The sequence below is a fragment of the Flavihumibacter stibioxidans genome, assembly GCF_014332695.1.
GTDB lineage: Bacteria > Bacteroidota > Bacteroidia > Chitinophagales > Chitinophagaceae > Flavihumibacter > Flavihumibacter stibioxidans.
This window is the reverse complement of the sequence record NZ_MBUA01000012.1, coordinates 288,543-346,213: the sequence shown is the minus strand read 5'-3', so window position 1 is coordinate 346,213 and position 57,671 is coordinate 288,543. Positions and strand designations below refer to the sequence as shown.

Genomic DNA, 57,671 nt, shown 5'->3' with positions numbered 1-57,671 from the left:
ATCGCCGGTATTAAACTTTGTGATGCTTACCGCTCACAGTATGGCTGCAATTTTATTTCTGTGATGCCGACCAATCTATATGGTCCCAATGACAATTACGACCTGAATAATTCACATGTGCTGCCTGCATTGATCCGCAAGTTTCATGAGGCGAAACTGAACAACGAACCTACTGTTACCATGTGGGGTACGGGTACCCCCCGCCGTGAGTTCCTTCATGCCGACGACCTTGCAGATGCCTGTTACTACCTGATGCAGCACTACAATGAACCGGGCCTGGTAAACATTGGTGTGGGGGATGATATTGCCATAAAAGACCTGGCTTTGCTGGTAAAAAAGATCGTAGGTTATGAAGGTGAGATAGTACACGATCTGTCCAAGCCCGATGGCACACCACGCAAGCTTATGAATGTTGACAAACTACATTCATTTGGCTGGAAACACCAGATCGAATTGGAGCAGGGTATTGCAAGTGTGTACGAGGAGTTTAAGTCGAAATACTGATATTCTGTTTGCATAAATTTCATGTGAGTCCCGCAGGTCAGTCCTGCGGGATTTCTTTTTTCCTCCTTAACTTGCGGCATGTTCTCCATCTTCCGCCGAAATAAACCTTCTTCCCGTATCGACCTCTCCGGCATCGGCACCGATATGCACTCGCACCTGCTGCCGGGTATTGACGACGGCTCGCCGGATACGGATACTTCCCTGGAACTGATAAAGGGACTGGAGGAACTTGGTTTCAGGAATTTCATCACCACCCCGCATGTGTTGTGGGACCTCTACCGCAATACCGATGAAACGATCGGACAGGCGGGAGATGAACTGAAACTGGCCGCTGAAAGAGCGGGTCGGTCACTGCAACTTTCCGCCGCAGCCGAATACATGATGGATGACCATTTCACCGAAATGCTCAGGAATAAGGTTCCCCTGCGTACCCTCGCGCAGAACTTTGTGCTGGTCGAATTCTCCTTCGTCAGCCTGCCCTTCGACTGGAAACAGGTCTTCTTCGACCTCCAGATCCAGGGTTACATACCCGTGCTGGCCCACCCCGAACGTTACAATTACCTGTCCGCCCAGCCTTCCATTTTCCGCGAGATCGCTGATATGGGGGTATTGCTTCAGGTAAACCTTAATTCCCTCACGGGCTACTACGGCAAACCCGCCCTTCAACTGGCGCAGTGGCTCATCAAACAAAACCTGGTGAGCTTCCTGGGTTCCGATCTCCACCACCAACGACATCTTGAAGCCCTTCGTGTATCCCCCTCCCTGCAACCAATGGTTGAACACATCCTGGACAACGGCCGGTTACTGAATTCGCTGTGGACATAATAATAAATTTTGCCCTTCGTTTATATAGGGGTAAATTTATATAGTGCAGCCCCTGTCATACAGGTATGAATTGGATGGCCTTAGAGCTATTGCTGCCTTAATGGTCATGTTCTTCCACTTTTTTGAACTCTTTGCTCAGGTGGGGGCCTATCCCCCTGTTGTTCATACCATAACATCGCTGGGGGCTTCCGGCGTTTCCCTGTTTTTTGTCCTGTCTGGTTTTCTCATCACCCGGATCCTTATCAATTCAAGGGGGGCACAGCATTATTTCCGCCAGTTCTATATGCGGCGCACCCTCCGGATCTTCCCCCTCTATTTTCTTTTCCTGGCGATTTACTATTTTTTATTACCCCTGGTCCTTAACCAGCCAACAGTGGGTGCCCGGCAGCAACTTGCTTTCTGGGTTTACCTGCAGGATTTTGCCGTGACTTTCAACTGGAATAGCAGCGGACCTTCTCATTACTGGTCACTGGCTATTGAAGAACATTTTTACCTTTTCTGGCCTCTGCTGGTGTTCTTCCTGAACAATGAGAAACTGCAAACAGCCATAGGGGTGATCATTTTCGCAGCCATCTTCACCCGGATAATGCTGGTGCTGAACGGTAATATGGTGTATTACTTCACCTTCACCCGGATGGACGAACTGGCCATCGGCTCCTTCCTGGCCATCCTGGAACAGAAACAAAAATTCAACCGGGAACAATCCGGAACCTTTGCCCGCTGGGGATTGTCCGTGCTGCTTGTCGCGGGAGGGCTTTGGTATATCTATGACGGACTGGATCACCCGGTCATCCAGGTGGTGAAATACCTCTTTTTCGGCGCCCTCTATTTTTCAGTGATCGGCTGGGTGGTCTGCCTGCCCGACAACCATTGGGTCAAAAGAATCCTGCAATCCACTCCCCTTCGCTTCTCCGGCCGCATCAGTTATGGCCTTTACATCTACCACCTGGCCTGTTTTGAGCTGATCCGCACTTTTCTCGACTCCGGCAATACATGGGTCAACCTCCTCACCAGCATTATGGCCACCTTCCTGGTGGCTGCCATCAGTTATTATGCCTTCGAGAAGAAATTCCTCGACATGAAACGGTATTTCAACTATCGCCCTGCACCGCGGGTAGCCTGATCCCGAAATTTTTCCGAACCTTTGCTCCTTCTTTTGTGTTTAACTTTACGTAATAATCATTAAACACAAAAAATGCCGGTCATGAATGCATTTACCATCAGGGACCTCGAGAATCTTTCCGGTATTAAGGCCCATACCATCCGCATCTGGGAACAGCGATACAATTTCCTGAAGCCCCGGCGAACGGATACCAATATCCGCTATTATACCTCCGAAGAGCTGAAAGCTGTGCTGAACATCGCCCTGCTGAACAAGTATGGTTACAAGATCTCGCATATTGATAAGATGCAGCCGGAGGAGATCCGCGAAAGGATCGTTGCCCTTGGTAATGCCCAGGCGCAGCAGGAAAGGCTGATCAACGAACTGATCCAGTTTATGGTGGATATGGATATGGAGAGGTTTGAGCTCCTGCTGGACCAGCATATCAGCTCGCGGGGAATTGACAAAACTATAACACAGCTTCTCTTTCCCTTCCTGGAGAAAATCGGGATATTGTGGATGACGAATCATATCAATCCGGCCCAGGAACACCTGGTTACCAATATCATACGTCAAAAACTGATTGTCGGCATCGAAGGGGCTTTCTCCCATGTTAAAATGCAGCAAACCGTGTTACTGTTTCTTCCGGAAGGTGAGCACCATGAGCTGGGTCTCCTCTACGCCTACTACCTGCTGAAGAGCAGGGGCGTTCACGTAATTTACCTGGGAGCCAATCTGCCCCTGAAAGATGTGGAATTTGTTGCGAACCTGAAAAAGCCCGATTTCCTGTACTCACACCTGACCTCGGTGGCCAACAATTTCAGCTTCGACAAGTTCCTGCATGCCTACAGCCTGCGATGCCCATCCCACCGGCTGGTGATCTCAGGCCAGGTAGCCCAACAGTACAGGAAAGAGGTCCCGGAGATGGTCAGTTTCAAAAAATCCCTGGCCGAAGTGCTGGAATTCGTAGCCGGACTTCACTAGATTTTAACATTTCCCGGAATAAATATCGTTGGTGGAACTTAGAAAATTGTTTAACTTCGAATCGTTAATAATTAAACATAACTGCCATGTCTAACGTAGAATTTGATGAGATGCTGGTGAACAACGCAGAATTTCTCCGCCCATTTGCAATTACGTTGACCCGTGATAACGAGGCCGCGCAGGATCTTTTCCAGGAGACGATGTACCGTGCCATTGCCAACCGTGAAAAGTATAATGTGGGCACCAATATTAAGGCATGGCTGTACACCATCATGCGGAATATCTTCATCAATAATTACCGCAGGAAGGCGAGGCAGAACACCATTTTCGATAATACCCCCAATGAATTCCTGCTCGACTACAACCAGGTTACCACAACCAATGCCGCCGAGTCCACCCTGCGGATGAAGGAGATCCAGGAAGCCGTGCACACGCTGCCGGAGATCTTCAGGAATCCATTCCTGCTGTATTTTGACGGGTTCAAATACCATGAAATCGCCGATATGCTGGGTGAGCCCCTGGGAACGATCAAGAGCAGGATTCACTTTGCAAGGAAACTTTTAAAAGCCCAGATCGCCAGGTACTAGTTTAATTCCGTTCCATTGCCGAAGAAAGTAATCATTATTGGTTCAGGGTTCGCAGGCTTGTCTGCCGCGGCTTTTATGGCCCGCGGGGGCTGGGATGTGACCGTGCTGGAAAAAAACGACCAGCCGGGTGGCAGGGCAAGGCAGTGGAAAGCCGATGGGTTTACATTTGATATGGGGCCGTCCTGGTACTGGATGCCGGATGTGTTCGAGCGATACTTCAACCAGTTCGGGAAATCGGTTTCCGATTATTACAAACTGGAAAGACTGGATCCGTCCTACCGGGTTTATTGGGAGGATGGCAGAATGGATGTGCCGGCGGGATTGGCGGCTGTACGCGACCTGTTTGAGTCCATCGAGTCCGGCGCCGGCCCGATGCTGGAAAAGTTTATGGAGGAAGCCGCATACAAATACCGGGTGGGCATTCACAAGCTGGTGCACAAACCCGGCCGTTCGCTGGCAGAGTTCGCCGACTGGGAGCTGGTCCGCGGGGTTTTCCGGCTTGATGTCTTCACTTCCATGAAAAGCCATGTGCACAAATATTTCCGTCACCCCAAACTCCGCCAGTTGATGGAGTTTCCTGTCCTGTTCCTGGGGGCGATGGCAGAACATACGCCGGCGCTTTACAGCCTGATGAATTACGCTGATGTGGCAGGGGGAACCTGGTACCCGGAAAAGGGCATGTATTCCATCGTGGAATCCATGTACCAACTGGCACTGGAACAGGGAGTGAAGTTCCGTTTCAATGAACCGGTGACATCCATTGAACTCCACGGTTCGGTGGCAGCCGCTGTAGCCACTAGCCATGCCCGTTATGATGCGGATGTTGTGATCGGCGGGGCCGATTATCACCATATTGAAACCAGTTTGTTGCCTGCCTCGCACCGGAGTTATTCCGATGCCTACTGGGACCGGCGGGTGATGGCGCCAGGCTGCCTGTTGTATTATGTGGGACTGAATAAAAAGCTGACTGACGTACAGCATCATACGCTGTTTTTCGACAGTCCGTTTGACACGCATGCAAGGGATATCTATGAGCAGCCGCAATGGCCGCAGGACCCTCTGTTTTATATGAGCGCCCCATCGGTGACCGATCCAACCGTTGCGCCGGAAGGACATGAGAACCTGTTCCTGCTGGTACCGGTGGCAGCGGGACTTGGCGGTGATACGGAATCGGTACGCCGGCAATATTTTGACAAACTGGCCGGAAGGCTGGAAAAAATCCTGGGGCAATCCATCAAAGATGCCGTCGTGCTGAACAGAAGTTTTGCACATTCCGACTTTGTGAATGACTACCATTCGTTTAAGGGCAATGCCTATGGACTGGCCAATACACTTAAACAAACTGCCATACTGAAACCATCCTGCAGGAGTAAAAAGGTTAAAAATCTTTTTTACACCGGCCAACTCACTGTGCCGGGGCCGGGTGTGCCACCCAGCCTGATCAGCGGTGAAGTAGTGGCCAAAGAAGTTATCCGTAATTTTTAGTTATCTTAAATAACAGCATAACCAACGCTTATGATACAATTGTTTCATACGGTATGTGAATACTGCAGCAAAATAACTACTGAGCGTTACAGTACATCGTTTTCGTCGGCCATCAAACTGCTGCACAATGACCTTCGCCAGCCCATATTCAATATTTATGGTTTGGTGCGTTTTGCCGATGAGATCGTGGATAGTTTTCATGAGCACGACAAGCATGTATTGCTGGCTGAATTCAAGGTTCAGACATACGAGGCTATTGACAGGAAGATAAGTCTCAACCCGATCCTGCACAGTTTCCAGCAAACGGTGAACGCCTATAATATTGACCATGAACTGATCGAGGCATTTTTCCGCAGCATGGAAATGGACCTGGAAAAAAAGGCATATGATCACCAGGGTTATATGGACTATATCTATGGCTCCGCTGAGGTGGTGGGGCTCATGTGCCTGTATGTTTTCTGTGAAGGCGACCGTTCCCTCTACCAGCGCCTGAAAGATCCGGCTCGCTCCCTGGGTGCGGCATTCCAGAAAGTGAATTTCCTGCGTGACCTGAAGGCAGATTACAGCCATCTCGACCGGGTATATTTTCCGGGTTGTGATTTCAGTAATTTCACCGCCTGTGACAAGTCAAAAATCGAATCGGATATCCAGCGGGACTTTGACGATGCTTACCGGGGCATCATGCAATTGCCGGTAAAAGCCCGCTTTGGGGTCTATGTTGCCTACAAGTACTATCTTTCGCTTTTCAAGCGGATCAAGCGGGTGCAGCCCCAGCGGATCCTGGTGGAAAGGATAAGGATTCCCAATTACCGCAAGGCCGCCATTCTGGTGCGTGCGGGGGTGAGGAATCAGTTGGGAATGATGTAAGCGGGTGAATTTACCCGACGGGTGAGTCCGCGACTTAACATACTGAACAAAAGACAAACTAATATTTTGATTACAGCGGATATTTTACTGGTTGATTCAAACGATAACCCTGTCGGCACCATGGAAAAGATGGAAGCACACAGGAGGGGATTGCTGCACCGGGCTTTCAGTGTATTTATTTTCAATGCAGCGGGGGATATGCTCCTGCAGCAGCGTGCCCTGAACAAGTACCACAGCGGCGGGTTATGGACCAATGCCTGTTGCAGTCACCCTTACCCCGAGGAGGATATTGATTCGGCTGCACATCGCCGTTTGTTTGAGGAGCTTGGGTTCTCGGCCCCGCTGAAGAAAGCCTTCTCCTTTGTGTACAGGGCAGAATTTGACAATGGCCTGACGGAGCATGAATTTGATCATGTATTTGTGGGGAAATACGATGGGCCGATCCACCCCAACCAATCGGAAGTGAATGATTATTGTTATCGGTCACCTGAAGAAATTGAAGCCTCGATGCTGTCGCATCCTGCAAGATTTACGGCCTGGTTTCACCTGGCATTTCCCAGGGTAAGGGAATGGATAAAAAACTCTGATCTATGCACTGGTTAGTATATGCGGCGATTGTAACCGCCACGTTTATCATTATGGAAGCAGTAACCTGGCTGACGCACAGGTATGTGATGCATGGTTTCCTCTGGTACCTGCATGAGGACCATCACCGGAAGGGCCCGGGTTTTTTTGAGAAGAACGACTGGTTCTTCGTGATCTTCGCCATCCCGAGTATCGGCATGATCCTGGCGGGAACGCTGGATCCGGAACTGCTCTGGCTGCAGGCCATAGGGTTTGGGGTGATGGCTTACGGCTTCGCCTATTTCATGGTCCATGAAGTGATCATTCACCAGCGGTTCAAATGGTTTACCAGGAGCAATAATATGTATATCCGGGCCATCCGCTGGGCGCATAAAATGCACCACAAACACCTGGGCAAGGAAGACGGCGAGTCCTTCGGCATGCTGCTCGTGCACCAGAAGTATTGGGAGAAGGTGAAAAAAGACCGTGAAAACACCCGGAATAAAAACTAGGAAGCTGCCTTAACTTGCTCCAGCCTAAACAGCTTACTATGCCCTCAGATTCTCTATTCAGGTACAAGCCATTCGAATACAAGTACCAGTTCGATTATATTTTCGCAGGTGCCGGTGCGGCATCGCTCAGTTTGCTCATCCGCATGCTGCAATGTGAACAGTTCCGCGACCGTACCTTCCTGATCGTTGACCGGGACCGCAAATCGGAGAACGACCGAACCTGGTGTTACTGGGAAAAGGGAGAGGGATTTTTTGATTCCCTGGTCTTTAAGAAATGGGACAAGACCTGGTTCCATGGTGAGGGGTTTTCGAAGCAGTTCAATATGGCTCCCTACCAGTACAAAATGATCAGGGGCATTGATTTTTATACCTTCTGTCTCAACTACCTGAAGAAGCAGGCCAATGTGACGATATTGTTTGAGCCGGTGGCGCGTGTCTATGATACGGAACATTTAGCCCGGCTGGTTTTGCATAATGGGGAAACCTATTCCGCAACCCGCTATCTCTTCAATTCCATTCCCTTTGTCCAGCCCGAAGCGGATTTAAAAACGCAGCTTTTCCTGCAGCATTTCAAGGGCTGGGTCGTGGAAACGGATCAGCCCTTTTTTGATCCGGGTTCCAATACCCTGATGGATTTCAGGATGGACCAGCAGCACGGCACAACATTCGTTTATACCATGCCGTTAGATGAGAAAAAGGCGCTGGTAGAATATACCCTGTTTTCAAAAACGCTGCTTCCTGCTGAGGCCTATGATGAAGGTTTAAGGAACTATATCAGGGATTATCTGAAGCTGGATGATTACCGGATTACGGAGCAGGAGTTTGGTGTGATCCCGATGACCAATTACCAGTATCCGCAGGGAGAGGGGCGGTTGGTTAATATCGGTACAGCCGGTGGGCAAACCAAGGCATCCAGCGGCTATACTTTTCAGTTTATCCAGAAGCACAGTCATTCCATCATCGACTCTATGCTCATGTATGGTCATCCCCGGCCTGAGAGTTATCACAGCGGGCGCTATCGTTTTTACGACAGGGTATTGCTGGATGTGATGTCGAAGGGTGAGTTGTCTGGCGCGGAAATATTTACGCGGTTATTCCGGCGCAATCCCATTCAAAGGATCTTCCGCTTCCTGGACAACGACTCCTGGTTGCCGGAAGAGCTGCTGCTGATCGGCAGTTTACCCACCATGCCTTTTTTGCGCGCCGCCCTCGGCCGGTAGGGTGCTTGCACCCGACGGGTGGAGACTTGCACCCGTCGGGTGGAGGACTTTCTCCCGTTGGGTGGCCACACCGAATTCCCCAATCAGCCACCCGACGGGTGAAAGTCCGGCTGAAAGTCCGGGGTGAAAGTCCATCGACTGAAAGACCCTATTTTTGGGCAAACCAATTTTTTGCGCAACCAGTACCATTATTTTTTAGCGGCCCTGCAGTTCCTGACACGCATCAAAGTGCCGGACAGTTTTTCGTACAAGCCCGAATACCTCGAGCGTTCTTCCACCTATTTCCCGCTGGTGGGCTCCCTTGTTGCCGCCATCGGAGTGATGGTGTACCTGGTGGTGAACAAATACCTCGGGCAGGACCTGGCCATTTTTTCCTTTATGCTGACCACCATCTGGGTTACCGGTGCTTTTCACGAAGACGGTCTTGCCGACACCTGTGATGCATTCGGGGGTGGCTGGACCAAAGAAAAGATCCTGACCATCATGAAGGACAGCCGGCTCGGCACTTATGGCATGATCGGGTTGCTGGGTGTACTGGCCCTTAAGTTTTTGCTGCTGAAGGAGCTGATGGGAGTGGGGGCGGGGGTTAAGGTGTCTGACATCTTTCCGCCGGCGCTCTCTGAGTTTAAGCATGCTGCCGGAAAGATGTCAGACACCTATCCCACCTATCCCTATCTCCTGCTGCTGATCGCCGCCCATAGTGCCAGCCGGTTCATGGCGATCACCATTATCCAGCAATATGAGTACGTGACGGATATTGACCAGAGCAAGTCGAAGCCGCTGTCCAGGTCTCCCCTGACCTGGCGGGAACTGCTCTTCAGTTTTGCGCTGGCAGTATGGCCCCTGGTATTTTTATCACCCTGGTTCTGGCTGGTACTGGTACCGATGTTTGTGGCGCGCACCATGCTGGCTCAATATTTTAAACGCTGGATTGGCGGGTACACGGGCGATTGTCTCGGCGCCACCCAGCAGGTAACGGAAATAATATTTTATTTATCGGCATTAATCATCTGGCGCTTTATATTGTAGCATGGAAATTTACCTGATCAGGCATACAAGACCGGCGGTGGAGAAAGGGATCTGTTACGGGCAGTCCGACCTGGATGTAGTGGATAGTTTCGCAGAAGAGGCGGAACAAATCAGGGAGGTATTGCCGGGTAAAATCAGCAGCGTATATTCAAGCCCGTTACAACGCTGCCGCAAGCTGGCGGAGCACCTGTTTGCTGAGCCCATCCTGTATCATGCAGACCTGATGGAATTGCATTGTGGCCGATGGGAGATGATGCACTGGGATGAAATACCGCAGGCAGAGCTGCAGCCCTGGATGGATGATTTTGTGACTGTGCGGGTTCCGGGCGGAGAAAGTTACGAGGACCTGTATGCGCGCACGGTGGCCCGGTATAAGGCCATTGCAGGTGATGCCCTTCCTGCCGCTATTGTGGCACATGGCGGTGTGATCAGGAGTATTTTATCCTATCTTACAGGCACGCCGCTGGCAGATTCCTTTAAAAGGTTTCCCCTGTATTACGGTTGCGTGGTGAAAGTGGATACCCTTACCAGTGGGTTTGAAATGCTTTCGAACATAGAACTGGTGACGGAGCAACACCGGCCAACGGGTGTCAGACATTAAATAACCGGGCTCAAACAACACTACAAAAATCCCATTATGTCCCTCAACATTGATGAACTGCTGACCGTAACCTTCACCTTGTTTGCCGTGATCGATATACTGGGATCCATTCCCCTGCTGATCTCCCTGAAGACCAGGATGGGGGTGATCCATGAGTTCAAGGCAACCCTGATCTCGGGCGCGCTGATGATCCTGTTCCTGCTGGTGGGTGAAAAATTCCTGGGCATACTTGGGGTGGACGTACGGTCTTTTGCCGTGGGTGGTTCCATTGTGATCTTTATACTGGGACTGGAAATGGTGCTGGGGATTGAATTTTTTAAAAGTGACGGGGATGCGAAATCGGGTACAGTGGTACCCATTGCGTTTCCCCTGATCGCTGGCTCGGGCACCCTTACCACCATTATATCCCTGCAGGCCAACTACAACACCCTCACCATGGCGATGGCCATCCTCCTGAACCTGGTCGTGGTGTATGCCGTTCTCCGATCGCTTAATTTTATCGAAAAACTGATTGGTCCCGCCGGTTTGCTGGCCATCCGTAAATTCTTTGGCGTGATCCTGCTGGCCATTGCGGTGAAGATCTTTGCCACCAATGCCAGCGGGCTGATCAAGTAGCTAAAGATTTGCATCGCCGGAAACCAATTTTAGCGTAATATTGCCATCCATTTTGCCGGCCTCGTAGTACAATGGATAGTATAAGAGTTTCCGAAGCTCCAGATCCAGGTTCGATTCCTGGCGAGGCCACATATGATAGTGAATGGTGAATGGTGAAGGGTGAATGGTGAAAGATATAAAACCCTTGCGCGGGAAGTCGGGCAAGGGTTTTGTTGTTTTAGCCCCAGGTTCGATTCACCTGCGCATTACTATCAGGAAAATGCCTGGGTATAACCCACCCATGTATGGGCGTTGAAACAAGAAGTTTATACACTCCTTTTTACCTTTTTGTCTAATTTAAAATAGGTTAAATTTTTAGAGCGAACCGTTTTTCCTTTTCCCTTAGGTGACCCATATACTGAACCTTCAGCTCTTCAGATAGAAAGCTCCGTTGAACTAAAGGTTCCACATTCGGAATCTTTTGCAGCATCTGTTCAATAATCTTAGATGATCGCTTGGGAGGGATGGCTAACCTTTCTCCGAACTCGATAAAGTTATCATACGTATAAATCCCAAACTTGTTGTAGGACGGACTTCCCAGGGCTCCTTTATAGAGGCCCTCCTGCAAGCCCAGTTCGCTTTCATTAATATGCAATCGCGTACACATAAGATCATAAGCCGGTGCAAGGATATAATCCCCGTCAGGACTTTCGATAGCGGAAAAGTTCTTTAGATGAGCATCTCCATTAGAAAAAAGGTAATTGAATACAACCAGTCGAAAGAATTTCTCCATGGCTACGGCTGCAGCAGGAATATACTTTTTAATCAAACGGCCTATATCCTCATAGCTCGCGTTGTACTTAAAATTTGCACCTTCCAGTTCCTCAGTCTTTCCTAGTAGCGTGGCAAAATCTTCTACCTGATACTTGGTCCCATCCGGTTTGTAATCAAATCTTTTGGTCAGATAAGCCGGGGTTCCATCATTAAAGAAGATCATTGCGTTAGCTGCCGTTTCGATACTAAAAACCTGTTTGGCTATCTGCATGGTTACATGCTCATTAGCGGGTATAAAAGCACGATTTATGAGATCACCCGGAATCGGTTTTAGAATATATTGGCCTTTTCGATCAACTAACTCTAATTGGTTTTTGACTAACCCCATGGAATACTTTTCCTGCACGCCTGAAATTGAGATGCGCTGCCGGTTTTCCTGAAATAATCTTCCATACTCCGAATCATTATTGGGCGGCGGAAAGGGCAGAATATGGCTAACCTTTTTTGTTCTTGAGCCAAACATCTCAGCTTTACACCGTGGACTATATGTTTCATGCCCTGGTTCAAGGTTGCCTGGGCAGCGGTCAAGTATTGGCAGCATTATTCTTCGATGGGTTTTATGGTTACAGCTCCTATTGTTTCCTTCTGGGTTGTTTTGAGCAAAAGGCTAAAATAGTCCCGCTCATCGATCTTCCACCTTAAGCATTGGAGTCGCTTATTTACTCCCTCTGACAAAAGGTTAGCGAAAAAAGGAAATAACTGCTTGCTTCGATATTCCTCTGCCTGCATGGGCAAAGTAATACTCACCGGACGAGCACCTGGCCGGGAGAGGTATGCTGGCAGATACTGAAAAACGTATTCTCCATCCTGCTTTTCAAGTACACCAGCTTCAATTTCGTTATAATATACTAGTCCCTTTGAGGTCATAACGCTTAACTAAGTGGCTTGATTTTGAGTTGAACTGAAAGACCAAGAGCATCAGCTACCTTCATCAGGATAGTTAGGCTTTTTCCTTTTCCTCCTTCCAATTCTCTTATCGTTCGCAAGCCCACTCCTGATATATCAGCTAAATGCTCTTGCGTTAATCCAAGTGTTACACGCCGTTGCCGGATGACTTTGCCTATATATTCTAACTCTTCAAAAGGCATATTTGTGCCGGTATTTATGCAAAAATAAAGAATTCCAGATAAAAATCTTCATAATAGGCACAAATATGCCGGTATAGGTGTTAAAACCGCCTCACTAGTGTAGTTCAAACACAACCGGCAGAGCAATATCACCCCATCAACAAGATTTGCCAGGATGGATTCCTCCACATCCATGCTTACCGGTTTCCGATATAGCATAGCTGTAAATTTGATCAGCGTGTATCATCTATTCCAAAGCTCTTGTAGGGAAATTCTTTTTTCCCAGCGCCCAATGATCGTTCCCATGAATCAAAGATTTATAATCCGCAGAAGCTGCCTGCAATAATTACTTCCCCTTATTTCGACGTGATCAGTACCGGCTGGTAGAGGTTTCTTTTGAGGCTGACCCTGCCGATGAACCGGTTCCCGTCTATTTTCTGGAAATCGGCGGGATAGATCATGATATCTTCATCCCGGGTGTCGAACAGCAGTTCCTTGGTGTGCTGCCAGCCAAAGCCATCCACATGGAATTTGGGAACCTCATTTTCCTCCAGCTTCAGGTTCTTGATGTTGTCGAGATAAAGGAAATAATAGCCCGTTGGATCGTTGACCAACATGAAGCTCATGGTGCCCCTGATCCGGCAGCACTGATCTTGACTCCCGGGATGTCATTGTAATAATAGGTTGTACGGGTTTGAATTCGTCCTCTTGAATCACTATAGGTAGTGGTGACTGCCGAATATTCCTCGCAGGAAATGAAGATGCCGCCATCATCATCCACCACCACATCCCTGACCTTCAGGTTGGGCGTTTCATAGTCCTCATCCTTTCCCAGTTCTTCTTTCGGGAAGGGATAATATCCCTTTTTATAATTGACCAGTTTGCCTTTGGGGTCAAGCACGGCTAAGAAAACCCCTTCTGTACCGGTCCCCTTTGCTTTTTTGCCGTAAGTGCAGGAAATGATCATTTCATGCTGTTTGTTTACCGTCAGGTAATATTCTTATCATTGGCTTTATGTAGCGATTCCGGATCAAACCTCAATATGATGAGCTCTTCCTTTTTCAGGGACAGGTTTACGATGCCGTCCTTTTCATTTCCCAGGAAGGCAAGGTCTTCTGTTTTCCTGGGGAGCTCATATTCTCCCCCCCAGTTTAAAAGTGAATTTGCTGTTTTGCGAATAACCGATAACGGATAAAAGGCACAAGGGTACGATCAGGAATTGTTTCATGAATTATTATGGACTGGTAAATTATTTATTGTCCCGCCACATACCTGCACAATTCGTTTTTCATGTCAGTGGTCTTGAAGAGGTAGGGGCCGAAGAGTTGCCGGCCTGCATTACAATTAATGTACATATAGGTGTTGCTCGCAGGTGAATAGAACATCTGGGTGGTACAGCCTATGCCATCACCCTCATGTCCGTACTGGGGATCCGTACCCTGGTGGTACTGGTAATATTCCAGCCCTAATCCGTAATCCGGCTGTTCCGAATTTTTTCCTTTGACCCAGGTCCTCATTTCCTGGAGGGAGGCAGGGCTGATGACCTTGCCGGTGAACAGTGCTTCATAAAACCTGATGGCGTCCGCCGCGCTGGCAGCTATCCCGCCATAACCATAACAGGCAGCACCCAGCTTATTGTTCCAGCGGGTAATGTTTTCCAGTTGCGCGTTGGCAAACCGGTCGAAGTAGTAACTGGGAAAACCGAGTGATGCAGCCATTTCTTCCCCCGGAGCATAATAGGTTTGTTCCAATGATAAAGGCTGCAGGATATCTTCCCTGAGCAACTGTTCGTAAGACTTGCTCCGGACCTTTTCCAGTATCACCTGCAATACCAGGAAATTGGCGTTGCTGTAGGAAAAATCGCTTCCGGGTTCAAAGAGCAAAGGTTTTCCCCTGAGCAGGCGCATGAGTCCGGCAACGGAAGGCTGCTGCAAAGGGTGGTTGAGCTGGTCCACATGGAATTCGGGTAATTCGGTCATATTGATGATGCCCGAACTGTGGTTCAGCAGCATCCTGACAGTGATCTTTTCCTGTCCATTGATATAGCCGGCGTATTCTGCGGGAAGCATCGGGCCGATGGGCTGGTCCAACCGGATCAGTCCCTGTTCCACGGATTTCATCACCAGTGCGGCGGTATAGGTTTTTGTCAGGCTGAACAGCCATCCGGGCGTGCAGGGTCGGAAGGGGGTCTGGTCTTCCAGCGAGGCATAACCGCCGCTGGCAAAATACCAGCCGTCGGCGTTTTTAACGGTCACCTGAACCCCGGGAATGCCGAGCTGCACATACTTGTCAATGATTCTTTGCAGGGAATCTTTCATGGGGTGTGCGGTGTTCATGGGGGTTTCCGCAGTGCAGGTAACCGTTTTAAGCTGGTAAAGGTCTTTCCTGCAACCCGTGGCGGTGATCAGTAAAAGGGCAATGGCCGCAATTGGGGCCATCCTGGGAAAGGCTGAAAATTTCATGTGTTTCATTTTTTAGTCTGTTGAATTTTGAGTCCGAGCATGGTGTTGGAAACCGGCAGGGGGGAGAGGTCGGGCGAATACCGGAAAAGCGGCTGCAACTGGTAAGCCAGGTAGGGCCTGATGGTGTAGTTGTGCAGCAGGATGGACCGGTAGCCGATGCTGAGCTGTACCGGTACCTGGTAAACACTTTTGAAGGCTTTCCCCTCCTTCCATTTGCCCTGGTCATAGACCTGCGGACGCGAGGGATACAGGGCCATCCGGTAGCCGAATCCCAGTCCCAGTCCGAGTTCCAGCTTGTTGGCTATCACCGGCGTGATCTGTCCCACCAGTTGGAGGTAGAGGGCGTCGCCCTGGTAATTATTCCGCGAATACCCGAGCTGGAGGCCGACACTGAAGAGTTGCCTGCTGCCCAGGGGCTTGCCGTAACCCACCTGGGTGACCAGTTCGGGGCGGCTCCAGTTCAGGCTTTTGACAGGTGCATAATAGGAACTCAGGCCGGCGGCAAGGTCCAGTTGCCAGGGCTCGTCAGACCGCTGGGCCTGTGTTTGGAAAGGAAGGATGACTGTAAAGAGGACCAGCATCCGGATAAGGTTTTTGTACATGTGCTGAATTTTGGTGCAAATTGCAGCCCGTACAAAGCGGAAATAAGCCAATTCCTGCCGAAGCGGGCGAATTCAGCCCTGAAACCGCCAAAGTTTATGATAGAGTAAGACAATAGAAGATAGACAAAGTTTATTTGTACTACTTTGTATAAATAACGAACTTTGCGGAAATTAAGTTGCGATACTGTTATGAATGATGGATTAAGTACGATAGAAAAAACCATTGCGAGCGACTACAAATATGGCTTTACCAGTGACCTGGAGGCGGAATCTGCGCCGAAAGGGCTGAATGAAGACATCATCCGGTTTATTTCTGCCAAAAAGAACGAACCCGGGTGGCTGCTGGAATGGAGACTGAAAGCCTACCGTCACTGGCTCACTATGACCGAGCCAAACTGGGCCAATGTAAATTACCCGAAGGTTGATTTCCAGGATGTGATATACTATTCAGCCCCCAAACAGAGGGTGAAGCCGAACAGCCTGGACGAAGTTGACCCCGAACTGCTGCGCACATTTGAGAAGCTGGGCATTTCCATGGCGGAACAAAAGCGCCTGACCGGTGTGGCCGTGGATGCGGTGATCGACAGTGTATCGGTGGGTACTTCCTTTAAGGAAGAACTGGCCGAGCTGGGCATCATTTTCTGTTCCATGAGTGAGGCCGTGCAGGAGCATCCCGAGCTGATCAAAAAATACCTCGGTTCGGTGGTTCCCATGACCGATAATTTCTATTCTGCGCTGAACTCGGCGGTATTCACCGACGGGTCCTTCTGTTATATTCCCAAGGGCGTTCGCTGCCCGATGGAGCTGTCCACCTATTTCCGGATCAACGCCGAAAATACCGGCCAGTTTGAACGGACCCTCATTGTGGCGGACGAGAGCAGTTATGTGAGTTACCTCGAAGGCTGTACCGCCCCCATGCGCGATGAAAACCAGTTGCACGCCGCCGTAGTGGAACTCATCGCCCTGGATCATGCCGAAATCAAGTACTCCACCGTCCAGAACTGGTATCCCGGTGATAAGGATGGCAAGGGTGGTATCTACAATTTTGTAACCAAGCGGGGCATCTGCCAGGGTGCCCATTCCAAGATATCCTGGACCCAGGTGGAAACCGGTTCTGCCGTCACCTGGAAATACCCCAGTTGTATCCTGAAAGGTGATTATTCCGTGGGTGAGTTCTACTCTGTAGCGGTCACCAATCACCACCAGCAGGCCGATACGGGAACCAAGATGATCCACCTCGGGAAGAATACCCGCAGCCGGATCGTGTCCAAAGGTATCTCGGCCGGCGTGAGCCAGAACAGTTACCGCGGACTGGTAAGCGTTTCAAAAAATGCAGCCAATGCCCGGAATTTTTCCCAGTGTGATTCCCTCTTGCTCGGCGACCGTTGCGGCGCGCATACCTTCCCATATATAGAGGTGAAGAACAGCAGTGCCCAGGTGGAGCATGAAGCAACCACCTCCAAGATCGGTGAAGACCAGATCTTCTATTGCAACCAGCGGGGTATTGATACGGAAACAGCCGTAGCCCTGATCGTGAACGGCTTTGCGAAGGAGGTGATGAACCAGTTGCCGATGGAATTCGCGGTGGAAGCGCAAAAGCTGCTGGCCATTACACTGGAGGGAAGCGTGGGCTAACACCCATGGGTAGCTGTAAAGCGGACCCGAAACAGTAACCGTCGGCGTGCCGGCACAAACACAACAACTCAGAAACAAACAACTATGCTTTCGATAAAAAATTTACAAGCTGGAATTGAAGGAAAAGACATCCTGAAGGGAATCAATCTCGATATCAAACCGGGTGAAGTACATGCCATCATGGGACCCAATGGTTCCGGTAAATCTACTTTGGCATCGGTACTGGCCGGTCGCCAGGACTATGAAGTTACAGGTGGTTCAGTGGAATTCAATGGCAAGGACCTGCTGGAGTTTTCTCCCGAGCAGCGTGCCGGTGAGGGTTTGTTTCTCGCCTTCCAGTACCCTGTTGAAATACCGGGATTGAGCACTGTGAACTTTATGAAAACAGCGGTGAATGAAGTGCGCAAATACCGCGGCGAAGAACCGCTGGATGCCGTAGCCTTCCTGAAACTGATGAAGGAGAAAATGGCGCTGGTGAACATCAGCAAGGAATTACTGACCCGTTCGCTGAACGAAGGCTTTTCCGGTGGGGAGAAAAAGCGCAACGAGGTTTTCCAGATGGCGATGCTGGAACCAAAGCTGGCCATTCTCGATGAAACCGATTCGGGCCTGGACATTGATGCCATCCGCATAGCAGCCCATGGGGTGAACGCGATCCGTACCAAGGACAATGCTGTGCTGGTGATCACGCACTACCAGCGCCTGCTTGATTATATCGTTCCTGATTTCGTACACGTACTGTACAATGGCCGTATTGTAAAATCAGGCACCAAGGAACTGGCCCTGGAACTGGAAGAAACCGGATACGATCAAATTAAAAGTGACTACCAATTCGCATGAGCACCGTAACAACCATCAAAGAAAAAATGGACCTGCTGGCGGCGAAGGCTGACCAGCTGGCGCCGGTGCGACAGGCTGCGCTGAAGGCTTTCAATAATTTTGGACTGCCCGCACCGAAACATGAAGAATGGAAATATACCCGCATCGGAAATGTATTCAACCTGCCACTGCAGTGGGCGCCTGACCAGGTGGATGCGGTAACAGCAGAAGACCTGAAGCCCTTCCTGCTGCCCGGTCATGAAGAAGCCAATGTGCTGGTATTCGTGAATGGCGTTTACGCATCTGCGTTATCTGTTATCAGGTCAGCCAGTATTGAGTGCATGTCGCTCGAAGCGGCTATGGATTCAGGTTATGCCGAACTGGTTGCCGCCAATCTCGGTCACAGCGGCAAGTACCTGACAGATGGTATCAATGCCCTCAGCACGGCTTCCCTGCGTGGCGGTGTTTTCCTGACGGTAAAAAGAAGCAAGGATGCCGAACATCCTTTGTTTGTGTACAATATAACCGATGCGCGCCAGGTGAATATGCTGTCGCAGCCCAGGGTGCTGCTGCACCTCGCTGAAAATGCGGGACTGCAGATGATGGAAACCTATGGCACCATCGGCAGCCAGGAAAGTTTCACCAACCAGGTAATGGAAGTGGTGGTGGAAAAAGACGCCCGTTTCGAATATTACAAGATCCAGAACGATGCGGCGCATGCCAGCCAGGTAAGCACCACGCATATCCGCCAGACCGGGAAGAGTTTTGTGCATGCCGTCACCATTTCGCTGAATGGCGCCATCGTGCGGAATAACCTGAACCTGGTGATGGAAGCGGAATACTGTGATTCACACATGTATGGACTCTACTGCATGCAGGGAAAGAGCCATATCGACAACCATACCATTGTGGACAATGTGATGCCGCATTGCGAGAGCAATGAGTTTTACAAAGGCATAATGGGAGACGCTTCCACCGGTGTATTCAACGGTAAGATCTTTGTTCGCCAGGATGCGCAGAAAACAAATGCCTTCCAGTCGAACAAGAATGTGCTGATCTCAGATGATGCCAGTGTGAACACCAAACCGCAGTTGGAGATTTTTGCCGATGACGTGAAATGCTCCCATGGCTGTACCATCGGCCGACTCGATGAGGACGGAATTTTTTACCTGCGTTCCAGGGGTATTCCCGACCAGGTGGCAAAATCATTGCTCCTGCATTCATTTGCCATGGATATCCTGGAACAGATCAAACCCGAGCCGCTGCGCAACTATGTTGACCGGCTTGTTTCAGAACGTTTAGCATACGAAATGGAATGATAACATCGCCCGAAATACAAGGTGGACTTGATACAGCGTTGCTGCGCCGGCAGTTCCCGATACTGGAACGGCAGGTAAAAGGCAAACCCCTGGTGTACCTCGACAATGCCGCTACCACACAGAAACCGCAGCCGGTCATCGATGCGCTGGTGGAATATTACAGTGGTTATAACGCCAATATTCACCGGGGTATCCATACCCTTGCGGAAGAAGCGACTGCTGCGTTTGAGCGTACCCGTGATACGGTGAAAGAATTTATCAACTCGGCCTGCCGGGAGGAGATCATCTTCACCCGGGGAGCCACGGAGGGTATCAACCTGGTAGCCTATACCTGGGGAAGGCAGCATATCAGGGCGGGAGATGAGATCATCGTTTCCACCATGGAACACCATTCGAATATAGTTCCCTGGCAGATACTTTGTGAGGAGAAAAACGCGGTGCTGAAAGTGATTCCCATCAATGAAAATGGTGAATTGCTGATGGAGGATTTTGAAAAGCTGCTGACGGAGAAAACCAGGCTGGTGGCGATGGTGCATGTGTCCAATGCCCTGGGAACGGTTAACCCGGTGAAGGAGATCATTGCCAAAGCCCATGCTGTGGGTGCGGCTGTTCTGGTGGATGGATCACAGTCCGCCGTGCACCTCGATATTGATGTGCAGGATCTCGATTGTGATTTCTTTGTCTTCAGTGGCCACAAGGTTTACGGACCAACCGGTTCCGGAGCAGTGTATGGAAAGCTGTCCCTGCTTGAATCCATGCCGGTATTTCATGGTGGTGGTGAGATGATCAAAGAAGTGCGTTTTGAAAAATCCACCTGGGCGGACCTGCCTTATAAATACGAAGCAGGCACGCCCAATATCGCAGATATCATCGCGCTGAAAGCGGCCCTGGATTTTGTAACGGACACAGGCAAGGAAAGGATCAGGCAGCATGAAAATGAATTGCTGGCATTGGCCACCTCGGCGCTGGAGCAGATACCAGGTGTAAGGATCATTGGTAAGGCTGCGGAAAAAGTGAGTGTGTTGTCTTTTGTGGTGGATAAAGTGCATCCCCAGGACCTGGGCATATTGCTCGACAACAGGGGCATTGCCGTGAGGACGGGGCATCATTGCGCGCAGCCGTTGATGGATTTTTTCGGCATTCCGGGTACCACCCGTGCTTCCTTTGCGATGTATAATACAAAAGCGGAGGTGGAAGCGCTGGCAGCGGGACTGGAGAAAGCAATCAAATTACTGGCATAAAGCATGGAGCAGAAAAGTATAGCGGCCACAGAGGCGGAAATAACAGACGAGTTTTCCCTTTTTGATACCTGGGATGAAAAATATGAGTATATCATCGACCTGGGAAAGAAGCTACCGGTGCTGGATAACCGATTTAAACTCGACCAGAACAAGGTGCGGGGTTGCCAGTCGACCGTATGGGTGGTGTCGGAATATAAAGAAGGAAAAGTTTTTTACCAGGCTGACAGTGATTCGGTGATTGTGAAGGGATTGATCAGCATGCTGGTGCGGGTGTTGTCGGGGCATACTCCTGATGACATCATTGCGGCGAAGCTGGAATTTATAGACCGGATCGGGATGACATCTCACCTGGCCCAGACCCGCGCCAACGGGCTGCGTGCGATGGTGAAGCAGATGAAGAATGATGCATTGGCATACCAGTTGAAAAACAGTTCTGAGGCCAGTTAAATTTTTGACCATGGAAGATCTGAAAGAAAAAGTTATTGAATGTCTGAAGACTATCTATGATCCGGAACTGCCCGTAAGCATTTACGAGCTGGGACTGATCTATGAGGTAGATATCCTGCCCATCAACAATGTTCAGATACTGATGACACTGACCGCGCCCGGTTGTCCGGCTGCGCAATCATTGCCCATTGAGGTGGATCAGAAAGTAAGACAGATCGAAGGTGTGAACGATGTATATGTAAGTGTAACCTGGAAGCCGGCCTGGGATAAAAGCAGGATGTCCGAGGCGGCCCAGCTTGAATTGGGTATGTTTTAAAACGATTGTATGAAAATTACTTCCCAGGAAGAATATGGTTTGCGCATCCTGCTCCGCATTGGCGCATGCAGGGATAAGCAGGGAATGAATATCCCCCAGCTCAGTGAGGCAGAGGGACTGACCCAGCATTATGTGGCCAAACTGGCCCGTGTGCTGCGGATGGGAGGATTCATCAACAGTACGCCCGGTTACAAGGGTGGTTATGTGCTGGCCAAGCCTGCAAAGGAAATTGTTATTAATGACGTATTGAAACTACTTGGCGGAGTGGTGTTTGATAAGAAATTCTGTGCCGCACATACCGGCTCGGTAAGAATTTGCACCAACTCGGTGGATTGTTCCGCGCGCTCCTTATGGCAGATGATCCAGTTTGTGCTGGACAGGTTACTGGACCGGATCACGCTCCATGACCTGGTAAATCCCGAAACCGAATCGGTGAAGATCATGACAGAACTGCTCTACGAACCTGCACGTCCGGCTGAAGTATAGGTTGAAATCAGCCTGAAATTCCTTATATTCAGTATAATTTCCTACCCCCGTTACTCCCTCTTTTGTTCCGTCCCTGATTGATTTTTTCTTAACCAACTAAAATTTTGCCATGAAAAAGATCTTTGCATGGGCGGCCTGTTCCATTTTCATTATTGCCTGCAACAATGAAAAGCCGGCAGAAGAGCCAACGGCTGCCGAACCATTAACGGAAACAGCCGCAGCGCCGGCCCCCGTTGAGTTTGCTGATGCCCGGTACACGGAAATCGGAAAAGATGGACTTGCCGCGCTGGCTAGCGGGGATGTAGACAGGTGGATGAGCAATTATGCAGACAATGCCGTTTATATCTGGAATAACGGCGACAGTGCAGCGGGAAAACCAGCTATTTCCGCCTACTGGAAAAAGCGCCGGGCAGAAGATATTGATTCGATCAGTTTCAGTAATGTCATCTGGTTGCCGGTTAAGGTCAGCAAGACACAGGCTAATGAACAGCCCGGGGTATGGCTGTTGGGATGGTACATGGTTGATGTGAAATATAAAACCGGTAAAAAAATGGTGCAGTGGATGCATATGGCCACGCATTTTGATGCCACCGATAAAATTGACAGGGTGATCCATTACCTGGACCGGGCGCCTGTTCTGGCAGCTACTAAAAAGTAGGCAGCCCAACTCTTAAAATCCGATCAACTGCATTTTATACCGACCAACTGCATACCGCAGGAACTGTCGGAATTAAATGCAATTGGTCGGATTGTTATTTACTGGGCATACAGGCAATTATAATTTGCCTGCATGAAACACCTTATCCATGTAATTAATTTTCGGTTACTCACAGTCATGCTTTGTGCGGGATGGCTGATGATACTATCCTTCGCATCCTGTAACCGCAATAATGAAGGACCCGATGGTCCGGGCGCGATACCCGAAGTGAGGCCACGCGGCGTGGCAGCAGGTGATCCTGTAACGGCCAGCATCGGCACCGGTGGCGGGGAACTGAAGTCGGGGGATGGGAAGCTCGTGGTGAAAGTCCCGGCAGGCGCGGTTTCCGCCGCAACGGTCTTCAGCATCCAGCCGATAAATAATACCCTGCCCGGCGGGCATTTAAGTGCGTACAGGCTGCTTCCGGAAGGGCTGGATTTTGCAAAGCCGATTGAACTGCTGTACCACTATACTGAGGAGGATATCGTTGGCACCGCTGTGGATGCGCTATTCCTGGCTTACCAGAAAAATGACGGGGTCTGGTCCTTCATGACTGAAACAAAACTGGATGCAGCAGCCCGCACACTAACGGTAACGACTAACCATTTTTCCGATTGGGCGCCATTTGCCCTGTTCTGGCTGAATTCAGATCCCAGGGCAGTAAAAGCGGGTGCCGAAGCAAAACTGACCATTGATATCACGGATACCTACCTGCTGGCAGCGGAGCATAAAGAAAGGGCCATCGGTAAGAGCAGGTTGTTCGACAGATCGCAGGGAATCGGTGCCTGGAGCCTGGCCGGATCGGGTAACCTGACTGTCAGCGGGGACAAATCCGGTGCAATATACAAAGCTCCTTCCCAGGTAGCCGGTGCCGCCAGTGTGTCCATAACCGTTACATTGAACAAGGTGATACCGGAGGATACCCTGCCACGCCGCAGGCTGTCGCAGGAGTTGAATATCTACAAAAAGATCAGGTATTACCAGGAGACCTATTTTACCGCCAAAGCCGGGAATGATGAACTGAATCTGCCGGCGCATTATTATTTACATGAAGACGGAAACCTGGTTGTGGCCGGGGTTCAGCGTACCAGTGCTACACCCGGCATTACCATCATGATGAATATGGGGTCGGTACTGAAAAGCGGTGTATTCCCCTGGAACCAGGACCTTGATCCGGGTAAGGCTGTGCTGGGATATGTGCTGACCCTGACAGACACTTATATATCCACGCATAACTGTGACTGGATAGCTTCACCCGGAGCAGTGGCTGTGGAAGTGGTGGAAGAAGATGGTGTAACTTATGTGCAGGGTGAATTTGATGGCAGGGTGTACAGGAACCGCAGTTGTGATGATGATTTTTCCTTGCCGGTTCGCGGCGAATTCAGGGTGAAGGCCCGATGATATAGATCTATGTTTCAGGTTTAATTTTTTCGTGTTGTTTTTCAAATTTGGATGCCTGTCGGTTTGATTCATCTTGTGAGGCAGCATCCCTCCCGGGTCGGATCTTTTAAGTAAGATCCGGCTTTTTTTTGGCGCCTGTTTGCCGCGGGGTTCAGGATAGGTTGATGGCGCCTGGGAGCCATTGGTCGGCGCATAATGCCATTCATCGGACAAACGACTTATCAAGTGGGCCTATTACCTACTTTAGTTGCGGAACCAGGGCCATGCAAAAAAAATTCAACAGGAAATTATTTTGGGGGATATCAGCAGGTGAGTTGTTGACCTGGGGCGGATTCTGTATCCTTTTCCTCTTGTTTTATTTTTTCATCCTCACGTACAGCGCTTCCGGGAAAGGAAATCACATCAGTCATTTTTTGTTTGATGTAGCAGTAGAATTGGTGGTTAGTTATGCGGTGCGAATTGGAATCATTGCAGGGTTATGGTGGTTTTATTTCAGGGAACTCAGGAACCGGCCCGTGTCAAAGACCATCTGGCTGCACCTGCTGACAGTCGTTGTTTACCTAGTAGTGGGCGGTATAATACCGTATAAACTGCTGGAAGCAGGGGGCATGGATATGGAAACAGGCCGCTCCCTGGTATGGATGGATATTGCCCTCCCGTATATTTTTTATGTAATTCAGTTTTCCGGCTTCTATGCCTTTTATTTCTGGCAGCAATCACAACAGCAATTGAGAAAAGAAAAGGAATTAATGGCCCTGGCTTACCAAAGTGAAGTGGAAGCCTTAAAAGCGCAGATACAGCCACATTTTCTTTTTAATACCCTGAACAGTATCAGCGCCACAGTAAGGCCTGATCAGGAAGCCACCCGTGTGCTGATCGCAAAGCTTGCCGATACCTTCCGGTATGCATTGCGATCTACCAAGGAAGACCTGGTTCCATTGTCTGATGAACTCCAATTCATTGATACCTATCTCGCCCTTGAAAAAGAAAGGTTTACCCATCGCCTGCAGGTGAAGATCATCGCGGAAGAAACGATCCAGGATGTCCTGATCCCGCCCATGCTCCTGCAGCCACTGGTCGAGAATGCCATCAAACACGGGATCGGGCCATCAAGACAGGGAGGGGTAGTGCAGGTTAATTGCAGGGAAGATGAAGGTTTTGTTGCCATTGAGGTCTGTGATACAGGCCTGGGTTACGCAGGAGATCTGTCAGCATTAAGGATGGCAGGCGGGATCGGATTGAGGAATACGATTTTACGATTGGAGAAATTATATGGCCAGCCAATGCTGATCCACCGGAATGATCCATCCGGGTTAATATTTTCTTTTAAAATCCCCATTCAATACCATGCTTCCTAAAACTGTACTGATCATAGATGACGAGGATGCCGCCCGGCTGATCATCCGGCAATACCTGGAATCCTATCCGGAGCTGGAGATCATTGGTGAATGCAGGGATGGCATGGAAGCCGTGGCAGCCATCAATCGTCTTGAACCGGACCTGGTATTCCTGGATATCCAGATGCCCTGCCTGAGCGGCTTCCAGGTGATCCGCCAACTGGTGCATATTCCGCAGATCGTATTTACAACCGCATACGACCAGTATGCCCTGAAGGCCTTTGATACCAATGCTGTAGATTATCTGTTGAAGCCCTATACCCGTGACAGGTTCAGGCAGGCAGTTGATAAAGTGATCGTACGAAACCATTACAGCCATTCAAAAATTGCGGCGATGGCTGAAACTGCGGGGGATACCCCGGCCGGATTCTATGACCGGATCCTGCTGGAAAACGGACACCGGATGGTGAGCCTTGCCATCGATGATATTGTTTATCTGGAAGCGGAAAAAGATTATACCCGCGTGCATGCAACGCGCCTTTCCTATCTCAGTAATTTCGGTATCGGCGTGCTGGAGCAAAGGTTGAACCCCGCTGTTTTTTTCCGGATACACCGTTCCTATATTGTAAACATCCGCCACATCAAAGAGCTTTATCGTGATAAGAGCGATACCTACCTGGTTATGAACAATGAACTGTCGCTCAAGGTCAGCAGGGGATATGCCGATAATGTCAGGAGGCTGATGTACTAGTGCAGTTGGAACATACGCGAGAGGTTAAACCCGAAACGGATCTCACCCTTAAAAAACCTGTCGGTTGTTTCGGTTAAAAAAGCGCGTTCATTCATTCCCGTTGAATTGCTGAAATGTAACTGGAATACATGTCCGCCGGTTTCAATATCCAGTCCGGCTGACAGCGGGTTATAATATCCGGCCGGCAGGTTGGAAAACACATGATTGTATTCCAGTGTAAGGGCAAGCCGTTTCGATAACCTGTACCTGGCCCCGCCGCCCAGTGCATAAAGGGTATTGGCCAGTGTGCCGTCATTCACATAATTCATATGGAGAAGGGTTTGGATCAGCTGGAAAGAAAATTGCCGGTTGAATTTTCTTCCGGCGATCAACTGGCCATAAAAGGAAGTCCGGTCGCCGGCATCGGGTTTGTATCCGTTCTGGGCTGTTTCGTCGGCCGTACGGATCATGGCGCCGGCAGTGAGGATGATGGACAGCGGTACCGTCCGGCTGCCCCTGCTTTGCTGCAGCATTCTTAGTTTGAAAAGGGCATCATACTCTTTCCGGTAGGTACTGCGACCGATACCAATTGTCAGGTGATCAGAGATCCCATAATCAAAGCCCATCCGCATGGAGGCCTGGTCGATGCCGAAAAGTTCTTTGATGCCCTGGTCAACTGGTCCGAACCGGTGCAGGATCCTGACATCCAGGTTGCCTTTATGCAGCATTTCAATGGACTGGGACTGAATGACGCGGGTGGAATAGAAAGCCTGGGTGACTTTTTGTGTGACCGTATCGGTGATGTCTTCCTGCGCGCTGGCAGGCCGGACTGCCATCAGCAGGCAGCAGGCGGCGGCCATGATTCTTCCTAACTGGTATTTTACTGGCATTTTATTGAATTCGGTTAAGTGTCCCCGTTATGATGGTTACTTTTATTGTTTTGCTGATATTGTCCATGACTGTTTTCGGGATTTTGATATGGTAGTCTTCCGGATTTATGGTGAATTCCGCTGTGCAGGAAAGACTGCCGTTCTTTACGGTGATCTTCGCCGGGCACTGGATATGGCCGGAAACGCCGTGCAGCAGGAGGGTTCCGTTAACCAGCGTATTGTATTCCCCGTCTTTGTCCCATTGTACGGTATTGCCGGTGAAATTTCCTTTGAAGTTTGCTTTTGGGAACCGGTCGCTCTCTACATAATTTTCATTGAAATGTTCCTGCATGAGGGCTTTCCGGAATTCAAATCCCCTCATCAGCACTGCGGCCGTAATGGTTTGTGCGGATGCGTCGATATCGATGAATCCCTGCCGGTTTGCAGCGGTGATGTCTTCCAGTTTTGTGGAAGAATGAAAACTGAACTGGGCAGTGCGGGTTTGCCAGCGTTGAGCGGGACAAGTGGAATGCAGCAATACAAATACAAGGATGGTCAGTATTCTCATGGTGCTGTTTTTGATATGAACACGGCCTGGTTTAATTGTACATCCGCTAAAAATCCCGTACAGATGCCCCTGATGACAACCATGGTGCCGGTTTGCAGATGGTCGGGTATCGGGTTGTTGTCAGTCGCAAGGGCGCAGTTAATCAGTGCTGTTGAACTGCTGTCGCCCAGTGTCAGCAGGTTTTCAGCAGGATAGTGGCGGAAGATTTTACCTGTAACCTCCACTATCCTGCCGGTGTATTTTGTTCCTGCCTCCTGTTCATCCAGCAGGAATGCTGCGGACAGTTCTTCTGCTGAGCAACTGATTTCTGCATTCCTTTTCAGGAGGCTTTGGGGGCCCTGCCGGAAAAGGAACCAGGCATATCCTCCGGCCATGACAAGCGCCAGGAGGGTAAGTGTGATGAACAGTCGGATTTTTTTTCTCATATCATTGTTGTATCAGCTCAGTTGCTGGCATTGCCGCCTGCAGTGATCCAGTCGGTGATGGTTTTTTTCTCCGTGGCGGAAAGTGCCGGTCCGCCTTTTGGCATGGTGCCGAGATCAACTGCCTGTGTTTTGATGTTTGTTTTTTTGCTCACGATATCGCAGTCTGTTCCCAGGCTGATGCCGCTGGTGGGATTGGATCCTGTATGGCAGCCGGCGCATTTTGTGGCAATGAGATTGGATACCGCTGTAAACAGTGCGCCATTGGGAAGGGCTTCCACGCTGGTGGTGGCGGTGGTTTCACAGCCGCCGGCATCTTTTGCATACACGGTATAATTTCCTGCCGCCACATTGGTGAAACTGTTCGATGCCTGGTAAGTGCCACCCGCATTCAGCTTATAGGTAAAGCCTGTGCCGCCGGCCGCGTTGATCGTGATGCTTCCGGTTGCCGAACATTTTTCTGATTTTGTTACAGTGGCTGTAACCGTGATGTTTTTCCCTTCGCAGGGGTTGCCGTTGTTTATGGTGAAATTTCCGGTGGCGCTGCAGCCGGAACTTGTTTTTGCGCTGATGGTATAACTGCCTGCGGCCAGGTTGGCAAAGGTTCCGGAACTCTGTGCGGGTCCATTGTTAAGACTGTAGGTAAATCCTGATCCGCCGGTTGCCGATGCGGTGATGGACCCGTTTGCATTGCCCGGACCGCTGGTATTGACAACAGTTCCTGTTACTGTGATACTGACCCCGGCACAGGGATCAGTGGGTTCATCCGTTCCGCTTTTACTACACGAAATAAAATTGACAAGGGCTAAGGAAGCCCAGATGATGACTGTGATTCTTTTGCTGATCGTATTCATGGTTGGAAGGTTTCTAACCATCCAATCGTAGAATCAGTTTCGCAGGTTGCCTTGCTGCAGGAATTTATTTTTTTGGGAAGGGCAACTGGTATCTAAATCCGGTCAATATTCCTGCTGCATTCAGTTTAACGCTTCCTTCACCCACGCCGCGCAAGGGGAAATTATAATAAGGTGCCAGCATCAGGTAAAAGCCCCTGCCTATTTTTCGCTCAAGGCCAATAGAAATTCCCGCGCCAGAGAACAGTTTGAAGGAGCCTGTGGAATAGGTATGGGAAGAGTAGGCCTGTTGTCCATAACGGGTATAGTCATACGAATAATACTCTTCCTTCATAATGGTGGATGTGAGTCCGGCCATTACAAAGAAGGATTGTTTTTTCTGTTGAAGAAAATCATACCTGGCCTGGAGGGGAATTTCAAGGATGGAACAGTCGGCCTCCACATTTTTTATTTTATAGTTCTCATTGTCGTAGTAGGAGCCGGGCTTGGGGGTATAGGCATTTCCTGCTGCGGAATAGATTTTTTTGGTAACGAAGAAGCCGGCCTGGATGCTGAGTTTTTTTGCCGGCTGAAATCCGAGGCCTCCGCCCCAGGCAAGGGTTGTCTTGCCGGCCTGGCTACCGCTGGTATAGGAGAACTCTGGTGCGGCGCCTGCATACAGGTAGAAGCGTTGCGTTTTGTTATCCTGTTGGGGGGTGCCGGGTTTTGAGGTGGTGGTTTCCTGTGACGGAGGATTTTTGGCTGGTTCGGGTTCGGATTCGGGTTTGGGTTCTGGTTTGGGTTCGGGTTGCAGGGTTGTTGTATTGTAGGGTTGTTTGGTTGTTGTATTGTAGGGTTGTATGGTGTTGGTACTGTCGGGTTGTACGGTTGTTGTACTGTCGGGTTGCGGGCTGGTGGAAAGATTACTAATCGGCTGGTTGCTGGCTACCGTTGGATTGTTGGCTACCGTCGGATTGTTGCGAGCAGGCTGGTTATTGCGAGCAGGCTGATTATTGTCTGGCATCACCACTTTGTGGATGCCGGATTCTTCTGTATGTTTCTGTGTGTTGGAATATACGCCTGGCGAAATACTGCTTTTCGGTTGTGTGTTTTCGTTAGGTAATTGTGGGTGGACTTTTCCCTCCCGTTTGCGATGGTTTTTGTTCTTTGCCAATCTGTCGGGTTCAGGGTTTGCAGCTGATGCCTGGCGGGCGCTAACCGCTGGCGGAGGCAAAGCTCCTGTTGTAGGATTTCCGGTTTCTGTGGCCGCGTGTTCCGCAATGGCTGGTGAATGATTCACCTTTGTTGGTGGTTGGTAGGTGGAGGATGGTGGTTGGTATGTAGAGGTTGGCGTTTGATTTTCTGCATTTGTTTTTTTCGGGGATTCAGTGTTGGTAAGCGGGTTGGTTGAAGAAGATGGTTGGCTACCGGGTCTGGGGCCCTGGTTATACGGGGCAACTGGTCGGGCAATGGAGGTTTTTTCACCGGGACTCCTGAGAGCCTGGTAGAAGAGGATGCCTGCTCCGCCCACCAGGATGGGCAGCCACCACCAGAAGAAAAAGCGCCTGCGTTTTTTTTCTTCTGCGTCGAGCAGGGTATTCATTTTTTCCCATGCTTCGGCGGGTGCCGGCGGGCCATCCTGTTCCGCGGCCTCCCGGAACCAGTCATCCATCATATTAAATTGCTCTTCTGCCATATGCTGCTACTTGCTGCTGTTCTTTAATAATCATTTTCTGCAGGTTCAGCCTTGCCTTTGCAAGGTTCGATTTGGAAGTGCCGGTTGAAATATCCAGGATGCCGGCAATTTCCTCATGCGTATAACCATCAATGACATACAGGTTGAAAACCATTCTGTATCCGGGTGACAGCCTGCTGATCAGTGCCAGTAATTCTTTGTGTGACAATCTTTCCATTGCCACGGGAGGCCTGGAAAGGTTCTCTGTGGTGTCGCTGTTGTCATCCAGTTCTATCGTGTTGATTCTTTGTTTTCTGAGGTGGTCGATGGCTGTATTGATGGAAATTCGCCTGATCCAGGCTTTTAATGAATTTTCAAGGGAATCCTGACGGCTCTGGAAGCGGCCGATTTCACGGAATATTTTCAGGAAGGCGTCATTTATGACCTCAATGGTCTCCTCTTCATGGGATACATAGCGATGACACACCGAGAATGCATAGCCGTAAAAATGCTCATAGAAACATTTCTGGCTATGGCGTTCCAGTGAAATACAACCCGCAACCATGTGTTGTAGTGCCAGTTCGATGGGTGCTGCTAATGCCATGTTATATGATTCGAAACGGATAGCCGAACCAAAGGGTTGCCTCACCGGTAAAAAAAACCGGAAAAGCCCATATTGAAATTAGCAATTATATTTTAGCCGGGAATTTTAAGGGAGTCCATCTCCGCCATTTCATTCAGGAATAATACGGCACTCTGTACCAGGGGGATGGCCAGGGCTGCACCGGTGCCTTCGCCCAGCCGCATACCGAGGTTGAGGAGCGGCCTGGCACCAAAATGATGCAACAGGTGGTGGTGTCCCAGTTCCCCGGAACAGTGTCCGAATATACAGTTGTCCAGCACTTCTGGCCGCAAGGATTGCGCCACCAGTAAGGCGGCGCTGGCGATGAATCCGTCTACCACAATGGTCATCTTATGTTCAGCCGCCGAGAGGTAGGCCCCCACCATCATGGCAATTTCGTATCCGCCCAGGTATTGAAGGGTTTTCAGGGGGGAGCGGAGGCTGATGACTGACAGGTGTTTGTCTGATACTGCCTGCAGGGTTTGAAGTTTGCGTGTTAGTTGGATATCATCTGCACCGGTACCCCTGCCTACGCATTTTTCCAGCGGAAGGTTCAGGAATGCGGCCATCAGCAGGGAGGCCGCAGAACTGTTTCCGATGCCCATCTCCCCGAATGCAATGGTATTACAGCCGGTTGCTGCGATATTGTTTACGATCACCCGGCCCACTGCGATGGCTCTTTCCGTTTCCTCGAAGCTCATCGCCGGTTCTTCAAGGTAGTTGCGGGTGCCGGGGGCGATTTTTGCATGGATGAATTCCGGTGACCCATGTAATTCACTGAGATCTGCCTTTACCCCGGCGTCGGCAATTTTTAGCGTGATTTGGTGTTGCCGGCAGAATACGTTGATGGCTGCCCCGCCGCGGATAAAATTGTGTACCATCTGTGCTGTGACTGCCTGGGGATATGGATTAACCAACCCTGTTTCCGCGATGCCATGGTCGCCGGCAAACACCACCAGGTGGGGAAGTTTTACCTCCGGCCGGGTGCTTCCCTGGATGCTGCCTACCTGCAGCGCTGTCTCCTCCAGCTGTCCCAGTGCGCCCAGGGGCTTGGTCTTGCTGTTGATTTTTTCCTGGAGTTCAAAAAAAAGGTCTTTCATGGTATGGTGTTTTTCATTCACCCGTCGGGTGCCACCCGTCGGGTACTACCCGTCGGGTGGCACCCGACGGGTGGAATTTTCAGAGCCTGAACCGAAGGCCGGCCATCAGGTTGAAACGACGGCTGTTATAACCGTAGAGGTCAAAGTACCGGCGGTCGGTTAGGTTGCGGAAATCGGCATATATGTCGAAGGTCTTATTGATTCGGTAATTCAGATTCAGGTCGAGGTTGTAATAGGCATCCAGGGTTTTGATCTCGGTGGCATAGGTATCCGGATTGAAAAAGGGGTCCTGCCTTTTATCCACCCAGCGGAAGCCGATGCCAGCATATAATTTATCGGTAAGCTGGTACCCTGTGCCGATATTCAGGCTGTGCTTCGGCCGGCGATAAAGGTTGAAATAACTGGTATCCTTACCCGCAGTTTTGGTCCTGATCTCTCCCTCCACAAAACTGTAGTTGGCGGTGAGCTGCCATTTGCTGGTGAGATTAAATTTCAGTTCAGCTTCCAGTCCCTGGTCGGACTGCCTGTCTCCATTCCTGTACTGCCCGTAAGGCGGCGTCGGTAATCCTGCAAAAATGATCACGTCTTCAATACGACGGATGAAAGCGGTTGTCCGGGCAGTAAAACGCTGCGCGGGATCCGTGTACTGCAATCCGAATTCGAATTGCCTGCTTTTCTCAGGCTGCAGGTCCCGGTTGCCGTATTCCGATGCCAGGTGATACAGTGATGGTGCACGAAACGCCGTTGCCGCCGAAGCGAAGATTTTTAATTGTTTGCTGACCAGGAAATATGGATTCACTGACCAGGTGAACGCATCACCGAAATCGCGGTGCTGGGTAAAACGGCCACCTGCTTCTGCACCGAAACCGGAGATTGCCTTCAGTGACAGGTTCGCATAAGCGCTCATCATGCTGGCTTCGAGACTGTCACTGCCGAGGGATCCGTAGGAGGTACTGATGTCTGCGCTGTTGCGACGATAATCGATTCCGGCCAGCAGGTTCAGATGCTCATTCAATGCCATGCTCAGGTAGGTCTCCGCAAACAGGGAATTGCCCTTATAATCGCCGGTAAACGGATCCCAGTCATTTGCACCAACCGGGTTGTTTACCAGGTCACTGTAACTGCGGTGTGTGCGGTTATAATTTACATTTACGGTGAGTGAACCATTTTGTAGAGTATGCAGCGATTGCAATCCGAATAGCAGATGTTTGTTGTGGATGGTGTTGTTTTTGTCATCCTGCAGCTGCGCGTCGTCAATATCAGCCTTGTAGCCGCTGAACTGGCCGTAACCACGAAGCTTCCAGTTGCCGGCAATATTATAGCCGATACTGGTATTCAGTACATCCTGTTGGTAACCATCCCTGTCGAATCCTGCCTTCCCGGTTGCATCAAACGCGGCGGAAAAACCATCCGATTTTAACCGGTTGTATTGTGCGGAATAATGGAGTTTCCCGGTTTCCCCGCTGATGCCCAGGTTGCCTTTGTAGGTACCGTAGCTGCCACCGGCGATCTGCCCGTTTATCCCGAAAGGTTTGGCCGACTGGTTCTTGCGGGTGATGATGTTGATGACGCCCGCAACGGCATCGGAACCATAGAGGGTGCTTTGCGCGCCTTTGAGTACCTCCACCCTCTCCACCTGGTCGATGGCCATGTGGTTGAGGTCAAATTCGATGGTAATACCGGAACCATCAGTTACCGGCATGCCATCCACCAGGATGAGCGTGTTGGCGGAACCGGCTCCCCGCATGTAAACGGTCTGGTTCGTTCCAGGAGCATTCTGCGATCCGTTGATGATGATACCGGCCTGCTCGTTCAATACCTGTGTAAGGGTACGGCCGCTGTTGTTTTCCAGTGTTCGTCTGTTGATCACCGTTAAAACCTTGCCTGTCGTACTTTGTTTCTGGGAAGATTTTCCGGCGGTGATGACTACTTCATCGAGGGTGTTGGCGGTAGTGTCGGCATCTTGTGCCAGAAGAGGACTGCTGATTAAAGTAGCAGCCACCAGGATCCATTGTTTTTTCATGTCAGAAAAAAAAGGGTTAAAGTGACTGCTTCCGGAATGGATTGGTAGAAATATAAATTGCCTGCAAGCCGGCCCTTTACATTGCTGCTTTTCTCCCGAAAGCAAAATAATGTGGTGGAGAACCGGCAGGTCTTCTGGCTTGTTCGTCTTCAGTTGCCTTCCCACCGGACGGGCCGGAAGTGGCTTGATGACTGGAGAATCTGGTGAACTTTACAGCTACGGGGATAGCGCCGGAATGAAACCGGACTTCCCTTTTAATCCGCCGAAGCGGAACCGTTTCCGGCGCGAAGGTAGGGCAAAGCGCATTGCAGTCCAACATAAAAGTTGCGTCCCGCAGACAGGTTGTAATACCTTCCGCCGAAGGCGTTGATATCATTTCCCAGGCTGTACTGCGTATTGAAAAGGTTATCCGCCCCGGCGAAAAACCTGACCAGGAATGGTCTTCCCCCCTTAAACCTGGTTTGCCATAATTGTGTGGCGATCCTTGCTGCCAGCAGGTGGTACTGGGCGGCCCTGGCTGTGTTGGCATCATTCAGCCACATGGGGTCAACATATTGGTAAGTGAGGTGAAGACTGGTGGCGGCGGGGCCGTTCAGGTCGATCCCGGTTACCAGGGTTTGCCTGGCCACTCCGGGCAGGAAATTGCCGCTGAAATCATTCGTGCCCTGTTTGAAATCATCGTATTTGAAATGGTGCAGGGTATAGCTGGCCCAGGCCTGCAGCGGGGCAGGGCGGTTGGGCCTTTTGCGGCGCATGGACCAGGATATATAGGCTTCCATTCCCTTCTGCCTGGTGCCGCCGGCGTTGTCGAAATAGTCGGCACCACTGGCATCACGCCTTTGCACAATTGCGTCTTTCAGCCGGAAATAGAAGAAGTCGAGATCAAAATACAGTTGCTGGCGCAGCACCCTGCCACGGACGCCCAGTTCCTGGTTCCAGCCTCCTTCGGCCTGCAGGCTGGTATTGATCACACTGGTGGAAGGCAGTAGTTCCGAAGTGGTTGGTGGCGAAAAACCTTTGGCGATCATACCGTAAAAAGTAAGCGGCCCGAGCTTTTTGGTGAGCGCCAGCCTTGGCATCCATTCATTGCGGTAATTGCTGGTGAATTCAAAAACCGGTTGTTCACTGATCCGCCTGATCTGCACTTTGTTGGCATTATAACTGAGTCCGGCCGTGAACTGCCAGTCCATCGGCAGGTCAAGGATTCCCTGCGTAAAAAGCAGTGCCGTCCTGGGCCGCAGGCGGTCATCCGTCTGCAGGCTGCCCGGTTCTCCGGCATTGTTGCCGTAAACTGAAATCCTGTAATGGCCCTGCTGCCATTCCCCGCCGGCATTCAGGCGAAGGTTTGCGCTGCGGGATGTATTTAACGGTAATGTATAAGCGAAATTTAATCTTGTCCCGTAATGCGGTTCGGAACGTTTTTCGTAATTGCGGATGGCTGGATTGGTTACGTTGGTTTTAGCGCCATAGGCGGCTATGTCGAGCCGGATTCTTTCGGTTGGTTTCCATTCATGGCGGAGGCCGCTGTAGATGGTACGCTGGGAGATGGCAGCGCGGGTTGCTTCTGCCGATGGGTTGGGGCCTGCCGCGGGTCTCGACTGCCGCGGATCTTTTTGGTATTCGGCAAGGGTTAGTCCGCCCGGAGTCTGGTACCAGAGATCCCCAACCAGTTGGACCAGGCTGAGTGTGGAACGTTCGCCTGTTTTCCAGTGCCCCAGGTAGCTGAACATATCCCTTTTCATTTCTGAGTGGTTGCGGTAACCGCCATAGACCTGGTGTTGGGCGTAGAACTGGTGCGGGGCGGGGCCTTCGGGAGCGTTGGCTTGCAGGAAGGGCTTCCTGAAACCGGTGGCGGGCAGGTTGAATTTTGCTTCCAGCTGGTGCAGTCCATAGGAGCCTGCCATGTATTGGAGGGAAAGCTGGTCTGCCCCGGCAGAAGGCGTGCCTGCCAGGATGGTGCCCCCGGTGCCGGCACCATAGAGGCTGTTGCCCGGGCCTTTCAGGACCTCCAGCTGACCAAAATTACCCACCGCAAACTGGTTGAGATAGGTATTGCCGCCAGGGTCGGTAAAAGGCAGGCCTTCATAATACATCCTGATGTTTCGCACCCCAAAAGGTGAACGGAGTGAACTACCGCGGATGGCTAACCGATAACTGCCCGGTGATCTTTCTTCCATGCGGACCCCTGGCAGGCTGTTAACCGCACCTACAGCGCTGGCAGGAGAAAATCGCTGCCAGTCGCGCTCTTTTAAAACAGACAGTGATGCGGCCGCATCTTTCAGGGAACTGCGGTTGGCAAAAGCGGTTACCACCACTGAATCCATCGATTGCGGCAGGGTGGTGTCTGACAACAGTGGCTGGCCCGGGTTGGCCATTGTTGCGAAAGCCAGTACAATTTTCAGTTCGATCATTCCCGCAAGTAACGCTACATTTTAATATCTTCCCTCAATGACTGCGAGGAAACAACTAAAATTATTTGATCTCACGATGATCGTGATTGGCCTGGTTATCGGCATGGGGATATTTAGAACAGCAACAGATTCCGCCCAGGCGGCACTTACGCCGGGCATTTATTTCGCAGCATGGATCGCAGGTGGCATCATAGCGCTCTGCGGGGCGCTGACCTACGCGGAGATTGGCTCCAGGTTCCCGATCACCGGGGGGTACTATAAAATATTCGCGGAGTGTTACCATCCTTCCGTAGCATTCGCCATCAATTGTATCATACTAATTTCCAATGCCGCTTCGCTTGCCGGGGTGGCGCTGATCGGAAGCGAATACATCTCCCAGCTCATTTTCAGTCAGCCTGCGTCCGATGTGGCGAAGGCATTTATTGCCATGGGAGCGGTGACCATATTTTATTTTGTGAACCTTGCCGGCCTGCGCATGAGTTCTCGCACCCAGAACGTACTGATGATCATCAAGATCGGTATGGTGCTTTTACTGATCGGGGCATTGTTTTTCCCCGGGGCGTCGGGTGCGGCACTCCACCCGTCTGACGCACTGCCTGGGGGTGGACTCCACCCGTCTGACGTACTGCCCCCAGGCAGTGCGTCAGACGGGTGGTCCGCGATTGATTACATCAAATCCTTCGGCATTGCCCTGATCGCGGTTTCGTTTACCTATGGGGGTTACCAGCAGACCATCAATTTCGGTGACGAGGTGAGCAACCCCCGCAAGACCATTCCCCGCGGGATATTTATCGGCATACTTGTCATCATATCGCTGTACCTGCTGGTGCAGATGGCATATGTGCATGCCATCGGATTTGAACAACTCAAAACCACCAAGGGAATTGCGGCGGTGGTGGCGGAAAAGATGTTCGGCCCTTCCGGCAAGACAGTCTTTACGCTCCTGCTTTTCCTCGCCGTGTTAGCCTATGTGAATGTGCTGCTGCTGAGCAATCCCCGTGTGATGTATGCCATGAGCAAGGATGGTATCCTGCCAAAAGCCTTTTCCAGGAAAGATGAAAAGCGGGATGTGCTGACGGTAAGCCTCACGGTGTTCGCGGCGATCTGTGTCATCGTCCTGTTCTTTGCCAATACTTTTGACAAGATCCTTGGGTTTACCATCTTTCTTGATTCCATCGGGATGGCAACTTCTGCCGCCACCATTTTCATTTTACGGAAACGTACCAAACACCTCGATAATACCGGAATCTATACCATGAGATTCTTCCCCCTGATGCCTTTGATATTTATCAGCGCTTATGCATTCGTGGGAGTAAGCATTCTTTTGAGCACACCCATGCTGGCCCTTACCGGTATCATTGTGTTTGCTGTTTTCCTTGGTATCTATTTTCTGGTCGTACACAAAAACGGCCGTGGAATAAGCCGGCCCTGATCACAACCCGAAATTCAAACCACAAACGCTTATATGGATCTCAGCTATATCCTGAATGAACTGGGCGAAGAACGTTCCCAATATTTCAATGCCATGGCCCCGCCGATCGTTCAGACCAGCAATTTCGCTTTCCGGAAAGTCGAAGACCTGGGTGCCGCATTTGCCGATGAAATGAGCAGTTACCTGTACAGCAGGGGGATCAATCCGACGGTTGATATCCTGCGTAAAAAGCTGGCCGCGCTGGACGGGGCGGAGGATGCGCTGGTATTCAACAGTGGCGCTGCCGCGATATTTGCCGCGGTGCTGGCCAATGTAAAAGCCGGCGACCATATTGTTTCGGTAAAAAAGCCATATACCTGGGCGGAGAAAATGTTCAATGTGATCCTTCCGAGGTTTGGCGTGAGCACAACTTATGTGGATGGTACCGTTACAGAGAATTTTGCCACCGCCCTGCAGCCTAATACCAGCCTGATTTATCTTGAATCGCCCAATAGCTGGACCTATGCCATGCAGGACCTGAAAGCGGTGTCGGAACTTGCCCGCAGTCGTAATATTATTACCATTTGTGATAACAGTTATTGCACACCCGTTTACCAGCGGCCGGTTGAACTTGGGATTGATATCTCCCTGCAATCTGCCACCAAATATATTGGCGGGCATTCGGATGTGGTGGCCGGTGTCATCAGTGGTTCAAAGGCCATGATGAAAAAGATCTTCGACAGTGAATACCTGAATATTGGCAGCGGCATCCAGCCTTTCAACGCCTGGTTGCTGATCAGGGGGTTGCGGACTTTGCCGGCCCGGCTGAACCAGGTGACGGACACTACCAGCCGGGTGCTGGCATACCTGAAGCAACACCCAAAGGTGGAGGAAGTGCTGTTCCCGCTGGATCCGGCTTTTCCCCAGTATGAGCTGGCGAAAAGTCAGATGAGCGGTGCCTGCGGCCTGATGACCTTTGTGTATAAAACCGACCGCCGCGAGGAGATCGTCCGGTTCTGCGAATCACTGCAGCACATATTCATGGCCGTCAGCTGGGGAGGGCATGAAAGCCTTGTGATCCCCAAATGTGCGGGAATCCATCCCACCCATTTCAGGCCTGAGCTGAAAGAACACAGGATGATCAGGTTGTATGTGGGACTGGAATCGGCCGACTACCTGATCGCAGATATGGAACAGGCATTTAGCGGTTTTTCAGGATAATTATACGAGTGGTCTGGCTGGTGAGCCTGAATTCTTTATTTTTAAGCCCTTAACCATTATTCATGAAGCTTTTGAGAAAGATCTCCCTGGTTATTATCTCCGGAACCTTTTCCCTGTATGCCGGGGCTCAGGATCAGTGGGATCTGCGGCGTTGTGTCGATTACGCCCTTGAGAATAATATTTCTGTACGGCAGTCGGATGTACAGAAAAGGATCGCTGTGCTGGTTGCTGACCAGAACAAAAAATCGCGCCTGCCCAACGCAAATTTTACATCGAATACCGGCTACCAGTTTGGCCGGTCCATTGACCCCACGACCAACCTTTTTACCAACCAGCAGTTATTGTTCCAGGGATTTCAGTTTAATACGGATGTTACCATTTATAACTGGAACAGGTTAAAGCATAGCATTAATGCCAGCCGCCTGGAATCTGAAGCAGCGGCAGCCGACGTGGAAAAAAATAAGAATGACATCGCCCTGAATGTTGCGACCGGTTATCTGACGGCATTGTTGTCAAAAGTACAGGTGGATATAGTGGGTGTTCAGCTGAAGCAGAGTCAGAGCCAGTTGGCGGATACCCGTAAACGTGTGGAAGCAGGCACCCTGCCTGAACTTAATGCGGTTGACCTGGAGGCCCAGGTGGCCCGCGACAGTGCTTCACTGATCGGTGCGGAAGCAACTTTCCAACTGAACCTGCTTTCCCTCAAAGGCCTTCTCAACCTCGATGCGGAACAGCCTTTCAGCATTTCGATTCCACCGGTTGAGATGATCCCGGTGGATCCTATCGCTGACCTGCAACCGAAAATGGTTTTTGAAATGGCGCAAAAGAACCAGCCGGTGGTGAAGGCCAATGAACTGAGGAAGCAATCCCTTGAGCACTTTATCAAAGCTGCCCGCAGCAGTTTGTACCCGACGATATTTGCCTTTGGCGGACTGGCATCCAACTTTGCCAGTACGAACAGGAAAATAACGGGAGTGGATTTTCTGGGTTACAGCGATCCAAATCCGGCCAACGGGGTGGTGAATGTGGACGGAACCCTGGTGGCTATTCAGAATCCGAATATCAAGATCAATCAAAGCAACAGGGGATTTGGTGAAATGTGGAGTGGATGGGGCACACAGTTATCCAACAACTTCCGCCAGAATATCGGTGTCGGAATCAGTATTCCGATCCTGAGTGGTTTCCAGTCCAGGACAAATTATGAAAGATCGAAGCTCAACCTCCAGAATGCCAACCTGGTAATTGAAAATGCGAATCAGCAATTGAAGCGTGACATCTATACCGCATACACGAATGCGCTGTCATCCCTTCAGAAATTCAATGCCACCAAAACCAGCCTGGATGCGGCGGAGCGCTCCTATACTTTTGCCTCCAGGCGTTATGAGCTGGGTTTGTTGTCCACGCTGGAACTGATTACCAGCCAGACCAACCTAACCCGCGCACGCATCGACAAGGCAAATGCGCAGTTTGATTATGTATTTCGCATGAAAGTGCTTGAATTTTATAAAGGACAGGGCATTAAACTCTAATAGAGAACAGCAATTATTTTCATTATATGAACAAGAAACTCGTTTGGATTATCGTAGGTGTGGTGGTATTGGTAGGCGGATTATTCGGCCTTAAACAGGCAGGTGTGATCGGCAAGGATGAGGGCATAAAAGTGACGGCTGAAAAAGTGGAGAAGCGCACCATTATTGAAACTGTTAACGCCAGTGGAAAAGTTTACCCCGAGGTGGAAGTGAAAGTGAGCTCGGATATTTCCGGGGAGATCATTGAACTGACGGTGGAAGAGGGCGACAGTGTGCGCAAGGGCCAGGTGCTGGCGAGAATTTTCGCGGACCTCTACCTGACCCAGCGCGACCAGGTGGCAGCGGCGGTAAAGCAGCAGCAGGCCCAGGTCGACAATAGCCAGGCCCAGCTGGAAGCCCTGAAAAGCGCGCTCGCGCAGTCTGAGGCGCAGTATAAGCGGCAACAGCAGCTCATGAGTGAAAAAGTGATTTCCCGCTCTGAATTTGAGCAGGCGGAAAATGCTTATAATACTGCGAAAGCCAACTACAATGCGGGTTTGCAGGGAATCAAGGGGAATCAGGCCGGTGTGCAGAGCGCACAGGCCAACCTTCAGCGGGCCAATAAGGACCTGGGGCGCACCACTATTATTGCGCCCATGAACGGGGTGGTTTCTCTGCTGGCTGTAAAGAAAGGTGAAAGGGTAGTGGGAACCGCCCAGATGACAGGTACCGAAATGATGCGTATTGCAGATATGGACAAGATTGAAGTAAGGGTGGATGTGGGTGAAAATGATATTCCAAAAGTACACCTGGGAGATTCGGCACTTGTAGAAATCGATGCCTATACTTCCCGGAAATTCAAAGGGATTGTAACCCAGATCGCCAGCAGCAGCACTACGCTCGGCTCGGCAACTGCAGCCTCCACGGATGTCACCAACTACAAAGTGCATATCAGGTTGTTGCCGGAATCCTACCAGGACCTGATCGATCCTTCGAGGCCGAAAAATTTTCCATTTCGTCCGGGTATGAGCGCCAGCGCCGATATCCAGACCAGGCGGCATATAAATGTACTGGCTGTTCCCATCAATGCGGTAACTACCCGCGAGAAGGATTCGGATAAGGCAGTGGTTGAAACAAAGACATCTGCCGGTTCGGCTGAAGAAAATAACCAGCAGGAGGAAGATCGCCGTTCCATCAGTGCTGAATTGGATGAAGTGGTATTCGTGCTGCAGGCAGACAAGACCACCATCAAGCGGGTAAAAGTGAGGACCGATATACAGGACATCAGTTATATCGAGGTGCTGAGCGGACTGAAAGCAGGGGATGAAGTGATTACCGGACCATATTCCCTCATTTCAAAAACCCTGAAGGACAAGGACAAGGTAACGGTGGTGAAAAAAGAAGAGCTGTTCGAAACGAAAAAGAAATAAGCATGCGTGTCGGAATCATCGGCAGTGGAAGCTGGGCGACAGCATTGGCGAAGATCGTTACGGATAACCAGCAGCAGATCAGCTGGTGGGTGAGAAGTGAGTCAATCCTTGAACACCTGGTGCAGAGAAAGCATAACCCGCAATACCTATCTTCGGCAACCTTTGATACTTCCCGGATTCGGTTAAGCATAAATGTGAGTGATGTGGTCCGTGACAGTGATTGTGTGGTGATCGCCGTTCCATCGGCTTATGTGGAGGAAACCCTGGGCTCGCTGGCTCGGGATGCTTTCGCCGGCAAGTGGGTGGTGTCGGCCATCAAGGGCATGCTTCCGGAAGAAAATATTCTCCTTAACGAGTGGATGGCCAACAGGTTCGGACTGCCATTATCGGATTATTACACCCTGATGGGGCCCTGTCATGCGGAGGAAGTGGCGAGGGAGCGGTTGAGTTACCTGACCTTTAGCGGGTTGGACGAATCAAGGGCTTCGCAGATCGCTGAGAAATTCAACAACTATTATATCAATACAGTGGTGAATACTGATGTGATCGGTGTTCAGTATGCTGCTGTGCTGAAAAATATTTATGCGCTTGGTGCCGGTATTGCCCATGGATTGGAGTACGGAGACAATTTCCAGAGTGTATTGATTGCCAACTGTGCGGATGAGATGGCCTGTTTCCTGAGAAAAATGGGCGTGGGCAGGGTTGAAGTGGGTGTGCATACAGGTGAGAACCCGGTGACGCACCAGAAGGACGCGAACTATGCGGCTTCTGTTTACCTGGGTGACCTACTGGTGACCTGTTATTCGCTGCACAGCCGCAACCGGACTTTCGGTAATATGATCGGCAAGGGCTATTCTGTAAAAAGTGCACAGCTGGAGATGAACATGGTGGCGGAAGGTTATAATGCTGCAAAATGTATCCATGTGGTGAACCGGATGGTTGGCGCTGAAATGCCCATTGCAGAAACTGTTTACCGGATACTCTGGGAAGGACTGCATCCTGCAGCCGGATTAAAGCTGATCGAGAAGGGCCTGATTTAAGGGGGGGGGAGAACAGAAATCTTTAACGCTTTATTGTGCACCCTGCCGGGAGGATTTGCTATCTTATACCCGAATATGCCTCTTAGTTACACCATATACGGATCGGTTGGACTTGTGTTCCTGGCACTGGTAATTTTCGTGGACTGGCTGAAGTCGCGGAAGGCAGGGCGTTCAGGCGGGGTCGGGCGTTCTGACGGGGCCGCTAGCCGAGTTTGATGATGCGGGCCGGACAGGCTTTTATTACTTCTTCGGTAGTGCGAATATCTGATTCTGTTATCACCAGTTGGTGGATTCCTTTTTTTATTACTGCCTGCAGCAGGCTGGCCTTGCCATCTTTTTTTGACATTCGCCAGCAGGAAGGCTGCATTTCCTGGCAGATGCCGCAACCAATGCATTTATCACGGTAATGAATGATCCTTGCCATATTAAGCCTGCTTCGTTTTATGGTCTACGATCTTGTACAGTTTATCGCCATTGCAGGCCTTCTCCGCCAGCGGGAAAGTGATTTTGTCGCAGGGTACCGCGATATCAGAGGGTGATCCCTCCACAAAAAAATCTTCCAGTTCCATTTTAGCGGCACCGATTTTTTTGCCGGTGATGAGGATGGTGTCGCCGCTTTTCAGGGTGCCGGATTCCATCTGGAATTCAGCCACGCCAATCTTCGGATAATACCCGGTGCATTTGCCGAGATAAATTTTTTTCTCAGTGGCTGCTGAGCCGGGCTGCGGGGTCCATTCGCCCAGTTTCCGTCCCAGGTAGTACCCTTCCCAGAAGCCGCGGTTGTAAACGCCGGCCAGATCTGTTTTCCAGGCTGCCGCTTTTTCGGGGGTATACGTGCCGGCAGCGATGGCGTTCATGGCTTCGCGGTAACAGCGGGTAGTGGTCAGCGTGTATTCCGGTCCCTTGCCACGTCCTTCTATTTTCAGGATGTCCACTCCGGTTGCCAGCACCTGGTCGAGCACATCAATGGTACAGAGGTCCTTGGGTGACATGATATATTCGTGATCAAGCTCCAGTTGGTGGCCGGATTCCTGGTCGGTAACCGTATAGGGGCGACGGCAGTTCTGGGTGCAGGCGCCGCGGTTGGCAGAGGCATTATGGGTGTGGAGGCTCAGGTAACATTTTCCGGAAATGGCCATGCACAGTGCCCCATGCACAAATACCTCGATCCGCATGCGTTTACCGGAAACCCCGCGGATATCCTTTCTATTAATTTCGCGTTTGATGGCGGCGATTTGTCCCAGTGTAAGTTCGCGTGCGAGCACCACCACATCGGCGAAAGAGCTGAAGAACCTTACCGATTCGATATTGCTGACATTGGCCTGGGTGGAAATATGTACGGGTATTTTCATCTGCCGGCAGAGTTCCAGCACGGCGAAGTCGGCGGCGATGACGGCGTCGATTCCGGCTGCTTTGGCTTTTTTCAGGATCTGTTTAACCAGTTGCAGGTCATGGTCATACATGACCGTATTGAGGGTGATATTGGTGCGGATACCGTTTTCGCGGCAGGTGGCGGCGATCTGGTCCAAGTCATCTGCCGAAAAGCTGTGGATGGATTTGGCGCGCATGTTCAGTTGTTCCACGCCGAAATAGATGGCGTTTGCCCCGCCCCTGATGGCGGCCTGCAGGCTTTCCCATGAACCGGCTGGTGCCAGCAGTTCGGGTTCTGTCTTTTTCGTTGTGGGTGCGGGTTGGCTGTCTGCGGATGCGGCGGTAAGTGTTTCCATATGGGGCGCAAAGGACGTGCCTCTGCGCCGGCTGGCCTATGATTTTCGTCATTCAGGTGTCTGACATGTGGTGTCTGACATCACATGTCAGACACCTGAAATCACCCTTAAAATTTCAGGTGATTAGACCCTGGCCAGGGTAAATGCCAGGTATTAATTTGGATGCATGGTAGCAAATAATGGGGAGTTGTACCACATTTACAACAGGGGGAACCAGAAGCAAAAGATATTTTTTGAGGAAGCTAATTACGACTACTTCCTGGAGAAGGTTGAAAAATTCCTGATGCCGGTGGCGGATATTCTGGCCTGGTGCCTGATGCCCAATCATTACCATTTTATGATCCATGCCAATAATATCAGTGCAGAGATAATAAGGAACCGCAGTCTGCCCATATGCAGGTTGGCGGATAGCATGAAAATCATTCAAAGCGGGTATGCCAAGGGTTTTAATGCCAGGTATGACAGAACTGGAAACCTGTTTCAACAAAAGTTTAAATCAAAATTGTTGGATACCTGGGAAGGGGATTATGATATCAACCTGTTTCATTATTTACATTGGAATCCAGTTGAAGCCGGGATGGTTAGCAATCCCGCTTTATGGCCATATTCTTCTTACAATCAATACCTGATACCCGGTTCTGCGGGTCTTTGCAACAAGCAGTTGTGCTTTGATCTCCTTGATTTAAATCCACATAGCGTTCTGTTCAATCAAAGACTGGCGGAACTGGGTAGCAAGGATTTTAGAATCTGAGGTGTCTGACATGTGGTGTCTGACATGTGGTGTCTGACATGTGCGCGGGAATGTGCTTAAATTACGGGTGTCTGACATGTGGTGTCTGACATCTATGATTTGTAAACCCGGTAATCCAAGATGTCAGACACCACATGTCAGACACCTATAAACAAATCGGCGGCGATTCCGTCCGCGAACAGTTTTCCGGTATTGGTGAGGCGGATGAAAGCGTCGGTTATGTGTAACCGCTGTTCAATGGAATTGTGGCCGGAAGCAATGGTCAGTAATTGTTTCGTTTGTTCCTCGCCGATAGTACGCCGGACCCGGTTCAGGTCAATGCCTTCCAGGGTCCTGAGCGCAGTCATTATATATTCATTGAATCGGTTTTCAGGCGTCAGTATCTCCTCTTCGTAAATGGGGGTGGAGGTGGATTCCAGCAAGCCTTTTGTGTACAACGCATTGTTGGCAATATTCCACCGGCGACGATTGCCGTCAAAGGAATGCGCACCCGGACCGAGTCCCAGGTAGTGCACCCCCTGCCAGTACGCACTGTTGTGCCGGCTGCGTTTGCCGGGCAATGCGAAATTGGAGATCTCATAATGTTCATATCCTGCCGCTGCCATCCAGTCCATCAGCAGCAGGAACTGCCGACCCTGCTGTTCCGGATCGGTGTCCGGCATTTTGGCCGTTCGGACCATATGGTCCAAGGCCGTTTTTGGTTCAACCGTCAATGCATAGCAGGAGAGGTGTGCTACGCCCAGTCCAAGGGCTTTCTGTACATTGGCTTCCCAGGCATCGTCGCTGAGTCCGGGTGTGCCATAAATCAGGTCAATGGTCAGGTTTTCAAACCCAGCCTCAAGAGCCAGGAGAATACATCGTTCCGCTTCCACCGCCGTGTGAGCGCGGTTCATCCATTGAAGATCCTGCTCCCGAAAAGATTGTACCCCGATGCTGAGCCGGTTGATGCCCGCAGAACGCCATCCCGCCAGTATGGTTTCGTTGATATCATCCGGATTGGCTTCCAGTGTAATTTCTGCATCCGGTGAGATATCAAAATGCCGGTGCAGCGCCTCTAAAAGTTGATTCAATTCACCCGTCGGGTGCCACCCGTCGGGTACCACCCGTCGGGTGCCACCCGTCGGGTGCCACCCGTCGGGTACCACCCGTCGGGTGCCACCCGACGGGTGGGGGTGAGGGGCGGCATCCACGGTGAGCAGGGAAGGCGTACCGCCACCAAAATAAATCGTGTGGACCTTTTCCTTGCCCAGTCGCCCTGCCTCCTTTTCGATTTCCTTCAATAAAGCCCGCACCAGTTCGTTCTTGTTTTGCAATAGCGTAGAAAAATGGAAATTGCAGTAATGACATGCTTTTCTGCAGAAAGGGATATGAAGGTAAATGCCGGCCAAGGGGTGCGTATTGGTGATGCCGCAAAATTAAGGTGCCGGCACCATAAGGGGGGATTTCACTCTGCAGCACTGTTGCTGCTTTGGCTAAACTTTGTGATGTTTTTCCTGCCGGGCAGCCTGTACGCACAACATATCCTGCAGATCAGGCAGGCAGTTTCCGATACCGCTGATATCAGGCAACTTGGCCTGACCACCCGGTTCCCGGGAAGGCAGGACTGCCTGACCTATGTAGACCAGATCCCGCAAATGCTGGCCAAAAAAGGATATATCACGGCTTCAGTTGACAGCGTGCTCACCGATTCTGCTTCCACCAGGATCATCCTGTATGCAGGCGAACGTTTTGGCTGGGGAAAACTGACCGTGAATGGCATTTCTGAAAAGGAACTCGAGAATGCCGGTGTTGTGCTCAACAGGGAAGCCAGCCGTCCCTTTTCTGCCTCGGCAATGGAGAAATGGCAGCAATCCATCCTCCGTTGGATGGCCAATAATGGGTATCCCTTCGTGTCCGTAAAGCTGGACAGTCTGGTACTGGAACCGCAGGCGGCCGGAGGACAACTGATCAGCGGGGTATTGCAGGTGAACAAAGGGCTGGCCTATACGCTCGACAGTTTCAGGGTGGTGGGTGCCGCCCGGATCTCGGACAGGTTCCTGCACCGCTATCTCGATATGCCCAGACAGAGTATTTACCGGCTTGATGGTTTCAATGATATCAGTCCCCGCCTGCGGGAGCTTCCCTTTCTTACCGAATCCAAACCCTGGGAATTGCGTTTTGGCGGAAATGGCGCCATTTTGGACCTCTACCTCGAACCCAAAAAAAGCAGCCAGATCAATGTATTGCTGGGACTCTTACCCGGTACCAACGCGGCCGGCGCAAATAAGCTCCAGCTTACGGGAGAAGCGAACCTGAACCTTAAAAATTCACTTGGAAACGGTGAAACGATCGGGTTGAACTGGCAGCAGTTACAGGTTCGGTCACCCCGGCTCAACCTGTTATACCAGCAACCCTACCTGTTCGGGAGTGCATTCGGGATCAGCACCCAGTTTGACCTCTTCAAGAAAGACAGTTCCTTCCTGAACCTGAATGGCCAGTTTGGATTGCAGTACGCAGTTTCAGCCCGGCAAACAGGAAAGGTTTTCCTCCAGTTACTCCGCACCAATTTGCTGGACGTGGATACGAACCTGATCCGGCAGAATCTTCGTTTGCCATCGGATATGGACCTGGGACTGGTGAACCTTGGGGTGGATTACGAATTATTTACCACCAATTACCGCCGGAACCCCCGTCGTGGCTGGGAATTATTCAGCAGTATTGCGGCCGGAACCCGGACGATCCGCCGGAATCCTGCCATCCTTGATATGAAGGATCCGGCTTTTGATTTTGCCTCCCTCTATGACACGGTGGACCTGAAATCTTACCAGTTCCGGTTAAGAGCAAGGGTTGCAAAATTTGTGCCCATCGGCCGCCAATCGGCCCTCCAGGTGCTGGCATCGGGTGGCTGGGTGGAAAGCCCATCGCTTTACCGGAATGAATTGTTCCAGCTCGGAGGATATAAGCTGATGCGGGGTTTTGATGAGGAAAGTATTTTCGCATCCAGGTACCTTGTCAACACATTGGAATACCGCTACCTGGTAGGAATGAATTCTTATTTTTTCGGGTTCGCAGACCTTGGATTTACCGGAAATAAAAGCAGTATGGGCAGCAGCAGGAATGGTTTTTTTGGGGTGGGACTTGGATTGGCATTTGAAACCACCGCAGGTTTTTTCAACCTTTCGCTGGCAGCAGGAAAACGGGATGATACTTCCTTCAACCTCAGGCAAACCAAGATTCACTTAGGCTATGTGAATTATTTCTAAATTGCAGCCACTTCATGAAAAAAATCGTTTTCCTGATCCTGATACATTGCGGACTGTTGCAGGGGGCTGGCGCCCAAGCACCGGATTTACCGCGACCTGCGGCTGGTGATACCTCTGCACCCGAAAAGCCGGTTATTCAGCAGGTTGTCATTCCGGACAGCGCCAAAGCAGGAACGGTGATAACACGAATTGATTCAGGAGCAGTTCAGCCATCCCGGGATACGATTGCGGCCAAACCATCTCCCCCGGTAGATTTTTCCACCACAGGATATGCGAAGGTGCTAAAGTCGCATCCCAACTTTAATTTTTTCGGCAAGGGGGTTTTCAGGACAATCAGTCCGCGGTTGGTGGTAAGAAAGGAGGGACTGTTTTATTTGCTGGGAGGATTGTTCCTGTTGCTGGGGGTAGTAAAAGCCTCTTTCGGCCGGTATTTCAGTAATCTTTTTACGGTTTTTTTCAGGGCATCCCTGAAGCAGAAGCAGATGCGGGAACAGTTGCTTCAGACGCCGCTAGCCTCGCTGCTGCTAAACCTCCTCTTCGTCGGGGTCGGAGGGCTGTATGCAGCTTTTGTCATTCATGACCGGGCAGCAGGCGGACAATACAATTTCTGGTTGCTGTACGGGTACAGTGTGGCCGGATTGTCCGCATTATACCTGGGTAAATTTTTTATTCTGAAACTGCTGGGCTGGACCCTGCGGATGGAAAATACAACCGACACCTACATTTTTATCGTTTTTCTCTGCAATAAAGTATTGGCGATTTTTCTGCTGCCGCTCTTGCTGGTAGCGGCTTTTGCCAGACCGGAAGGGGTGACGGTGGCGATGACGGTATCCCTTGTTCTGGTGGTCGGAATATTCATATACCGATACATCAGTTCTTACGGATATATAACCCGGGAAGTGAAAGCAAGTCGTTTCCACTTTTTTCTATACCTTTGTGCCTTCGAAGTAGCACCCTTACTGTTGATTTATAAGGTGTTATTGAAATTTGTGTAGAAGTTAATTAACTTTAAGAAAATTTAGCTCAAATAAAAATGCTAAAGAACGAGGCTAAGAAGGGAGCAACTGCTCCTGCGATCAAGAAAATCCTGATTACCCAGCCGAGGCCTGAAAGCGACAAGTCGCCTTACTTTGAACTGGGGAAAAAGTACGGCGTTACGCTCGACTTTCACCCTTTCATCAGCCTCGAGGGCATTCCAGCCAAAGACTTCCGCAAACAAAAGATTGATATTTCACAGTTTACAGCTGTGATTTTTACCAGTCGGAATGCCATTGACCACTTTTTCCGGATTTGTGAGGAGATGAAAGTGAATGTTTCGCAGGATACCAAGTATTTCTGTATTACGGAACAGATTGCACTTTATCTGCAAAAATTCATTCTCTACCGGAAGCGCAAAGTTTTTTATGGGGCCGACGGTACGAATAAAAGTATGTTCGATGTGGTGAACAAGCACAAGGAAAATGAAAAGTTCCTTTATCCCTGTTCTGAGAACCAGCAGGACAATGATATTGTGAGCTGGATGAAGTCGCACAAATGTGAGTTTGCCACCCCCTTCATGTACCGCACCATTTCCAATGACCTGAAACCTGTGCTGGGTGTGGATTCTCACAATTATGACATCATCTGCTTTTTCACTCCCAGCGGGGTGAAAAGCCTGTTTGATAATTTTCCCGGTTACCAGCAGAACGGAACCAGGATAGGTGCATTTGGCAGCAATACTTCCAGGGCGGTTGAAGAGGCCGGACTGGTGCTGGATATCAAGGCCCCACAGCCGCAGACCCCTTCAATGGTGGCGGCACTGGAGCAGTACCTGAGCGCTACGATAAAGAAAAAGTGAGTTGGTAAATATTGACCAGGATGGGCGTCAAACGTGGAAGGGCCGGAAGGGCTTTTACGTTTGGCGCTTTGTCATTTCCGGGAGGGTATCTGTTGCCCCCTGAACGTTTGCCCCTCAATTTTGTTATGTTCATTGGGTTGCCGGTGCTGAACGTCGGGTTCTGCCGACCTTCTAAATGGCCCGCAACCCGCAAACTTTAAACTTAATTTATATGGCCAATCGCCTGGCTTCCGAAACAAGTCCTTATTTGTTACAGCATGCCCATAATCCGGTGGACTGGTTTCCCTGGGGAGATGAGGCATTGTCCATGGCCCGCGAACAGCAGAAACCCATTTTGGTCAGCATTGGTTATGCGGCCTGCCATTGGTGCCATGTCATGGAGCGGGAGAGCTTCGAAGATGCCAGGGTGGCTGCTTTCATGAATGAGTTGTTTATCAATATCAAGATCGACCGGGAGGAGCGGCCTGACCTTGACCATATATATATGGACGCGGTGCAGAGCATGACCGGCAGCGGGGGCTGGCCCCTGAATGTATTTCTGACACCGGAAGGCAAGCCTTTTTACGGAGGCACTTATTTTCCGCCTCAGGCGGCGTTTAACCGACCCAGTTGGAGTGATGTTTTACACGGCATCGCGGGTTCCTGGCGCGATCGCAGGGATGAGGTCTACAGCCAGGCAGAGCGGTTAACCGGACACCTGGTGCAGGCTAATGCGATCGGGAAGATAAAAGAACCTTCCGCTGCGGGGATGTCTGACGCGATACGGGATGGAGGCGAGGCTGGTGCCGGGATGTCGGAAACGGGTGGGGGCGCAGCAAGCGGGGCGGCAATTGGTCGGCCTGCAGCCAGTGATGCGGCAGCTAGTGATGCGGCAGCAAGCAATGCGGCAGCAAGCAATGCGGCTGCAAGCAATGCGGCTGCAAGCAATGCGGCTGCAAGCGGAGAGGGTGTCAGTAAAGATGCAGTTAGCGGGAAGGAAGTTGACGGGGATAGCGCTAATAGAGAGGCAGTTACTGATCAGCCCGTTAATGAGGCGACTTCAGTTGGAAAAACAGGTGCCGGGGCTGATTTCCTGCAAAACATGTCAGACACCTTATACAAAGACCAGCTTCATGCGATGGCAACGGCCCTGCTGAAGACGGCCGATAAGCAGGAGGGCGGATTCGGTCAGGCACCTAAGTTTCCCCAGACCATGTCCATTGCCTACCTGTTTCGGTATGCCTGGTTGTTTTCCGACCGCCACCCCCGGCCGGGTGCTGTTCACCCGTCGGGTGGCACCCGACGGGTGAACAGTTCCCGGCCGGGCGGGGAAGCAGAATTTCCGCAGGCCGGGGAAGCCATGCAGCATGCGTTGCTGAGTGTGGAGAAGATGATGCGCGGTGGCATTTATGACCAGCTGGGGGGCGGTCTGGCAAGGTATTCCACCGATAACGACTGGCTGGTACCGCATTTTGAAAAGATGCTCTATGACCAGGCTTTATTCATTGGGGTGTTATGTGATGCGTACCAGCTGACCGGGGATTCTGACTATGCCCGGGTGATCCACCAGACCATGGATTTTATCCAGCGGGAGATGTTATCCCCCGAAGGCGGATTCTATTCTGCTCTTGATGCTGATTCGGAAGGCGAGGAAGGGAAATATTATGTCTGGAGGAAAAAGGAGCTGGAGGAATTGCTGGGACCGGATGCGGCGCTGGCCTGCGCCTGGTACGGGGTTACGGAAAAAGGGAATTGGGAAGGAATTAACATATTAACAAAACCGATCAAACGGGGACAGCTTTTAAATTTGATCCCGGAAATTACGGATGAAAAATGGCTGGATGACAGGCTTGCTGAAATAGAGGAAAAGCTGCTGGCCAGACGGTCGCAGCGCATACCTCCGGGTCTGGATGACAAGCAGTTATTAGCCTGGAATGCCCTGATGAACATGGCTTGTTCGCAGGCATTTGCGGCCACGGGCAGGGAATCCTACAGGCAACTCGCGATCCGGAACATGGATTTTATGAAAAGGGTTTTCATGCACCCGGAAAAGGGATTAATGCATACCTATAAGTCTGGTATCGCCAAATTCCCGGCTTTCCTGGATGATTACGCATATCTGGTACAAGCTTTGATTTATTTGCAGGAGTTGACAGGGAATACGGATTACCTCGACCTGGCGGGTAGCCTGGTCGGGCAGGTTTTAACTGATTTTGGGGAAGAAGGGAACCATCTTTTCTATTATACCGGACAGCGGCAAACCGATGTAATAGTCAGGAAAAGGGAAGTGTATGACGGGGCGCAGCCCTCAGGGAATGCTGTAATGGCGTTTAACCTGCAGTATCTCGGACTGGTACTGGATCGCCCAGATTGGCGGCTGAGGGCGGCAGGCATGCTGGAATCGTTGTCGGACGTGGTGACCCGTTACCCGGGCTCATTTGGTTTCTGGGCCACAGAGTGCATGCGGGCGGCTGAAGGATGTGCAGAAATAGTTGTTGTAGGGCAGGATGCTGATGCGCTGCGTACGGAAATATTAGCTAATTTTATCCCGTTCAAAGTACTCCAGTCCGCTACCTCCGAAAACAATGCTTACCCGCTGTTGCGAAACAAGCCCTCCGCCCCTGAATCGTTGATTTATGTTTGCCAGAACTATAGCTGTCGCCAGCCTGTAGCCTCTGTAGAGGCTCTATTGCGGCAGATTTAGGGTAAACCACAAGATTTAATTAAGGGGCAATACAATAATCCCTCATTAAGTCCCGTTATTTCTGTCACGGACATAAGTGATTAATTGGAACCGTAACAAAATTATAAACTTAGAAAGCTGATGTTGACAAAAGATTATATTTGCCCACTACCCTTTAATATTATGAAAATGAAAAACCTGTCCACGCTATTCACGCTTGCGGCCCTGTCCATGCTGGCAAGTTGCGGAATGTTCGGAAAGAATTCCAAGAAAGGAAGCGGAATTCCAAACGATGGTCAGTTGCACGGTGTTGCACCGGGCAACAAGTATTCAATGCCCAAGCCTCCGGGAATGGTATATGTACCACCTGGAACATTCCACATGGGTCCAAGTGATGAGGACGTGAATTTTGCTTACACCGCAAGGAACAAGCAGGTGTCCATCAATGGTTTCTGGATGGATGCCACTGAGATCACCAACAATGAATATCGCCAGTTCGTAAACTGGGTGCGTGATTCAACCGCAGCCAAACTGATGGGTTATGTTAAAAATGCCGACGGGGTAGATTATGTTGACTGGGCAAAGGCAAAAACCATCAAGTGGGGTGATAAGGCCACTATTGAGAAGATCGATCAGCTGATCCTTTCTCCTGAGAACAGGATCTTTGGTAAAAAAGAGCTGGACGCTTCCAAACTGGTGTATCATTCTGAGACTTTTGACAACAAAGAAGCTTCCAAGAGGGAAAACCAGGGTAAAGCCCGTTCCCAGTTCATTGTAAAGAAAGATGTTCGCATCTATCCTGACACACTGGTGTGGATCCGTGATTTCTCCTACTCTTATAATGAGCCGATGACCAAGCGTTATTTTTCACACCCTGCTTTTGGCAACTACCCTGTAGTAGGTGTGAACTGGAACCAGGCCCAGGCTTTCTGTGAGTGGAGGACCCATTACCTTAATTCTTTCCTCGAAAGCAAGAAGCGCGCACAGGAGTCAGATTTCCGTCTGCCTACAGAAGCAGAGTGGGAATATGCAGCCCGCGGCGGTCGCTCTCAATCTATGTTCCCCTGGGGTAATTATTACCTGAGAAATAAGAAAGGATGTCTGCTGGCCAACTTCAAGCCTGGTCGCGGTAATTATCCTGAAGATGGCGGATTCTACACAGTACGTGCCGATGCATACTGGCCCAACGATTTCGGTCTGTATAATATGGCAGGTAACGTAGCAGAATGGACTTCTTCCCTCTATTATGAAGGTGGTTACAATTTCCAGCACGACATGAACCCCGATATCCGCTACAATGCAAAGGATTCAGATCCTCCCCGTATGAAGCGTAAGGTATTGCGCGGCGGTAGCTGGAAAGATGTAGGTTACTTCCTCCAGACCGGTACCCGTTCTTACGAATACCAGGATACTGCGAAATCCTATATCGGTTTCCGTACAGCTATCGATCTTCCTCCAACTCAGGGAAAAGGTAAAAAATAAGCGTATAGCAAATTTCTAAAGACAACATCTTACTATTAAATAATTGATTGAAACAATCAAACTGGAATCCTTTTATCTAAACTAAACCCGTATTCAAACCTTCTTAAACTTTTAAACTATGGCTGGTACATCTAAATCTACTGAAAAACTGGTAAACGTTATCGTCTGCGTGGGCGCAGCTGTTGTAATCTTCGGTGCCTGGGCTAAGATCCTGCATAAACCTTTTGCTGACTGGATGCTGACCATTGGTCTGCTGACAGAAGCCGCCATCTTCCTGGTATATGCATTTTTACCGCCTCCCGGTCAGGAAATGGCAGCTTTGGCTGAAGCACTTCCGAAAATGGCTGGTGGCTCCGCCGGCAACCCTGCTCTGAACAATCTTGACAAAATGATGCAGGAAGCCGACATCACTCCAACCAATCTGAAAAAACTGAGCGAAGGTTTCAACAAACTGGGCACTACAGTTAACCAGATGAAAGATGTTTCTGATGTGGTTGCAGCTACCAATGATTATGCAGCTAAAACCAAGGAAGCTGCCGGAGCACTGGGACAAATGAAAGAGGCATACACCAAGAGTGCTGCTACCATGCAGAGCTTCAACGATGCTTCTGAAAGCACCAAGCTTTTCCATACGCAGGTACAGACCCTGACCAAGAACCTGGGATCCCTGAATACCATTTACGAACTGGAACTGCAGGATACCAACAATCACCTGAAGGCAATGAACAAGTTCTACGGAAACCTGGCTTCTGCTTCTGAAGCAATGCAGGGCAGCGTGGAAGATGCCAAGAAAACACAGAATCAGATTTCTCTGCTGGCCAAGAACCTGGGTAACCTTAACCAGATCTATGGCAACATGCTGAACGCAATGCAGGGCAGGGCTTAATCCAGCCGCTGTACCCTATTTGAAACTGTGAAAAACTGATTGACAACATTTAAATCCCAGATCCATGGCCTTACCTAAAGAGCCCAGGCAGAAGATGATCAACATGATGTATTTGGTGCTTACCGCACTGCTTGCATTGAACGTGTCATCTGAAATCCTGAACGCCTTCAAAACCGTTAACGCGAGCATCGCATCCGCCAACGCGGTTGTAGATGACAAGAATAAGACAACTTACGAATCATTCGAGCAAAAGCTGAAGAAGCCGGAGACCGCTGAAAAAGCAGGCATCTGGTATCCCAAGGCACAACAGGCACAGAAGCTTTCCGCTGAAATGTCAAAGTACCTCGATGATCTCAAGACAACCCTGAAAAAAGAGTCCAAAGGAGAAAACATCGGCACTGCTGAAGAAAAGTTCTCTGAAGACAACCTGGATGCTTCTACCCGTTTGCTGGTAGAAGGTAAAGATGGTGATGAACTCCTGAAAAGGCTTACCGACTACAAGAACCAGATGCTGGCCATTGTGCCCGAGATGAAAGCTCAGTTCGAGAAGAGCCTTCCGCTGGATCTTACAGTACCCAAATCCCAGACAGGAACCATTGCAAGTAATGACTGGAAGTCTGCCTATTTCCGCATGACCCCCACCATCGCTGCACTGACCATCCTGAGTAAATTCCAGAATGATGTGAAGAATTCCGAAGCCCAGGTGGTTGATTACTGCCACAAGGAAATCGGTGAGGTAGAAGTGGTGTTTGATGAATTCCAGGCTTTTGCCGGAACCAACTCAACCTACCTGATGCCTGGCCAGGAGTTGGAAATCACAGCTGGTGTGGGAGCTTTCTCCAAGGCAGCCAAGCCTTCTGTAAGCATCAATGGTGCTCCTGTAGCCCTGGGTGCGGAAGGTACAGCAGTGTATAAGACTACTGTAAGCGGCGCTGGTGAAAGAAGTGTAAACGTGGAAGTGAAGTTCAAGAAGCCCGATGGTACTGATGCTGTGCTGAACAAGACCATCAAGTACACTGTGGGTGTTCCTTCCGGAGCTTCTGTATTCCTGGAGAAAATGAACGTACTGTATATTGGTGTAGATAACCCGATCATGGTATCAGCCGGTTCTGCCGGTAAGGAAAAAATGAATGTATCCTTTACAGGTGGTGCAATTTCCGGTGCAGGTGGCGACCGTTATATTGTTAAGCCAACCAAAGCCGGTCCCGCTGAAATCAAAGTAACCGTTAACGGAAAAACAAGTGCTTTCCCGATGCGTGTGAAAAACCTGCCTGATCCTACCGCCATGGTGGGCCAGTCAAGGGGTGGTTCTATTCCTGCTTCCACTTTCAAAGCAATGGGTGGTATGCTGGCAAAGCTGATGGATTCAGAATTTGACGCTCCTTTCCAGGTAGTAGGTTATACCCTGGGTGCTAACGGTGGTGCATTTGCTACTTACCAGCAGGCTGCCAATGACGGTCCGCGCTGGCAGGGTAACGCTGCCGGAATCGTAGGCCGCGCCACACCAGGAACAACTGTATACTTTGACCAGATCCGTGTAAAAGGTCCCGATGGACGTGTACGTGAATTACCCGGTATCTTTTTTAACTTGAAATAAGCTTAAGACTAAAACAGGCATATAATGAAAAACCGTATCATCCAACTTTGTCTACTGGTAGCCGCCATGGGACTGTTCGTTGAAACTGCC

General features: G+C 50.4%; 57 protein-coding genes, 1 tRNA gene and 1 riboswitch (2 of these 59 cut by a window edge). Of the genes, 39 read left to right on the top strand and 19 right to left on the bottom strand.

Annotated elements, in window-relative coordinates:
* From fcl to BC349_RS08570, 14 genes are all read left to right on the top strand, one after another.
* Positions 1-504 carry the 3' portion of a GDP-L-fucose synthase gene (fcl, locus tag BC349_RS08635; protein ID WP_425489729.1) on the top strand. Its footprint begins 441 nt before the window's first position, so 504 of the gene's 945 nt are visible here — the last part of the coding sequence; its start codon lies off the left edge, out of view; the stop codon is at positions 502-504.
* Positions 505-582: 78 nt separating this feature from the next.
* Positions 583-1,329: a tyrosine-protein phosphatase gene (locus BC349_RS08630; protein WP_187256346.1), complete on the top strand. Its 747-nt coding sequence runs from the start codon at positions 583-585 to the stop codon at positions 1,327-1,329.
* 43 nt (positions 1,330-1,372) lie between these two features.
* Positions 1,373-2,452 (top strand): acyltransferase family protein, encoded by a 1,080-nt coding sequence (locus BC349_RS08625; RefSeq protein ID WP_187256345.1) that lies wholly within the window; start codon positions 1,373-1,375, stop codon positions 2,450-2,452.
* 81 nt (positions 2,453-2,533) lie between these two features.
* A complete protein-coding gene (locus tag BC349_RS08620) occupies positions 2,534-3,415 on the top strand; it encodes a MerR family transcriptional regulator (RefSeq protein ID WP_187256344.1) in 882 nt (293 codons plus the stop codon).
* 86 nt (positions 3,416-3,501) lie between these two features.
* Entirely contained in the window at positions 3,502-4,002 is a 501-nt protein-coding gene (locus BC349_RS08615; RefSeq protein ID WP_187256343.1) for an RNA polymerase sigma factor, read from the top strand.
* A gap of 15 nt (positions 4,003-4,017) precedes the next feature.
* Positions 4,018-5,487, top strand: coding sequence for a phytoene desaturase family protein (locus BC349_RS08610; RefSeq protein WP_187256342.1), 1,470 nt, complete (start codon positions 4,018-4,020; stop codon positions 5,485-5,487).
* 30 nt (positions 5,488-5,517) lie between these two features.
* Entirely contained in the window at positions 5,518-6,354 is an 837-nt protein-coding gene (locus tag BC349_RS08605; protein ID WP_187256341.1) for a phytoene/squalene synthase family protein, read from the top strand.
* A gap of 66 nt (positions 6,355-6,420) precedes the next feature.
* Positions 6,421-6,957, top strand: coding sequence for an isopentenyl-diphosphate Delta-isomerase (idi, locus tag BC349_RS08600; protein WP_246456864.1), 537 nt, complete (start codon positions 6,421-6,423; stop codon positions 6,955-6,957).
* Positions 6,945-7,430 (top strand): sterol desaturase family protein, encoded by a 486-nt coding sequence (locus BC349_RS08595; protein ID WP_187256340.1) that lies wholly within the window; start codon positions 6,945-6,947, stop codon positions 7,428-7,430. The genes idi and BC349_RS08595 overlap by 13 nt, the downstream gene beginning before the upstream one ends.
* A 38-nt stretch (positions 7,431-7,468) precedes the next feature.
* A complete protein-coding gene (locus BC349_RS08590) occupies positions 7,469-8,650 on the top strand; it encodes a lycopene cyclase family protein (protein ID WP_187256339.1) in 1,182 nt (393 codons plus the stop codon).
* 171 nt (positions 8,651-8,821) lie between these two features.
* Positions 8,822-9,679 carry an adenosylcobinamide-GDP ribazoletransferase gene (locus tag BC349_RS08585; RefSeq protein ID WP_187256338.1) on the top strand — a complete coding sequence of 286 codons (858 nt, stop codon included), beginning with the start codon at positions 8,822-8,824 and terminating at the stop codon, positions 9,677-9,679.
* 1 nt (position 9,680) lies between these two features.
* Positions 9,681-10,280 carry an alpha-ribazole phosphatase gene (gene cobC / locus BC349_RS08580; protein ID WP_187256337.1) on the top strand — a complete coding sequence of 200 codons (600 nt, stop codon included), beginning with the start codon at positions 9,681-9,683 and terminating at the stop codon, positions 10,278-10,280.
* A gap of 36 nt (positions 10,281-10,316) precedes the next feature.
* Positions 10,317-10,895 (top strand): MarC family protein, encoded by a 579-nt coding sequence (locus BC349_RS08575; RefSeq protein WP_187256336.1) that lies wholly within the window; start codon positions 10,317-10,319, stop codon positions 10,893-10,895.
* A gap of 57 nt (positions 10,896-10,952) precedes the next feature.
* Positions 10,953-11,024: transfer RNA gene (locus BC349_RS08570), tRNA-Arg, on the top strand.
* A 217-nt stretch (positions 11,025-11,241) separates the two neighbouring features.
* Here the strand turns inward: BC349_RS08570 and BC349_RS08565 are convergent.
* The 7 genes from BC349_RS08565 to BC349_RS08535 all read right to left on the bottom strand — a co-directional run bounded on the left by BC349_RS08565 (position 11,242) and on the right by BC349_RS08535 (position 15,839).
* Positions 11,242-12,249, bottom strand: a complete 1,008-nt coding sequence (locus tag BC349_RS08565; RefSeq protein WP_187256335.1) for a type II toxin-antitoxin system HipA family toxin — start codon at positions 12,247-12,249, stop codon at positions 11,242-11,244.
* Positions 12,249-12,575 carry a HipA N-terminal domain-containing protein gene (locus BC349_RS08560; protein ID WP_187256334.1) on the bottom strand — a complete coding sequence of 109 codons (327 nt, stop codon included), beginning with the start codon at positions 12,573-12,575 and terminating at the stop codon, positions 12,249-12,251. Before BC349_RS08560 ends, BC349_RS08565 begins: the two co-directional genes overlap by 1 nt.
* A gap of 5 nt (positions 12,576-12,580) precedes the next feature.
* Positions 12,581-12,796 carry a helix-turn-helix domain-containing protein gene (locus tag BC349_RS08555; RefSeq protein ID WP_187256333.1) on the bottom strand — a complete coding sequence of 72 codons (216 nt, stop codon included), beginning with the start codon at positions 12,794-12,796 and terminating at the stop codon, positions 12,581-12,583.
* 335 nt (positions 12,797-13,131) lie between these two features.
* Positions 13,132-13,401, bottom strand: coding sequence for a hypothetical protein (locus BC349_RS08550; protein ID WP_187256332.1), 270 nt, complete (start codon positions 13,399-13,401; stop codon positions 13,132-13,134).
* A complete protein-coding gene (locus tag BC349_RS08545) occupies positions 13,398-13,742 on the bottom strand; it encodes a hypothetical protein (RefSeq protein ID WP_187256331.1) in 345 nt (114 codons plus the stop codon). The genes BC349_RS08550 and BC349_RS08545 overlap by 4 nt, the downstream gene beginning before the upstream one ends.
* 286 nt (positions 13,743-14,028) lie before the next feature.
* On the bottom strand, positions 14,029-15,237 hold the full coding sequence (locus tag BC349_RS08540) for a serine hydrolase domain-containing protein (protein ID WP_187256330.1): 1,209 nt from the start codon (positions 15,235-15,237) through the stop codon (positions 14,029-14,031).
* A gap of 5 nt (positions 15,238-15,242) precedes the next feature.
* Complete coding sequence (locus tag BC349_RS08535; protein ID WP_187256329.1) at positions 15,243-15,839, bottom strand: hypothetical protein; 597 nt, start codon at positions 15,837-15,839, stop codon at positions 15,243-15,245.
* A gap of 189 nt (positions 15,840-16,028) precedes the next feature.
* Here BC349_RS08535 and sufB point away from each other — a divergent pair, with 189 nt between their 5' ends.
* The 11 genes from sufB to BC349_RS08480 all read left to right on the top strand — a co-directional run bounded on the left by sufB (position 16,029) and on the right by BC349_RS08480 (position 26,288).
* Positions 16,029-17,474, top strand: a complete 1,446-nt coding sequence (gene sufB / locus BC349_RS08530) for a Fe-S cluster assembly protein SufB (RefSeq protein WP_187256840.1) — start codon at positions 16,029-16,031, stop codon at positions 17,472-17,474.
* A gap of 84 nt (positions 17,475-17,558) precedes the next feature.
* Entirely contained in the window at positions 17,559-18,314 is a 756-nt protein-coding gene (gene sufC, locus BC349_RS08525) for a Fe-S cluster assembly ATPase SufC (protein WP_187256328.1), read from the top strand.
* A complete protein-coding gene (gene sufD, locus BC349_RS08520) occupies positions 18,311-19,612 on the top strand; it encodes a Fe-S cluster assembly protein SufD (RefSeq protein ID WP_187256327.1) in 1,302 nt (433 codons plus the stop codon). The genes sufC and sufD overlap by 4 nt, the downstream gene beginning before the upstream one ends.
* Positions 19,609-20,853 carry an aminotransferase class V-fold PLP-dependent enzyme gene (locus BC349_RS08515; protein WP_187256326.1) on the top strand — a complete coding sequence of 415 codons (1,245 nt, stop codon included), beginning with the start codon at positions 19,609-19,611 and terminating at the stop codon, positions 20,851-20,853. Before sufD ends, BC349_RS08515 begins: the two co-directional genes overlap by 4 nt.
* A gap of 3 nt (positions 20,854-20,856) precedes the next feature.
* Positions 20,857-21,300, top strand: coding sequence for a SufE family protein (locus tag BC349_RS08510; protein WP_187256325.1), 444 nt, complete (start codon positions 20,857-20,859; stop codon positions 21,298-21,300).
* 10 nt (positions 21,301-21,310) lie between these two features.
* Positions 21,311-21,616, top strand: a complete 306-nt coding sequence (locus BC349_RS08505) for a DUF59 domain-containing protein (protein ID WP_187256324.1) — start codon at positions 21,311-21,313, stop codon at positions 21,614-21,616.
* 9 nt (positions 21,617-21,625) lie between these two features.
* The gene (locus tag BC349_RS08500; protein WP_187256323.1) at positions 21,626-22,102 is read left to right on the top strand and encodes an RrF2 family transcriptional regulator; all 477 of its coding nucleotides are present in this window, start codon (positions 21,626-21,628) and stop codon (positions 22,100-22,102) included.
* Positions 22,103-22,211: 109 nt separating this feature from the next.
* Positions 22,212-22,760, top strand: coding sequence for a nuclear transport factor 2 family protein (locus BC349_RS08495; RefSeq protein ID WP_187256322.1), 549 nt, complete (start codon positions 22,212-22,214; stop codon positions 22,758-22,760).
* Between the two features lie 132 nt (positions 22,761-22,892).
* On the top strand, positions 22,893-24,200 hold the full coding sequence (locus BC349_RS08490) for a hypothetical protein (RefSeq protein ID WP_187256321.1): 1,308 nt from the start codon (positions 22,893-22,895) through the stop codon (positions 24,198-24,200).
* Positions 24,201-24,463: 263 nt separating this feature from the next.
* Positions 24,464-25,558 carry a sensor histidine kinase gene (locus tag BC349_RS08485; protein ID WP_187256320.1) on the top strand — a complete coding sequence of 365 codons (1,095 nt, stop codon included), beginning with the start codon at positions 24,464-24,466 and terminating at the stop codon, positions 25,556-25,558.
* Positions 25,548-26,288: a LytR/AlgR family response regulator transcription factor gene (locus BC349_RS08480; protein WP_187256319.1), complete on the top strand. Its 741-nt coding sequence runs from the start codon at positions 25,548-25,550 to the stop codon at positions 26,286-26,288. The genes BC349_RS08485 and BC349_RS08480 overlap by 11 nt, the downstream gene beginning before the upstream one ends.
* Here BC349_RS08480 and BC349_RS08475 read toward each other — a convergent pair.
* From BC349_RS08475 to BC349_RS08435, 9 genes are all read right to left on the bottom strand, one after another.
* A complete protein-coding gene (locus tag BC349_RS08475; protein WP_187256318.1) occupies positions 26,285-27,157 on the bottom strand; it encodes a DUF5777 family beta-barrel protein in 873 nt (290 codons plus the stop codon). The two genes, BC349_RS08480 and BC349_RS08475, sit on opposite strands and share 4 nt — an antisense overlap.
* A 1-nt stretch (position 27,158) precedes the next feature.
* On the bottom strand, positions 27,159-27,704 hold the full coding sequence (locus BC349_RS08470; protein WP_187256317.1) for a YceI family protein: 546 nt from the start codon (positions 27,702-27,704) through the stop codon (positions 27,159-27,161).
* Complete coding sequence (locus BC349_RS08465) at positions 27,701-28,129, bottom strand: OB-fold protein (protein ID WP_187256316.1); 429 nt, start codon at positions 28,127-28,129, stop codon at positions 27,701-27,703. Before BC349_RS08465 ends, BC349_RS08470 begins: the two co-directional genes overlap by 4 nt.
* A gap of 17 nt (positions 28,130-28,146) precedes the next feature.
* Entirely contained in the window at positions 28,147-28,980 is an 834-nt protein-coding gene (locus tag BC349_RS08460) for a hypothetical protein (RefSeq protein ID WP_187256315.1), read from the bottom strand.
* A gap of 64 nt (positions 28,981-29,044) precedes the next feature.
* On the bottom strand, positions 29,045-30,652 hold the full coding sequence (locus tag BC349_RS08455) for a hypothetical protein (protein ID WP_187256314.1): 1,608 nt from the start codon (positions 30,650-30,652) through the stop codon (positions 29,045-29,047).
* Positions 30,633-31,235: an RNA polymerase sigma factor gene (locus BC349_RS08450; RefSeq protein WP_187256313.1), complete on the bottom strand. Its 603-nt coding sequence runs from the start codon at positions 31,233-31,235 to the stop codon at positions 30,633-30,635. Before BC349_RS08450 ends, BC349_RS08455 begins: the two co-directional genes overlap by 20 nt.
* A gap of 92 nt (positions 31,236-31,327) precedes the next feature.
* Complete coding sequence (gene cobT / locus BC349_RS08445) at positions 31,328-32,353, bottom strand: nicotinate-nucleotide--dimethylbenzimidazole phosphoribosyltransferase (protein WP_187256312.1); 1,026 nt, start codon at positions 32,351-32,353, stop codon at positions 31,328-31,330.
* Positions 32,354-32,432: 79 nt separating this feature from the next.
* On the bottom strand, positions 32,433-34,376 hold the full coding sequence (locus tag BC349_RS08440) for a TonB-dependent receptor plug domain-containing protein (protein ID WP_187256311.1): 1,944 nt from the start codon (positions 34,374-34,376) through the stop codon (positions 32,433-32,435).
* A 107-nt stretch (positions 34,377-34,483) separates the two neighbouring features.
* A riboswitch (cobalamin riboswitch) is annotated at positions 34,484-34,669 on the bottom strand.
* Positions 34,631-36,787 carry a TonB-dependent receptor family protein gene (locus BC349_RS08435; protein ID WP_187256310.1) on the bottom strand — a complete coding sequence of 719 codons (2,157 nt, stop codon included), beginning with the start codon at positions 36,785-36,787 and terminating at the stop codon, positions 34,631-34,633. It overlaps the preceding riboswitch by 39 nt.
* A gap of 37 nt (positions 36,788-36,824) precedes the next feature.
* Here BC349_RS08435 and BC349_RS08430 point away from each other — a divergent pair, with 37 nt between their 5' ends.
* The 5 genes from BC349_RS08430 to BC349_RS08410 all read left to right on the top strand — a co-directional run bounded on the left by BC349_RS08430 (position 36,825) and on the right by BC349_RS08410 (position 43,397).
* Positions 36,825-38,219: an APC family permease gene (locus tag BC349_RS08430; RefSeq protein ID WP_187256309.1), complete on the top strand. Its 1,395-nt coding sequence runs from the start codon at positions 36,825-36,827 to the stop codon at positions 38,217-38,219.
* Positions 38,220-38,252: 33 nt separating this feature from the next.
* Positions 38,253-39,419 (top strand): trans-sulfuration enzyme family protein, encoded by a 1,167-nt coding sequence (locus BC349_RS08425; RefSeq protein WP_187256308.1) that lies wholly within the window; start codon positions 38,253-38,255, stop codon positions 39,417-39,419.
* A 62-nt stretch (positions 39,420-39,481) separates the two neighbouring features.
* Complete coding sequence (locus BC349_RS08420) at positions 39,482-40,948, top strand: TolC family protein (protein ID WP_187256307.1); 1,467 nt, start codon at positions 39,482-39,484, stop codon at positions 40,946-40,948.
* Positions 40,949-40,974: 26 nt separating this feature from the next.
* Entirely contained in the window at positions 40,975-42,357 is a 1,383-nt protein-coding gene (locus tag BC349_RS08415; RefSeq protein WP_187256306.1) for an efflux RND transporter periplasmic adaptor subunit, read from the top strand.
* 2 nt (positions 42,358-42,359) lie between these two features.
* Complete coding sequence (locus tag BC349_RS08410) at positions 42,360-43,397, top strand: NAD(P)H-dependent glycerol-3-phosphate dehydrogenase (RefSeq protein WP_187256305.1); 1,038 nt, start codon at positions 42,360-42,362, stop codon at positions 43,395-43,397.
* Positions 43,398-43,599: 202 nt separating this feature from the next.
* Here the strand turns inward: BC349_RS08410 and BC349_RS08405 are convergent, their stop codons facing one another.
* Positions 43,600-43,821: a ferredoxin gene (locus BC349_RS08405; RefSeq protein ID WP_187256304.1), complete on the bottom strand. Its 222-nt coding sequence runs from the start codon at positions 43,819-43,821 to the stop codon at positions 43,600-43,602.
* 1 nt (position 43,822) lies between these two features.
* Positions 43,823-45,124 (bottom strand): peptidase U32 family protein, encoded by a 1,302-nt coding sequence (locus tag BC349_RS08400; protein WP_187256303.1) that lies wholly within the window; start codon positions 45,122-45,124, stop codon positions 43,823-43,825.
* Positions 45,125-45,290: 166 nt separating this feature from the next.
* Between BC349_RS08400 and BC349_RS08395 the strand changes: the two genes are divergently transcribed.
* Positions 45,291-45,875 (top strand): transposase, encoded by a 585-nt coding sequence (locus tag BC349_RS08395; RefSeq protein WP_187256302.1) that lies wholly within the window; start codon positions 45,291-45,293, stop codon positions 45,873-45,875.
* A 137-nt stretch (positions 45,876-46,012) separates the two neighbouring features.
* On the opposite strand, the gene hemW is transcribed toward BC349_RS08395, so the two are convergent.
* The gene (gene hemW / locus BC349_RS08390) at positions 46,013-47,188 is read right to left on the bottom strand and encodes a radical SAM family heme chaperone HemW (RefSeq protein WP_187256301.1); all 1,176 of its coding nucleotides are present in this window, start codon (positions 47,186-47,188) and stop codon (positions 46,013-46,015) included.
* A gap of 27 nt (positions 47,189-47,215) precedes the next feature.
* Here hemW and BC349_RS08385 point away from each other — a divergent pair, with 27 nt between their 5' ends.
* From BC349_RS08385 to porN, 8 genes are all read left to right on the top strand, one after another.
* Positions 47,216-49,117 (top strand): BamA/TamA family outer membrane protein, encoded by a 1,902-nt coding sequence (locus BC349_RS08385; protein WP_187256300.1) that lies wholly within the window; start codon positions 47,216-47,218, stop codon positions 49,115-49,117.
* Positions 49,118-49,131: 14 nt separating this feature from the next.
* On the top strand, positions 49,132-50,112 hold the full coding sequence (locus tag BC349_RS08380) for a DUF4271 domain-containing protein (protein WP_187256299.1): 981 nt from the start codon (positions 49,132-49,134) through the stop codon (positions 50,110-50,112).
* A 38-nt stretch (positions 50,113-50,150) separates the two neighbouring features.
* A complete protein-coding gene (locus tag BC349_RS08375; RefSeq protein WP_187256298.1) occupies positions 50,151-50,954 on the top strand; it encodes a uroporphyrinogen-III synthase in 804 nt (267 codons plus the stop codon).
* A 211-nt stretch (positions 50,955-51,165) separates the two neighbouring features.
* A complete protein-coding gene (locus BC349_RS08370; RefSeq protein WP_187256297.1) occupies positions 51,166-53,637 on the top strand; it encodes a thioredoxin domain-containing protein in 2,472 nt (823 codons plus the stop codon).
* Between the two features lie 168 nt (positions 53,638-53,805).
* On the top strand, positions 53,806-55,098 hold the full coding sequence (porK, locus tag BC349_RS08365; protein ID WP_187256296.1) for a T9SS ring complex lipoprotein PorK/GldK: 1,293 nt from the start codon (positions 53,806-53,808) through the stop codon (positions 55,096-55,098).
* Positions 55,099-55,216: 118 nt separating this feature from the next.
* Positions 55,217-55,984, top strand: a complete 768-nt coding sequence (gene porL / locus BC349_RS08360; protein ID WP_187256295.1) for a type IX secretion system motor protein PorL/GldL — start codon at positions 55,217-55,219, stop codon at positions 55,982-55,984.
* Between the two features lie 64 nt (positions 55,985-56,048).
* Entirely contained in the window at positions 56,049-57,581 is a 1,533-nt protein-coding gene (gene porM / locus BC349_RS08355; protein ID WP_187256294.1) for a type IX secretion system motor protein PorM/GldM, read from the top strand.
* A 24-nt stretch (positions 57,582-57,605) separates the two neighbouring features.
* Positions 57,606-57,671, top strand: the 5' portion of a protein-coding gene (gene porN, locus BC349_RS08350; RefSeq protein WP_187256293.1) for a type IX secretion system ring subunit PorN/GldN. 966 nt of this gene lie beyond the right edge of the window; the window shows 66 of its 1,032 coding nt (coding positions 1-66); it begins with the start codon at positions 57,606-57,608; its stop codon lies beyond the right edge, outside the window.

Bases quoted from the DNA above. Each gene is read 5' to 3' on its own strand.
- BC349_RS08630 (WP_187256346.1), top strand. From the start codon at position 583: ATGTTCTCCATCTTCCGCCGAAATAAACCTTCTTCCCGTATCGACCTC.
- BC349_RS08620 (WP_187256344.1), top strand. From the start codon at position 2,534: ATGAATGCATTTACCATCAGGGACCTCGAGAATCTTTCCGGTATTAAG.
- BC349_RS08615 (WP_187256343.1), top strand. From the start codon at position 3,502: ATGTCTAACGTAGAATTTGATGAGATGCTGGTGAACAACGCAGAATTT.
- BC349_RS08605 (WP_187256341.1), top strand. From the start codon at position 5,518: ATGATACAATTGTTTCATACGGTATGTGAATACTGCAGCAAAATAACT.
- BC349_RS08595 (WP_187256340.1), top strand. From the start codon at position 6,945: ATGCACTGGTTAGTATATGCGGCGATTGTAACCGCCACGTTTATCATT.
- BC349_RS08590 (WP_187256339.1), top strand. From the start codon at position 7,469: ATGCCCTCAGATTCTCTATTCAGGTACAAGCCATTCGAATACAAGTAC.
- cobC (WP_187256337.1), top strand. From the start codon at position 9,681: ATGGAAATTTACCTGATCAGGCATACAAGACCGGCGGTGGAGAAAGGG.
- BC349_RS08575 (WP_187256336.1), top strand. From the start codon at position 10,317: ATGTCCCTCAACATTGATGAACTGCTGACCGTAACCTTCACCTTGTTT.
- BC349_RS08565 (WP_187256335.1), bottom strand. From the start codon at position 12,249: ATGCTGCCAATACTTGACCGCTGCCCAGGCAACCTTGAACCAGGGCAT.
- BC349_RS08560 (WP_187256334.1), bottom strand. From the start codon at position 12,575: ATGACCTCAAAGGGACTAGTATATTATAACGAAATTGAAGCTGGTGTA.
- BC349_RS08555 (WP_187256333.1), bottom strand. From the start codon at position 12,796: ATGCCTTTTGAAGAGTTAGAATATATAGGCAAAGTCATCCGGCAACGG.
- BC349_RS08550 (WP_187256332.1), bottom strand. From the start codon at position 13,401: ATGAGCTTCATGTTGGTCAACGATCCAACGGGCTATTATTTCCTTTAT.
- BC349_RS08545 (WP_187256331.1), bottom strand. From the start codon at position 13,742: ATGATCATTTCCTGCACTTACGGCAAAAAAGCAAAGGGGACCGGTACA.
- BC349_RS08540 (WP_187256330.1), bottom strand. From the start codon at position 15,237: ATGAAATTTTCAGCCTTTCCCAGGATGGCCCCAATTGCGGCCATTGCC.
- BC349_RS08535 (WP_187256329.1), bottom strand. From the start codon at position 15,839: ATGTACAAAAACCTTATCCGGATGCTGGTCCTCTTTACAGTCATCCTT.
- sufB (WP_187256840.1), top strand. From the start codon at position 16,029: ATGAATGATGGATTAAGTACGATAGAAAAAACCATTGCGAGCGACTAC.
- sufC (WP_187256328.1), top strand. From the start codon at position 17,559: ATGCTTTCGATAAAAAATTTACAAGCTGGAATTGAAGGAAAAGACATC.
- sufD (WP_187256327.1), top strand. From the start codon at position 18,311: ATGAGCACCGTAACAACCATCAAAGAAAAAATGGACCTGCTGGCGGCG.
- BC349_RS08515 (WP_187256326.1), top strand. From the start codon at position 19,609: ATGATAACATCGCCCGAAATACAAGGTGGACTTGATACAGCGTTGCTG.
- BC349_RS08510 (WP_187256325.1), top strand. From the start codon at position 20,857: ATGGAGCAGAAAAGTATAGCGGCCACAGAGGCGGAAATAACAGACGAG.
- BC349_RS08505 (WP_187256324.1), top strand. From the start codon at position 21,311: ATGGAAGATCTGAAAGAAAAAGTTATTGAATGTCTGAAGACTATCTAT.
- BC349_RS08500 (WP_187256323.1), top strand. From the start codon at position 21,626: ATGAAAATTACTTCCCAGGAAGAATATGGTTTGCGCATCCTGCTCCGC.
- BC349_RS08495 (WP_187256322.1), top strand. From the start codon at position 22,212: ATGAAAAAGATCTTTGCATGGGCGGCCTGTTCCATTTTCATTATTGCC.
- BC349_RS08490 (WP_187256321.1), top strand. From the start codon at position 22,893: ATGAAACACCTTATCCATGTAATTAATTTTCGGTTACTCACAGTCATG.
- BC349_RS08485 (WP_187256320.1), top strand. From the start codon at position 24,464: ATGCAAAAAAAATTCAACAGGAAATTATTTTGGGGGATATCAGCAGGT.
- BC349_RS08480 (WP_187256319.1), top strand. From the start codon at position 25,548: ATGCTTCCTAAAACTGTACTGATCATAGATGACGAGGATGCCGCCCGG.
- BC349_RS08475 (WP_187256318.1), bottom strand. From the start codon at position 27,157: ATGCCAGTAAAATACCAGTTAGGAAGAATCATGGCCGCCGCCTGCTGC.
- BC349_RS08470 (WP_187256317.1), bottom strand. From the start codon at position 27,704: ATGAGAATACTGACCATCCTTGTATTTGTATTGCTGCATTCCACTTGT.
- BC349_RS08465 (WP_187256316.1), bottom strand. From the start codon at position 28,129: ATGAGAAAAAAAATCCGACTGTTCATCACACTTACCCTCCTGGCGCTT.
- BC349_RS08460 (WP_187256315.1), bottom strand. From the start codon at position 28,980: ATGAATACGATCAGCAAAAGAATCACAGTCATCATCTGGGCTTCCTTA.
- BC349_RS08455 (WP_187256314.1), bottom strand. From the start codon at position 30,652: ATGGCAGAAGAGCAATTTAATATGATGGATGACTGGTTCCGGGAGGCC.
- BC349_RS08450 (WP_187256313.1), bottom strand. From the start codon at position 31,235: ATGGCATTAGCAGCACCCATCGAACTGGCACTACAACACATGGTTGCG.
- cobT (WP_187256312.1), bottom strand. From the start codon at position 32,353: ATGAAAGACCTTTTTTTTGAACTCCAGGAAAAAATCAACAGCAAGACC.
- BC349_RS08440 (WP_187256311.1), bottom strand. From the start codon at position 34,376: ATGAAAAAACAATGGATCCTGGTGGCTGCTACTTTAATCAGCAGTCCT.
- BC349_RS08435 (WP_187256310.1), bottom strand. From the start codon at position 36,787: ATGATCGAACTGAAAATTGTACTGGCTTTCGCAACAATGGCCAACCCG.
- BC349_RS08430 (WP_187256309.1), top strand. From the start codon at position 36,825: ATGACTGCGAGGAAACAACTAAAATTATTTGATCTCACGATGATCGTG.
- BC349_RS08425 (WP_187256308.1), top strand. From the start codon at position 38,253: ATGGATCTCAGCTATATCCTGAATGAACTGGGCGAAGAACGTTCCCAA.
- BC349_RS08420 (WP_187256307.1), top strand. From the start codon at position 39,482: ATGAAGCTTTTGAGAAAGATCTCCCTGGTTATTATCTCCGGAACCTTT.
- BC349_RS08415 (WP_187256306.1), top strand. From the start codon at position 40,975: ATGAACAAGAAACTCGTTTGGATTATCGTAGGTGTGGTGGTATTGGTA.
- BC349_RS08410 (WP_187256305.1), top strand. From the start codon at position 42,360: ATGCGTGTCGGAATCATCGGCAGTGGAAGCTGGGCGACAGCATTGGCG.
- BC349_RS08405 (WP_187256304.1), bottom strand. From the start codon at position 43,821: ATGGCAAGGATCATTCATTACCGTGATAAATGCATTGGTTGCGGCATC.
- BC349_RS08400 (WP_187256303.1), bottom strand. From the start codon at position 45,124: ATGGAAACACTTACCGCCGCATCCGCAGACAGCCAACCCGCACCCACA.
- BC349_RS08395 (WP_187256302.1), top strand. From the start codon at position 45,291: ATGGTAGCAAATAATGGGGAGTTGTACCACATTTACAACAGGGGGAAC.
- BC349_RS08385 (WP_187256300.1), top strand. From the start codon at position 47,216: ATGACATGCTTTTCTGCAGAAAGGGATATGAAGGTAAATGCCGGCCAA.
- BC349_RS08380 (WP_187256299.1), top strand. From the start codon at position 49,132: ATGAAAAAAATCGTTTTCCTGATCCTGATACATTGCGGACTGTTGCAG.
- BC349_RS08375 (WP_187256298.1), top strand. From the start codon at position 50,151: ATGCTAAAGAACGAGGCTAAGAAGGGAGCAACTGCTCCTGCGATCAAG.
- BC349_RS08370 (WP_187256297.1), top strand. From the start codon at position 51,166: ATGGCCAATCGCCTGGCTTCCGAAACAAGTCCTTATTTGTTACAGCAT.
- porK (WP_187256296.1), top strand. From the start codon at position 53,806: ATGAAAAACCTGTCCACGCTATTCACGCTTGCGGCCCTGTCCATGCTG.
- porL (WP_187256295.1), top strand. From the start codon at position 55,217: ATGGCTGGTACATCTAAATCTACTGAAAAACTGGTAAACGTTATCGTC.
- porM (WP_187256294.1), top strand. From the start codon at position 56,049: ATGGCCTTACCTAAAGAGCCCAGGCAGAAGATGATCAACATGATGTAT.